52 protein-coding genes and 2 pseudogenes (1 of these 54 running past the window's edge) are annotated in these 55,931 nt (G+C 64.5%); 13 read left to right on the top strand and 41 right to left on the bottom strand.

Annotated features, from left to right (window positions below; all coding sequences use genetic code 11):
* The 4 genes from guaA to N5J71_RS13305 form a co-directional block, all read left to right on the top strand.
* A protein-coding gene (guaA, locus tag N5J71_RS13320) for a glutamine-hydrolyzing GMP synthase (RefSeq protein WP_074682339.1) crosses the window boundary here: on the top strand, positions 1–588 show its 3' end. 990 nt of this gene lie to the left of the window's left edge; only the last 588 of its 1,578 coding nucleotides appear in the window; its start codon lies off the left edge, out of view; the stop codon is at positions 586–588.
* 301 nt (positions 589–889) lie between these two features.
* Positions 890–2,146, top strand: coding sequence for a tyrosine-type recombinase/integrase (locus N5J71_RS13315; RefSeq protein ID WP_279917002.1), 1,257 nt, complete (start codon positions 890–892; stop codon positions 2,144–2,146).
* Between the two features lie 60 nt (positions 2,147–2,206).
* A complete protein-coding gene (locus tag N5J71_RS13310) occupies positions 2,207–2,482 on the top strand; it encodes a hypothetical protein (RefSeq protein WP_012019489.1) in 276 nt (91 codons plus the stop codon).
* A 4-nt stretch (positions 2,483–2,486) separates the two neighbouring features.
* Positions 2,487–3,011, top strand: coding sequence for a helix-turn-helix transcriptional regulator (locus N5J71_RS13305; RefSeq protein WP_003118321.1), 525 nt, complete (start codon positions 2,487–2,489; stop codon positions 3,009–3,011).
* A 14-nt stretch (positions 3,012–3,025) separates the two neighbouring features.
* Here the strand turns inward: N5J71_RS13305 and N5J71_RS13300 are convergent, their stop codons facing one another.
* The 5 genes from N5J71_RS13300 to N5J71_RS13280 all read right to left on the bottom strand — a co-directional run bounded on the left by N5J71_RS13300 (position 3,026) and on the right by N5J71_RS13280 (position 7,294).
* The gene (locus N5J71_RS13300) at positions 3,026–3,409 is read right to left on the bottom strand and encodes a helix-turn-helix transcriptional regulator (RefSeq protein ID WP_279917001.1); all 384 of its coding nucleotides are present in this window, start codon (positions 3,407–3,409) and stop codon (positions 3,026–3,028) included.
* A gap of 442 nt (positions 3,410–3,851) precedes the next feature.
* Positions 3,852–5,207: a purine-cytosine permease family protein gene (locus N5J71_RS13295; RefSeq protein WP_279917000.1), complete on the bottom strand. Its 1,356-nt coding sequence runs from the start codon at positions 5,205–5,207 to the stop codon at positions 3,852–3,854.
* Between the two features lie 5 nt (positions 5,208–5,212).
* On the bottom strand, positions 5,213–5,899 hold the full coding sequence (locus N5J71_RS13290; protein ID WP_003118323.1) for a cysteine hydrolase family protein: 687 nt from the start codon (positions 5,897–5,899) through the stop codon (positions 5,213–5,215).
* A gap of 124 nt (positions 5,900–6,023) precedes the next feature.
* Complete coding sequence (locus N5J71_RS13285; RefSeq protein WP_023106003.1) at positions 6,024–6,182, bottom strand: hypothetical protein; 159 nt, start codon at positions 6,180–6,182, stop codon at positions 6,024–6,026.
* Positions 6,183–6,250: 68 nt separating this feature from the next.
* Positions 6,251–7,294 (bottom strand): LLM class flavin-dependent oxidoreductase, encoded by a 1,044-nt coding sequence (locus tag N5J71_RS13280; RefSeq protein WP_003118324.1) that lies wholly within the window; start codon positions 7,292–7,294, stop codon positions 6,251–6,253.
* Between the two features lie 204 nt (positions 7,295–7,498).
* On the opposite strand from N5J71_RS13280, the pseudogene N5J71_RS13275 reads away from it, so the two are divergent.
* Positions 7,499–9,443: pseudogene (locus tag N5J71_RS13275) on the top strand (methyl-accepting chemotaxis protein).
* Positions 9,444–9,455: 12 nt separating this feature from the next.
* On the opposite strand, the gene N5J71_RS13270 reads toward N5J71_RS13275, so the two are convergent.
* The 8 genes from N5J71_RS13270 to N5J71_RS13235 all read right to left on the bottom strand — a co-directional run bounded on the left by N5J71_RS13270 (position 9,456) and on the right by N5J71_RS13235 (position 18,124).
* Positions 9,456–10,241, bottom strand: a complete 786-nt coding sequence (locus tag N5J71_RS13270) for an IclR family transcriptional regulator (protein ID WP_279916999.1) — start codon at positions 10,239–10,241, stop codon at positions 9,456–9,458.
* Positions 10,242–10,415: 174 nt separating this feature from the next.
* Complete coding sequence (locus N5J71_RS13265; RefSeq protein WP_003118326.1) at positions 10,416–10,994, bottom strand: sarcosine oxidase subunit gamma; 579 nt, start codon at positions 10,992–10,994, stop codon at positions 10,416–10,418.
* A 3-nt stretch (positions 10,995–10,997) separates the two neighbouring features.
* Positions 10,998–13,895 carry an FAD-dependent oxidoreductase gene (locus N5J71_RS13260; RefSeq protein ID WP_003118327.1) on the bottom strand — a complete coding sequence of 966 codons (2,898 nt, stop codon included), beginning with the start codon at positions 13,893–13,895 and terminating at the stop codon, positions 10,998–11,000.
* The gene (locus tag N5J71_RS13255) at positions 13,892–14,194 is read right to left on the bottom strand and encodes a sarcosine oxidase subunit delta (protein WP_003118328.1); all 303 of its coding nucleotides are present in this window, start codon (positions 14,192–14,194) and stop codon (positions 13,892–13,894) included. The genes N5J71_RS13260 and N5J71_RS13255 overlap by 4 nt, the downstream gene beginning before the upstream one ends.
* 11 nt (positions 14,195–14,205) lie before the next feature.
* Positions 14,206–15,447, bottom strand: a complete 1,242-nt coding sequence (locus N5J71_RS13250; RefSeq protein WP_003118329.1) for an FAD-dependent oxidoreductase — start codon at positions 15,445–15,447, stop codon at positions 14,206–14,208.
* On the bottom strand, positions 15,429–16,352 hold the full coding sequence (gene folD, locus N5J71_RS13245; RefSeq protein ID WP_003118330.1) for a bifunctional methylenetetrahydrofolate dehydrogenase/methenyltetrahydrofolate cyclohydrolase FolD: 924 nt from the start codon (positions 16,350–16,352) through the stop codon (positions 15,429–15,431). Before folD (N5J71_RS13245) ends, N5J71_RS13250 begins: the two co-directional genes overlap by 19 nt.
* On the bottom strand, positions 16,349–17,215 hold the full coding sequence (gene purU / locus N5J71_RS13240; protein WP_003118331.1) for a formyltetrahydrofolate deformylase: 867 nt from the start codon (positions 17,213–17,215) through the stop codon (positions 16,349–16,351). Before purU (N5J71_RS13240) ends, folD (N5J71_RS13245) begins: the two co-directional genes overlap by 4 nt.
* A gap of 315 nt (positions 17,216–17,530) precedes the next feature.
* The gene (locus tag N5J71_RS13235) at positions 17,531–18,124 is read right to left on the bottom strand and encodes a helix-turn-helix domain-containing protein (protein ID WP_003118332.1); all 594 of its coding nucleotides are present in this window, start codon (positions 18,122–18,124) and stop codon (positions 17,531–17,533) included.
* A gap of 356 nt (positions 18,125–18,480) precedes the next feature.
* Between N5J71_RS13235 and glnT the strand changes: the two genes are divergently transcribed.
* From glnT to N5J71_RS13210, 5 genes are all read left to right on the top strand, one after another.
* Positions 18,481–19,815 carry a type III glutamate--ammonia ligase gene (gene glnT, locus N5J71_RS13230; RefSeq protein ID WP_003118333.1) on the top strand — a complete coding sequence of 445 codons (1,335 nt, stop codon included), beginning with the start codon at positions 18,481–18,483 and terminating at the stop codon, positions 19,813–19,815.
* Between the two features lie 39 nt (positions 19,816–19,854).
* On the top strand, positions 19,855–20,754 hold the full coding sequence (locus tag N5J71_RS13225; RefSeq protein WP_003118334.1) for a class II glutamine amidotransferase: 900 nt from the start codon (positions 19,855–19,857) through the stop codon (positions 20,752–20,754).
* Between the two features lie 11 nt (positions 20,755–20,765).
* The gene (locus tag N5J71_RS13220; protein ID WP_003118335.1) at positions 20,766–21,440 is read left to right on the top strand and encodes a GltB/FmdC/FwdC-like GXGXG domain-containing protein; all 675 of its coding nucleotides are present in this window, start codon (positions 20,766–20,768) and stop codon (positions 21,438–21,440) included.
* A 117-nt stretch (positions 21,441–21,557) separates the two neighbouring features.
* On the top strand, positions 21,558–22,880 hold the full coding sequence (locus tag N5J71_RS13215; protein WP_003118336.1) for an FMN-binding glutamate synthase family protein: 1,323 nt from the start codon (positions 21,558–21,560) through the stop codon (positions 22,878–22,880).
* A 62-nt stretch (positions 22,881–22,942) separates the two neighbouring features.
* Positions 22,943–23,293, top strand: a complete 351-nt coding sequence (locus tag N5J71_RS13210; protein WP_003118337.1) for a DMT family transporter — start codon at positions 22,943–22,945, stop codon at positions 23,291–23,293.
* 378 nt (positions 23,294–23,671) lie between these two features.
* Here the strand turns inward: N5J71_RS13210 and N5J71_RS13205 are convergent, their stop codons facing one another.
* The 11 genes from N5J71_RS13205 to N5J71_RS13155 all read right to left on the bottom strand — a co-directional run bounded on the left by N5J71_RS13205 (position 23,672) and on the right by N5J71_RS13155 (position 36,054).
* Complete coding sequence (locus N5J71_RS13205) at positions 23,672–23,851, bottom strand: hypothetical protein (RefSeq protein WP_003118338.1); 180 nt, start codon at positions 23,849–23,851, stop codon at positions 23,672–23,674.
* Between the two features lie 55 nt (positions 23,852–23,906).
* Positions 23,907–25,280, bottom strand: a complete 1,374-nt coding sequence (locus N5J71_RS13200) for an ammonium transporter (protein WP_279916998.1) — start codon at positions 25,278–25,280, stop codon at positions 23,907–23,909.
* Between the two features lie 248 nt (positions 25,281–25,528).
* Positions 25,529–26,515 carry a methyl-accepting chemotaxis protein gene (locus tag N5J71_RS22540; RefSeq protein ID WP_003118340.1) on the bottom strand — a complete coding sequence of 329 codons (987 nt, stop codon included), beginning with the start codon at positions 26,513–26,515 and terminating at the stop codon, positions 25,529–25,531.
* 275 nt (positions 26,516–26,790) lie between these two features.
* Entirely contained in the window at positions 26,791–29,136 is a 2,346-nt protein-coding gene (locus N5J71_RS13190) for a trimethylamine N-oxide demethylase (RefSeq protein ID WP_003118341.1), read from the bottom strand.
* Between the two features lie 110 nt (positions 29,137–29,246).
* Positions 29,247–30,617, bottom strand: a complete 1,371-nt coding sequence (locus tag N5J71_RS13185; RefSeq protein ID WP_279916997.1) for a trimethylamine monooxygenase — start codon at positions 30,615–30,617, stop codon at positions 29,247–29,249.
* Complete coding sequence (gene folD, locus N5J71_RS13180; protein WP_003118343.1) at positions 30,614–31,525, bottom strand: bifunctional methylenetetrahydrofolate dehydrogenase/methenyltetrahydrofolate cyclohydrolase FolD; 912 nt, start codon at positions 31,523–31,525, stop codon at positions 30,614–30,616. The genes N5J71_RS13185 and folD (N5J71_RS13180) overlap by 4 nt, the downstream gene beginning before the upstream one ends.
* Entirely contained in the window at positions 31,522–32,376 is an 855-nt protein-coding gene (purU, locus tag N5J71_RS13175; protein ID WP_279916996.1) for a formyltetrahydrofolate deformylase, read from the bottom strand. The genes folD (N5J71_RS13180) and purU (N5J71_RS13175) overlap by 4 nt, the downstream gene beginning before the upstream one ends.
* Before the next feature lie 33 nt (positions 32,377–32,409).
* Complete coding sequence (locus N5J71_RS13170) at positions 32,410–33,540, bottom strand: aminomethyl transferase family protein (RefSeq protein WP_003118347.1); 1,131 nt, start codon at positions 33,538–33,540, stop codon at positions 32,410–32,412.
* Between the two features lie 27 nt (positions 33,541–33,567).
* On the bottom strand, positions 33,568–34,584 hold the full coding sequence (locus N5J71_RS13165) for a heme-dependent oxidative N-demethylase family protein (protein WP_003118348.1): 1,017 nt from the start codon (positions 34,582–34,584) through the stop codon (positions 33,568–33,570).
* A gap of 16 nt (positions 34,585–34,600) precedes the next feature.
* Complete coding sequence (locus N5J71_RS13160) at positions 34,601–35,530, bottom strand: PDR/VanB family oxidoreductase (RefSeq protein WP_003118349.1); 930 nt, start codon at positions 35,528–35,530, stop codon at positions 34,601–34,603.
* Positions 35,527–36,054, bottom strand: a complete 528-nt coding sequence (locus N5J71_RS13155) for a dimethylamine monooxygenase subunit DmmA family protein (protein ID WP_012019486.1) — start codon at positions 36,052–36,054, stop codon at positions 35,527–35,529. The genes N5J71_RS13160 and N5J71_RS13155 overlap by 4 nt, the downstream gene beginning before the upstream one ends.
* A 192-nt stretch (positions 36,055–36,246) precedes the next feature.
* On the opposite strand from N5J71_RS13155, the gene N5J71_RS13150 reads away from it, so the two are divergent.
* Entirely contained in the window at positions 36,247–36,912 is a 666-nt protein-coding gene (locus N5J71_RS13150) for a LuxR C-terminal-related transcriptional regulator (RefSeq protein WP_003118350.1), read from the top strand.
* 206 nt (positions 36,913–37,118) lie between these two features.
* Here N5J71_RS13150 and N5J71_RS13145 read toward each other — a convergent pair whose 3' ends face one another.
* From N5J71_RS13145 to ribBA, 6 genes are all read right to left on the bottom strand, one after another.
* The gene (locus tag N5J71_RS13145) at positions 37,119–37,604 is read right to left on the bottom strand and encodes a flavin reductase family protein (RefSeq protein ID WP_003118351.1); all 486 of its coding nucleotides are present in this window, start codon (positions 37,602–37,604) and stop codon (positions 37,119–37,121) included.
* Positions 37,605–37,894: 290 nt separating this feature from the next.
* Positions 37,895–39,049, bottom strand: coding sequence for an ABC transporter ATP-binding protein (locus tag N5J71_RS13140; RefSeq protein WP_003118352.1), 1,155 nt, complete (start codon positions 39,047–39,049; stop codon positions 37,895–37,897).
* A gap of 17 nt (positions 39,050–39,066) precedes the next feature.
* Positions 39,067–39,876, bottom strand: coding sequence for an ABC transporter permease (locus tag N5J71_RS13135; RefSeq protein ID WP_012019485.1), 810 nt, complete (start codon positions 39,874–39,876; stop codon positions 39,067–39,069).
* A gap of 3 nt (positions 39,877–39,879) precedes the next feature.
* Entirely contained in the window at positions 39,880–40,776 is an 897-nt protein-coding gene (locus tag N5J71_RS13130; RefSeq protein ID WP_003118354.1) for an ABC transporter permease, read from the bottom strand.
* Entirely contained in the window at positions 40,773–41,798 is a 1,026-nt protein-coding gene (locus N5J71_RS13125; protein WP_003118355.1) for an ABC transporter substrate-binding protein, read from the bottom strand. The genes N5J71_RS13130 and N5J71_RS13125 overlap by 4 nt, the downstream gene beginning before the upstream one ends.
* 367 nt (positions 41,799–42,165) lie before the next feature.
* Positions 42,166–43,275 (bottom strand): bifunctional 3,4-dihydroxy-2-butanone-4-phosphate synthase/GTP cyclohydrolase II, encoded by a 1,110-nt coding sequence (ribBA, locus tag N5J71_RS13120; protein ID WP_003118356.1) that lies wholly within the window; start codon positions 43,273–43,275, stop codon positions 42,166–42,168.
* 80 nt (positions 43,276–43,355) lie between these two features.
* Here ribBA and N5J71_RS13115 point away from each other — a divergent pair, with 80 nt between their 5' ends.
* A complete protein-coding gene (locus N5J71_RS13115; protein ID WP_003118357.1) occupies positions 43,356–43,643 on the top strand; it encodes a DUF1330 domain-containing protein in 288 nt (95 codons plus the stop codon).
* A gap of 135 nt (positions 43,644–43,778) precedes the next feature.
* Here N5J71_RS13115 and N5J71_RS13110 read toward each other — a convergent pair whose 3' ends face one another.
* The 8 genes from N5J71_RS13110 to N5J71_RS13075 form a co-directional block, all read right to left on the bottom strand.
* Entirely contained in the window at positions 43,779–44,342 is a 564-nt protein-coding gene (locus N5J71_RS13110; protein ID WP_003118358.1) for an NUDIX hydrolase, read from the bottom strand.
* A 4-nt stretch (positions 44,343–44,346) separates the two neighbouring features.
* Entirely contained in the window at positions 44,347–45,099 is a 753-nt protein-coding gene (locus tag N5J71_RS13105) for a GntR family transcriptional regulator (protein ID WP_003118359.1), read from the bottom strand.
* 80 nt (positions 45,100–45,179) lie between these two features.
* Complete coding sequence (locus N5J71_RS13100; RefSeq protein WP_003118360.1) at positions 45,180–45,563, bottom strand: carboxymuconolactone decarboxylase family protein; 384 nt, start codon at positions 45,561–45,563, stop codon at positions 45,180–45,182.
* A gap of 18 nt (positions 45,564–45,581) precedes the next feature.
* Complete coding sequence (locus N5J71_RS13095; RefSeq protein WP_012019482.1) at positions 45,582–47,021, bottom strand: NAD-dependent succinate-semialdehyde dehydrogenase; 1,440 nt, start codon at positions 47,019–47,021, stop codon at positions 45,582–45,584.
* Between the two features lie 227 nt (positions 47,022–47,248).
* Positions 47,249–47,734: a flavin reductase family protein gene (locus N5J71_RS13090; protein WP_003118363.1), complete on the bottom strand. Its 486-nt coding sequence runs from the start codon at positions 47,732–47,734 to the stop codon at positions 47,249–47,251.
* 12 nt (positions 47,735–47,746) lie between these two features.
* Positions 47,747–49,228 carry an aldehyde dehydrogenase gene (locus N5J71_RS13085; RefSeq protein ID WP_003118364.1) on the bottom strand — a complete coding sequence of 494 codons (1,482 nt, stop codon included), beginning with the start codon at positions 49,226–49,228 and terminating at the stop codon, positions 47,747–47,749.
* Positions 49,225–50,058 carry an alpha/beta fold hydrolase gene (locus tag N5J71_RS13080; RefSeq protein ID WP_003118365.1) on the bottom strand — a complete coding sequence of 278 codons (834 nt, stop codon included), beginning with the start codon at positions 50,056–50,058 and terminating at the stop codon, positions 49,225–49,227. Before N5J71_RS13080 ends, N5J71_RS13085 begins: the two co-directional genes overlap by 4 nt.
* 28 nt (positions 50,059–50,086) lie before the next feature.
* On the bottom strand, positions 50,087–50,677 hold the full coding sequence (locus N5J71_RS13075) for an amino acid synthesis family protein (protein WP_003118366.1): 591 nt from the start codon (positions 50,675–50,677) through the stop codon (positions 50,087–50,089).
* Between the two features lie 365 nt (positions 50,678–51,042).
* Here N5J71_RS13075 and N5J71_RS13070 point away from each other — a divergent pair, with 365 nt between their 5' ends.
* Complete coding sequence (locus N5J71_RS13070) at positions 51,043–52,623, top strand: BCCT family transporter (protein WP_003118368.1); 1,581 nt, start codon at positions 51,043–51,045, stop codon at positions 52,621–52,623.
* A gap of 1,012 nt (positions 52,624–53,635) precedes the next feature.
* Here the strand turns inward: N5J71_RS13070 and N5J71_RS13065 are convergent.
* The 3 genes and pseudogenes from N5J71_RS13065 to N5J71_RS13055 all read right to left on the bottom strand — a co-directional run.
* Positions 53,636–53,856: pseudogene (locus N5J71_RS13065) on the bottom strand (hypothetical protein); the annotation flags it as partial.
* Positions 53,853–54,491: a ParA family partition ATPase gene (gene parA, locus N5J71_RS13060; protein ID WP_279916993.1), complete on the bottom strand. Its 639-nt coding sequence runs from the start codon at positions 54,489–54,491 to the stop codon at positions 53,853–53,855. The pseudogene N5J71_RS13065 and the gene parA, both read right to left, overlap by 4 nt.
* A gap of 1,003 nt (positions 54,492–55,494) precedes the next feature.
* Positions 55,495–55,931, bottom strand: a 437-nt coding sequence (locus N5J71_RS13055) for an antirestriction protein ArdA (RefSeq protein WP_279916992.1), incomplete at its 5' end; no start/stop codon positions are given.

Raw genomic sequence — 55,931 nt, 5'->3', positions numbered from 1 at the left:
TTCCTTGCCCAGGGCACCATCTACCCGGACGTGATCGAGTCGGCTGGCGCCAAGAGTGGCAAGGCCCACGTGATCAAGAGCCACCACAACGTCGGCGGCCTGCCGGAGGAAATGAACCTCAAACTGGTCGAGCCGCTGCGTGAACTGTTCAAGGACGAAGTGCGCAAGATCGGCCTGGAACTGGGTCTGCCCTACGACATGGTCTACCGCCACCCGTTCCCGGGCCCGGGCCTGGGTGTGCGCATCCTCGGTGAAGTGAAGAAGGAATACGCCGACCTGCTGCGTCGCGCCGACCACATCTTCATCGAAGAGCTGCGCAAGGCCGACTGGTACCACAAGACCAGCCAGGCGTTCGTGGTGTTCCAGCCGGTGAAATCGGTCGGTGTCGTCGGTGACGGCCGTCGCTACGCCTGGGTCGTTGCCCTGCGCGCCGTGGAAACCGTGGACTTCATGACCGCTCGCTGGGCGCACCTGCCTTACGAACTGCTGGAGACCGTCAGCGGCCGCATCATCAACGAAATCGAAGGCATCTCCCGCGTCACCTATGACGTGTCGAGCAAGCCGCCAGCGACCATCGAGTGGGAGTGATGTCGGGTCCTTCTGGGCTCATTGAGATGTATCGGTAGCAAGTTGCAACGTGTTGATTTAAAAGAAAATTCGTTGCAATGGTTATCGAGGCTTATCGCCGATTAGCAGAACGGATTGGCGGTAGCGGTGACGGTAGTAAACAGCGGTCGGATTGAGACCGTTCTGTTTACTATCCGGTCAAAACCGGTCTTTGACGGTAAATCGCTCCTTGGGAAAGCTTGCCCCGTGCGGCTTTCCCGGCATCAACAGGTCTCCTGACCCTTGACGGTAAAAGCCGTCATGAACAGGAGTAAAAACCTCGATGCTTACTGATAGCAAACTGCGCAATCTCAAGCCCAAGTCCAAGCTGTACAAGGCTTCCGACCGCGATGGTATGTACGTGACGGTATCGCCTACCGGTACCGTCACCTTTCGCTACGACTACCGTCTCAATGGACGCAGAGAAACGCTAACCATCGGACGCTATGGTCCGACTGGCATATCCCTGGCCATGGCTCGCGAGAAGCTGTTCGATGCCAAGCGCATGGTCGCCCTGGGCAAGTCTCCCTCCCTGGAAAAGCAGCGCGCGAAGCGGCGCCTGAACGCTGCCAAGAATTTCGGTGAAACGCTGACGAAGTGGTTGGCCGGTGCGCGCATGGCCGACAGCACGCGCGCGATGCGCAAAAGCATCATCGACCGAGACATCCTGCCGGTCTTCGAGAACCGGCTGCTGACCGAAATCACCCCTGACGATCTGCGAGCCCTGTGTGCCAAGGTGAAGGCTCGAGGAGCGCCGGCAACTGCGGTCCATATTCGCGACATCGTGAAACAGGTCTATGCGTTCGCGATCCTGCATGGAGAGAAGGTCGAGAATCCGGCTGACGACGTTAAGGCGTCTTCCATCGCCACTTTCGTGCCGAAGGATCGAGCGCTGAGCCCGACCGAAATTCGGCTGGCCTTCCATCAACTGGAGACTATCGCCGCGTATCCCACGATCAAGCTGGCCTTGCGGCTGGTGCTGCTGACCTTGGTACGCAAGAGCGAGCTGATCGAGGCAACCTGGGACGAGGTGGACTTCGAGAACGCCACCTGGACGATCTCCAAGGAACGGATGAAGGGGCGTAACCCGCACGTTGTCTACCTGTCGCGCCAGGCCTTGGACATCTTCGTGGCGTTGCACACCTGTGCGGCCGGTTCCCGCTATGTGTTGCCCTCGCGCTATGACATCTACCGCTGTATGTCGCACGCCACCCTGAACCGCATCACCCAGCTTATCGCCTCCCGTGCGAAGGAAGCAGGCCTGCCGTTGGAGCCGTTCACCGTCCACGACCTGCGCAGGACTGGTTCCACGCTGCTCAACGAGGTGGGCTTCAACGGCGACTGGATCGAGAAATGCCTGGCTCACGAGGATGGTCGCTCCTCGCGCTCGGTCTACAACAAGGCCGAGTACGCGGAACAGCGCAGGCACATGCTGCAGGAGTGGGCGGACATGATCGACGCCTGGATCGATGGCCGCACTCATGTTCCCCAGCTACTGCCGGACAGCGTTGTAGTGCCGGTGTTGAGTGCCACGGTTTAAGGAAAGTGCAAGGTTGTCAGTTGACAACCTTGCCGGTCATGCGAATACTGGAGATCACTGATGACCCGTCCTTCTCACTCGAAGAAAGAGGTCGAAGAAGCACTCAGGCATGCCGAAGAGCAGGGCTGGCGCATAGAGCTGGGTGGTAGCCACGCTTGGGGACGAATCTACTGTCCCTACAACGATGAAGAGTGTCGCTGCGGCGAGTTCTGCATCACCAGCGTGTGGAGCACACCGAAGAACCCAGGCAACCATGCGCGTGCCCTTCGGCGCGTCGTCGACAACTGCACCACGCACCGTAAGCAGCGGCAGACCGCTGAGGGCGCAGAGGAGTAGCGCTATGGAATACATCTTCACCCTGAAATACCAACTGGCCGACGATGACCGTGATCCGGAAGCGTTGGTCGAGCGTCTCGGCGAGGCTGGCTGCGACGATGCCCTGATCGGCATTGGTCAGCCAGGTCGTCTGGCGCTGGAGTTCACCCGTGAAGCGGAGAACGCTGAGGCGGCTGTGCGCAGCGCACTGGCCGACGTGCGCAGTGCCTTACCGTCGGCCAGGCTGATCGAGGTGGCACCGGACCTAGTCGGACTCACCGATGTGGCGGAGATCGTCGGCGTGTCGCGCCAGAACATGCGCAAGCTGATGTTGGCTTATCCAGGCAGCTTCCCTACTCCGGTGCACGAGGGCAGTGCTTCGATCTGGCATCTGGCGGACGTGCTGGCCTGGCTGCAAGCCAAAGGCAGCTATTTGCTGCCTGGTGGCGTTCTGGATGTGGCTCAGGTAGCCCAGCAGGTCAACCTGGCCAAGGAAGAACGACGACTCACTCGCCCGGCCTCCAAGGAACTGCAAGCCCTTGTCGGATGAGGACGGCGCCGGCTTCATGCTTGGCTTGAGCCCGCCCGGACAGGGCGGGTTTTCCGTAGGTAAACATCCGGCTTGCTGATATTGACCCGAGGCGCCCGCTTGCGCTCCTCGATCCAGGCCTCCACCTCGGCCAGATCCCAGACCACGCAACGTGGTGTCAGGTTGAAGTGCCGGGGGAACTCGCCGCGACGCTCCATCTCGTAGATCGTTGATTCAGCCAGGGGGACGATCTGTCTCAGCTCATGCTTGCGAATTGTTCGCCGGAAGGGTAGGGGGCTGCCCTTCGGGAACTGCGGAAGCGACTCGTAGGCTTCCGTGCCCGGTAAGGGGAGGGACTGGTCAGAGGCGGTATCGAGAACCTCGGTAGTACGCGAAGAAGTATCCATCTCTATCTCCATGATTACGCTCCATGGGAAAGAGAGTGGATTTCAATACCAGGTAATGCACCTTGCTGTGGCGTAGTCGGAGGCTGCTTCTGGTGATTCTGTTGAAAAAGTTCCGCCGCACTCTTTTCCCAGCAAAGTGGTCTCTACCGAGCGGAGAGACACTTGCTTAAGTTGGATAATGTCCATCGCAAAGAATGTTTATGACCCAGACCAGGTAAATAGCGTGCGGAAGGCGGAGGACTCTGTTCCAACCGCGGCGAGGTGCTGATGTTGGAGGGGGCGATCTTCGAGCGTCAGGATTGAGTCGAACGGTTTGCGGATCGGTATCCCTGTCCTGCAAGTCTTGAAGGTTCCGTCCAGGTGGGAGTGGCGCCTGCCTCTGCGCGAAGGGGCTGCACAGCAGCCCCAGGGCTCTGCCCGGCAGTCCGTTGCCTGGCCGCTGCAACGGGCTGGGTTATGAGGGCTGGAGGCTGCGCTCCAGGCTACGCCGCATCGCCCAGTAGTAGGTCAGGGCTGGTACTAGCAGGCCCACCACCCAGGCCAGGTCGACGCCGTTCAGCGCATTGGCGATGGGGCCCACGTATAGCGTGGTGTTCATAAACGGTATCTCCAGCAGGATCGCTAACAGGAAGCTGCCGCAGGCCACCATGTTGACCCGGCCGTAGCGACCGTCCAAGTCGAAGATATCCTCCACGCAGTAGTCTCCTTTCCTGAGGCAGTAGTAGTCCACCAGATTGATGGCGGTCCACGGGATCAGGAAGTAACTCATGAAGAAGATGAAATTCAGGAAGTAACTGATGAAGTCTTCCTGGCTGACGGTGCAGAGCGCAGTGGCGATGACGCTGATCACCAGCATGAACAGGCCCCGCATACGTGGTGTTACTCGCAGGCGGGCGAAGGGCTCGATCACCGTGACCGTCGACATGAATGCGCCGTACAGGTTGAACACGTTGATCGCTACCTGGCCGTAGACGATGAAGATGAACAGCGGCACGGCGGCGGCGCCGAACAGCATTGCGAGATGGCTGCCGACGTTGTCGGAGAAGCCGTCGACGGCCACGCACAGCATTGCGCCGAGGATCATCATCCAGGCCCCGCCGACCACTGTTCCACCATAGCTGAACCAGAACACCCGAGACATCGGCGTGTCGCTCGGTAGATAGCGGGAATAGTCGGCGACATAGGGCGCATAGGACAGCTGCCAGGTGACCGCAATGCTGACCGCCACCATGAACTTCGACAACGAGAATCCCACGGGCGACCATTGAGTCTCGGGAATTGGCAGGCCCAGCGCCAGGCCGGTCGCGACCAGGAACACCAGGACCGAGAGTAGTGACAGCAGCTTCTGCAGGCGGTGGATCAGGCGGTAGCCGTAGAGCGCGACCACGAAGCACAGCGCGCCGATCAGGTAGATGTTGCCCGTGCCGCCCAGCGGGCTGACCGACTCGATGGCCTGCGCCGCCAGCAGGGTGTTGCTGACGAAGAAGCCCAGGTAGATGAGCATCACGAACAGCAGCGGCAGCACCGCGCCGAGCACGCCGAACTGGGCGCGGCTCTGGATCATCTGCGGGATGCCCAGTCTGGGGCCCTGGGCCGAATGCGAGGCCATGAAGACGGCGCCGATCAGCGAACCGAGGACGATCGCCAGGGCGCTCCAGAACAGGTTCAGGCCGAGCATCACCGGCAGCACGCCGGAGGCGATGGTGGTGATGTTCATGTTGGCGCCGAACCAGATGTAGAACAGCGAACCCGGCTGGCCGTGGCGTTCGTTTTCGGGGATGAAATCGATGCTTCTTTTCTCGACTTGCATGGCGATTACTCCTGTTTACGCCCGGGTTGACCCAGGGCGGATTGAAGGCGGGCAATGGTGGCGACGAACTGCTCAGGATGGTGTGCGAACTGATCGGGCTCGCTTGGGCGGCAGGACTGGCAGGCTCTTCCCTCAAGGACTTGCAGGAATTGCTCGGTGGCGAAGAGTTCGATGGCGTAAATCCAGTTGGCCATGATCAACAGCGCCGCGTTGTGGGCGGATTCAGTCGTGCTGGTGCAGGCATCGGCGATCAGGTCGACGGCGTAGCCCAGGGCGAAGGCGTCCAGCACTGTGGCCAGTACGCAGGCGTCGGTGAGCACGCCGCTGATGACCAGCCGGCAGGTTCCCATTCCCGCTAGCTGCTGAGCGAGGTCGGTGCGGTGGAATGCACTGTAACGTGGCTTGTCGATCACTCGCTCGCCGGCTCTGGGCGCCAGGCAGTCGACGATTTCCACCTGGTGGGTGCCGGCACGATAACTCCGCGGGCGACCGGCGGCGTCGACCGGCTCGCCCGGAGGCAGATCGCTGCCGTCCGTCGCGTTGACGTGCCGGGTGTAGATAATGGGGATGCCCGTCTGCCGGGCTGCATCCAGCAGGCGGATGTTGTTGTGGATAACCCGGTCGAAGCCATGCAGGGGAAAACCGTCTTCCTGCTGCATGTCGATGACGAGTAAGGCTCTGTCTGTGTTCATAAGCAACTCTTGTTGTTGTTCGGCCATGAATGCGCGTCGACTGCAGCATCGGCCGGGCGCACGAGGGCGCCATGGCGCGACGACGGGGAGTCGGACGCGGGCGAAATTCAGCGAGGAGAGTTGTTTAGCGGACTATCTGCCAGAAGCCATTCTGCTTGGCGGTAACTGAGGAACGCAGGCGCTTGAGGAATACATGGGCGGGTGTACACGTGCCGCGCAGATAGGCCATGGCGGCCCCGGGCAGTGGCTTGACGGTGCAGAGGGTGAGGCCAGTCGTGTGCATGGCGTTCGACCACCTGTGGGTTGGTGAAAGGCGGCCGGATCGCCCGATCCGGCCGCTTGCTGCATCGATTAGCGGAAAGCGGGCACCACGTGCTTGATGAAGAGCTCCAGGGATTTCTTCTTCTCGGCGTGCGGCAGGCTGTTGTCGGCCCAGAAGCTGAATTCGTCCACGCCCAGCTCCTGGTAGTGGCGGATGCGCGCGATAATTTCTTCCGGGGTGCCGATCATGGTGTTCTTGCGGATGTTGTCCAGCTCGAACTCCGGGCGCTCCTTGAACTTCTCTTCCGGGCTCGGCGGCAGCAGGCCGTTGACCGGGGTCTGCTTGTTGCCGAACCAGGCGTCGAAGGTGCGGTAGAACTTGGAGATGGCCGCGGCGCCGACCTTCCAGCCGTCCGGGTCGTCCTTGGCGTGGACGTGGGTGTGGCGCAGCACCATCAGTTGCGGACGCGGCACCTCGGGATTGTTGGCCAGGGCGGCCTCGAACTTGTTCTTCAGATCGACCACTTCCTCGTCGCCCTTCATCAGCGGGGTGACCATCACGTTGCAGCCATTGGCCACGGCGAAGTTGTGCGAGTCCGGGTCGCGTGCGGCGATCCACATGGGCGGACCGGGCTGCTGGAGCGGCCGCGGCGAGGAGGTGGAGGTGGGGAACTTCCAGATCTCGCCGTCGTGGGCGACGTCGCCCCGCCATAGCGCCTGGACCACCGGCACCATCTCGCGCAGGTACTTGCCGCCGTCGGTGGCCGGCATGCCGTTGGCCATGCGGTCGAACTCGTACTGGTAGGCGCCGCGGGCCAGGCCCACCTCCATGCGCCCGTTGCTGATCACGTCGAGCAGGGCACATTCGCCGGCGACGCGGATGGGGTGCCAGAAGGGCGCGATGATGGTGCCGGCGCCGAGGCGGATGGTGCTGGTGCGCGCGGCCAGGTAGGCCAGCAGCGGCATCGGGCTCGGCGAGATGGTGTACTCCATCGCATGGTGTTCGCCGATCCATACGGTGCTGAAACCGCCGGCTTCCGCCAGCAGGGTCAACTCGGTGAGGTCCTCGAACAGTTGGCGATGACTGGTCTGCTCGTCGTAGCGCTCCATATGCACGAACAAAGAAAATTTCATGATGCGTTCCTCGAACCTGTGTCTGGTTGGCCATGGCCTGGCCGACTGTGGTGACGCGTTCATCGCGCTCGGTGTTTGTTGATTGCACTGGCGCCGCAGCGGCGCTGCAGCAAGGCAAAGCGGATTGCTATTTATTGGTATACCATAATACTGTATATCTGCAAGGCCTTTTTAACAGAGTACAAGCACCAGCAAGGAGCGGGGATGAACATCAAACACAAGCTGATCCTGGCATTCGCGGCGATCGCCAGCCTACCGGTGGTCCTGGTCGCGGTTCTGGTCATCCTCAATGTGCGCGGCGAGGCGCGGCAGGGTTTTCTCGACAGCAGCAGCCGCGAGATGCGCCAGGTGGACAACGCCATGCAGCTGTTCTTCGAGGGAATCGGCCAGAACGTCGACTACCTGGCGGGGCACCCCTTGTTGAACAGCCTAGACCGCGACGTCAAACGCTACCTCACGGCCGACGCCGCCCAGTTCGGCGAGGGTGAGCACGACGCTCGGGTGTTCGAGCTTTTCGCCGCCCTGGCGGCCAGTCATCCGGCCTACGCCTATCTGTCGTTGGGCACCAACGAGGGTGGTTATGTGTTCTGGCCCGGCGATGCCAGCCTGGCCAACTACGACCCGCGCACCCGCCCCTGGTATCAGCGGGCGATGGCCAACCCCGGTAAGACCCTGCGCACCGAGGCCTACTACTGGGCGGCGGACGATGTGGTGCTGGTCAGCACCGTGCGCAGTTTCGCCAACCGCCTCGGGAAGGAGGGTGGGGTGGTGAACATCGACGTGTCGCTGCAGCAGCTCACCGACATCGTGCGGCAGATCAAGCTGGGTGACAGCGGCTACCTGATGCTGATGGAGAAAAACGGTACGGTGCTGGTGGACCCTAGCCAGCCGCAGCATAACTTCAAGGCCCTGGCCGAGCTAGGCGAGGGCTATGCGCGCCTGGCCGCGACTCAGCAGGGGCTGGTCGAGGTGGAGCTGGACGGCGAGCATTACATGGCCAATGTCTACAGCTCAGAACAGCTGGGTTGGCAGTTCGTCGGGCTGATCCGCGAGAGCGAGGTGATGGCCGCCGCAACCCGCCTGACCTGGATCATCGTGCTGATCGCGGCCCTGGTCGCGCTGGCGTTCGCCGTCACTGGCGCGCTGTTTGCCGGGTTGATCGTGCGGCCGATCCGCGCCGTGGCCAGCGGGCTGGCAGACATCGCCCAGGGCGAGGGCGACCTGACCACCAGCCTGGCGGTGCGCGGGCGCGACGAAACGGCGCAACTGGCCGGCTGGTTCAACCAGTTCCTCGGCGCCATTCGCCAACTGATTCAGCGCATCGGCCAGGCCGCGGCGCAGATCTATCGCATGTCGAGCAGCTCCACCGCGGTTTCGCTGGAGATGGCCAACGCCGCTTCTCGCCAGCGCGAGGCGGTGGACATGGTGTCCACCGCCTTCCATGAAATGGTCATGACCGCCAACGAGGTGGCGCGCTCCTGCAGCCAGGCCGCGGACTCGGCCGACAACGGCCAGCGCCAGGCGCACGACGGCCAACGGCAGATCGACCAGGCGGTGGCCAGTGTCGATCGCCTGAGCCGTGAGATCGAGCATTCGGTCGCGGCGATGCAGCAACTGGAGCAGGACAGCAGCGATATCCAGTCGATTCTCGGCACCATCCGCTCCATCGCCGAGCAGACCAATCTGCTGGCGCTGAATGCCGCCATCGAGGCCGCTCGCGCCGGCGAGCAGGGCCGGGGTTTTGCCGTGGTGGCTGATGAGGTGCGCGCTGGCCAAGCGTACCGCCGACTCCACCGGGGAAATCGACAGCCTGCTCGGCAACCTGGCGCGGCGCACCAACGAGATGGGCAAGCAGATGCATGCCAGCCTGGACGTGTCGCAGCAGACGGTCGGCTCGATCAACGATGCGCGCAGCAGCTTCGAGCTGATCCGCGAGTCGGTGGACGTGATCCGCGACATGAACACGCAGATCGCCACCGCCGCCGAGGAGCAGCACCAGGTGGCAGAGGAGATCAACCAGCACATCAGCCAGATTCACCACAATGCGCAGCGTGTGGCGGAGCTCGCCGGCAGCTCCAGCGAGGATGCGCAGACCCTGGCCGGGCTCTCCGATGAACTGAACCAGCTGGTATCGCGCTTCAGAACCTGAGGCGCGGCATGATCACGCGGCGATGTGTCCCAGTGCCTGCGACACATCGTGGCTTGCCGCGAGCAAGGCGGCGAGAAAGCCTTCCTGGGCAACTTGGGTATCCATCACCGCGTCCGGGCCGGACAGGTTGATAGCGGCGACGACGGCGCCGCTGTGATCGCGGATGCCGGTGGCGATGGCGGTGGAGTAGTCGGAGCGGTGCAGCACCCAGCCACGCTGGCGGTCCTCGGCGATCACCTGCTGTAGCTCCGGCAGGGTGCGCGGGGCTGGCGGCGGATAGTCGTCCAGGCGCACGTGCTGGTAGAGCGCGCTCAGCTGTACCTCGCTCAAGCCACTCAGCAGCACGCGGCCCAGGGCCGTACTGTGGCAGGGCAGGCGAGTACCGACGGGAATGTTCACCGCCAGGCGCTGCGGGGCCATGGCGCGGTACAGGTAGAGGCTATCGGTCTGCTCGCGGATGCTCAGGTGACATGACAGCGAGGTGCGGTCGCGTAGGTCGTTTAGATGGGGCATGGCCACTTCGACGATGTCGCGGCTGGCCAGGTAGGCAAAGCCTTCGCTGACTACCTGGGGGCCCAGTTCGAAGGCATGGCGGCCGACCTTGCGCAGGTAGCCCATGTCGACCAGTGTCTGCACGATGCGGTAGACGGCCGAAGGGCTGACCCCGAGACGTTCGGCCATGTCGTTCATGCCCAGGCTGCGTTCGCGGGCATTGAACATAGCGAGGATGCTCAGGCCGCGTTGCAACGCCGGCACGCGGTAATCGGTTTCCCGATCCGGGGTTTCGATGGCGGTCATTCATGGGGCTCCATGGGGCCCTGGCATTGTTGGGTGCCCCAGCATGGGTGTCTGACATGAGGCCGAATGGTGGATCGGTGAAGCGTGATCCACCCTACGGTTTGCGAGTTGCCACCCGGTTCCCGTAGGGTGGAAATAGCTGTTTATTTCCACCATGTGGCCATTGGCGGGGCATCAGGCCAGCTGCTTTTCCAGCACGTCCAGCGCCACCGGCTGGCCGCCGAACTCGTTCATGGCATCGAGCATGGCGTCGCGGAAGTACTCGAGCGACGCTCGGTCGCAGAGGATATGCAGGCGCGGCAGATCGCCCGAGCCGGCATTGATCACTATGACGTTGATCCGGGCTGCTGAAGTCTGGGCCACCTGGCCGGTGGGGAAGGCCTGTGGACGCAGGTCGACTCCGCAGAGCTTGGCCATCACCTCGGCCACGTGCCGACCGGACAGTTGCAGCCAGGCGTGGCTGTCCTGGCGCGGCAGCAGGTAGTTGCCCTGATCGGTCAACTGCCACCCAGCTTCCTCGCTGGCAATCCGCTCGCCTCGATCGGCCAGGCTGCCGAGCAGCAGGTACTCGGTCTGCGACAGGCGTGCCACCAGCGATCCGTCGGCCTGGAGCAGTGCCCGGTTGGGCACTTCTGGCAGTTGGTAGCCGCGCTCTCTGAGCCAGGTGGCGCTGTCCACGCCGCGAAAGCCCACCCGCGGCAGGTCGGTGAGGTCGATGAGCGCGCAGCGCTCGAGGGTATTGAGGCTGGTCATGGCTCAGAGCTCCTGGCGCTGGTTGTCGGGATCGAAGAAGGGCAGTTGCACCACCGTGGCCTGCACCACCTGGCCGCCATCGACTCGGATCGGAATCCGCATGCCTGGCTCGGCCTGGTCGGCGCCGGCGTAGGCCAGGCCGATGATCTGGCCGAGGGTCGCCGAATACTCGCAAGAGGTGACGTTGCCGCTGATGTCGGGCCCATTGAGCACCAGGTGACCCTCCAGCGGCTGCGCACTGCCCTTGGGCAGGGTGAAACCGACCAGCTTGCGCTTGAGCGGCTGCGCTTCGAGGATTTCGATCGAGCGCTTGCCGACGAAGAACGGTTTCTTGCGGCCGATGGCCCACTGCATGTCGATCTCGCCGGGATGGGTCATACCATCTGTGTCCTGGCTGATGATCACGTGGCCTTTCTCCAGGCGCAGCAGGCGTTGGGTCTCGACGCCGAAGGGGCGGATACCGAACTCTGCGCCGGCCTCCATTAATGCGTCCCACAGCCGTGCCCCATGACGTGCCGGTACGTGGATTTCATAGCCCAGCTCACCGACGAAACCGACCCGCATCAGCCGCGCCGGTATGCCGGCGACGCTGCCGGTGCGTGCGGCCAGATAGGGGAAGCCCTCGGCGGACAGGTCGACGTCCGCGCAGAGCTTCTGCAGCACCTGGCGCGACAGTGGCCCGGCCAGGTTGACCGCCGCCAGGGCGGCTGTGACGTTGGTGATGTCCACGTTCAGCCGCCACTGCGCGTTCCACTTGAGCATCTGCTGGTAGATGCGGTCGACGCCGCTGGTGGTGGCGGTGACGTAGAAGTGATTGTCCGCCAGCCGCGCGCAGACGCCGTCGTCGATCACCACGCCGTGCTCGTTGGTCATCAACGCATAGCGAGTGCGCAGCAGCGGCTGCTTTTTGAATGGCAGGGTGTAGATGCGCTCGAGCAACTCGGCGGCATCCGGGCCGCGCACGTCGAGGCCGCCGAGGGTGGACACGTCGATCAGGCCGACCTTCTCGCGCACGTGGCGGGCTTCTTCCTGCATGCAGCGTTCGCGATCTTCGGCCTTGCCGTAGAACGCTGGACGCTGCCAGATACCGGCGGGCATCAGCTTGGCGCCGGCGGCGACATGGCGGCTGTGCATGGCGGTGTGACGATAGGGGTCGAAGGCGCGGCCGGCGACGTGGGCCAGTTTTTCTGCTTCGAACGGCGGCCGCGCGGTGGTCACGCCGGTTTCGCCGATACTGCGGCCGGTGGCCTGGGCTACCAGGCGCGCGGTGGGCAGCGCCGAGTGGCGGCCCTGGGACGGGCCCATGCCGACGGTGGAAAAGCGCTTGACCAGTTGCACGTCGCGGTAGCCGATGCGGGTGGCGTTGACGATGTCGCGAACCTGCAGGTCTTCGTCGAAGTCGACGAAATCCTTGCCCTTGGGATGGGGGAATATCGGCCACTCGAAGTTGACCCGCGCCTCGCCGCGCAGGCTCGCTTCGCCAATGCCGGCATCCAGGCCCAGTGCTTCGACTGCCCGTGCGGCGGCGCGGGCGCCGTCGGCGAGTACGTTGTCCAGATGGTGGCGACCGCCGACCGAACCGGCGATCGCCAACCCTTCCGGCAGGCCACTGATGGCGAACTCGGCGCGCTGCTCGTCGTAGGCCAGCTTGCCGCCTGCTTGGCACAGCAGCTGGTAGACCGGCATGTAGCCGGCGGACATGCACAGCAGGTCGCAGTCGACGTGAACTCCCTGGGCGGCAACCTGGCCCTGGGCGGTGATGCGGCGGATATCCGCGCCGCTGACATGGCGCATACCCTTCTCGTGCAGGGCCTCGTACACGGTGCTGCCCAGGTGGCAGGGGATGCCCTGCTTTTCCACGGCGACCTTCAGCGCGACATCGGCCGGCTGCAAGCGCATGTCCACCAGGGCAGCGACCTGCACGCCCTGTTCGGCCAGGTCGAGGGCGGCCAGGTAGCCGTCGTCGTTGCCGGTGAGCAGCACGGCGCGCTGGCCGGGCTTGACCGCGTAGAGCTTCATCAGGCGCTGGGCGGCGCTGGTGAGCATGACCCCGGGCAGGTCGTTGTTGCGAAACACCACCGGCTGGTCGAAGGAGCCGGCGCTGACGATGCACTGCCGCGCACGCACCTTGTACATCCGTCGGCTCTGGATCACCGGCAGGTAGTTGTCGGTGAACCAGGCGTTGCAGGTGGCCTGCGTCAGTACCTGGATATTGGTGTGGCCTTGCACGGCGCTCACCAGATCACGGCGCAGCGCCTCGGCGCGGCGGCCCTCGATATCGAAACGGGCGTAGGTCAGCGAGCCGCCGAGCAGCGGCTGCTGTTCTATCAGCAGCACTTTGGCCCCGGCATTGGCGGCGGTCAGCGCGGCGGACAGCCCGGCCGGGCCGGCGCCGACGATGGCGACGTCGACGAACAGGTAGGCCTTGTCGTAGTACTGCGGCTTGAAGTTCAGATCGAGCACGCCGAGGCCGGCCTTCTTGCGGATCAGCGGCTCCCACACCTTCCATATGCCCTTGGGCTTGTAGAACGAGCGGTAGTAGAAACCCACCGGCATGAATTTGGAGAACTTGCCCAGGTAGGCGTCGCGGTCGTTGTCCAGCGAGCCGTTGAAGTTCTGCCCGGTGACGGCGAGCCCGGCTTGGAGCGCCTGGGTGTCGGCCAGCACATTGGGCTCGTCAGGCAACTGCACCAGGGTGTTGGCGTCCTGCCCGGCCATGCTCAACGGGCCGCGCGGGCGGTGGTACTTGAACGAGCGCGAGAGCAACCAGCGGCCGTTGGCGAGCAGCGCGCTGGCGATGCTGTCGCCAGCAAGACCCTGGTAATCGGTGCCGTCGAAGCTGAAACGCAGTGGCTGATCGCGGTCGATCAGCAGGCCCATGGGGGCTGGGAGGCGATTCATCGTACGATCTCCTCGGTGTGCGCGGCGAACTCGACCCGCTGGGTGAAGATTTCCTTCGGATCGAAGGTGCGAATGATCTTGTCGCTGACCGTATGGCGCTCGGCGAGGAACCAGTAGCTGGACGCGTTGTGCAGCCACCACTCGCGCACCACGCCAGCGGCGTTGTCGCTGTTGAACACGTAGTCGGCCCACTCGGAGTCGCTGCAGGTGGCCGGATCCGGCATGGCCTTGAGTTCGCCGCCGTAGGTGAATTCGCTGATGTTTCTCGGCCCGTTGAGCGGGCAGTTCATGATTTTCATCTTCCGCTCCTTTAGTGGCTGGCCGCCGTGGCGCCCATTTCGTTGACCTGCTGGAAGGTGGAAAAACGCTCCAGGGCGAAGGGCCGGATAAGCTCCGGCACCTTGCCGCCTGCGGCCACCAACTCGGCCATGGTCTTGCCGCAGATGGGCGTGGACTTGAAGCCCCAGGTGCCCCAGCCGGCGTCGAGGTAATAGTTCTGCACCGGCGACAGTCCCATGATCGGGCTGTAGTCCGGAGTCATGTCGGTAATGCCGGCCCACTGGCGCATCAGTTTGGCGTTGGCCATGAAGGGGAACATCTCGATGGCATGGGCCAGCAGGCTCTCCTTCAGATCCAGGGTCGAGCGGGTGTTGTACAGCGGATAGGGGTCGGAGCCGCCGCCGAAGACGATCTCGCCGCGGCTGGTCTGCTGCACGTAGCAGTGCAGCGCGGAGGAACTCACCAGCGGATCGAGGAAGGGCTTGAACGGCTGGGTCACCATGGCCTGCAGCGGGTAGGTGTGGATCGGCGCGCGAATGCCGGCCTTGGCCAGCATCAGCGAGCTGGCGCCGGCGATGGCCTGCACCGCGCAGCCGCACCTCACTATGCCGCGGTTGGTCTTTACCGCGGTGATGCGGCCGTTTTCGATCACCAGATCCTGCACCTCGGTGAGCTGGTGGATTTCCACGCCGCGCTTGGCCGCCTGTTTGGCGTAGCCCCAGGCCACGGCGTCGTGGCGCGCGGTGGCGCCGTCGATATGCCAGAGGCCGGCGAGCACCGGCAGGTGGCCGGGGTCGAGGTTGAGGCTCGGCACCAGTTCGCGGATCTGTTGGCGGTCGATCATCTCGGTGCGTCCGCCGAAGTGTTTGTTCACCTCGGCGCGCTGACGGAAGGCGCGCACCGTGGCGTCCGTGTGGGCCAGGGTGAGCTGGCCGCGCTCGGAATACATGATGTTGAAGTCGAACTCGTTGGACAGCTCCTTGAACAGTCGCACCGACTCGGCGTAGAAGCGCACGCCTTCGCTGGTGAGGTAGTTGGAACGAATCACAGCGGTGTTGCGCGCGGTATTGCCGCCGCCGAGGTAGCTCTTTTCCAGCACCGCGACATTGGTGATGCCGTGGTACTTGGCCAGGTAGTAGGCGATGGCCAGGCCGTGGCCGCCGCCGCCGATGATCACCACGTCGTAGGACGTCTTGAGTTCGCGCGGCGGCGGCAGGTCGACTTCCACCGGGTATTCCGAACTCAGGCCGTATTTCAGGAGATTGAAGGGCATGCTGCCTCCGCGCGCTGGGTCAGGTTGGACGGGGCCGTCTGTTGCAGGCGCGCCGCGACCAGGGTGTTTTTCATCAGGTAGGCGATGGTCATCGGGCCGACGCCGCCGGGCACCGGGGTGATAGCCGAAACCTGCGGCAGGGCAGAGTCGAAGTCGACGTCGCCCACCAGTCGCGAGCGGCCGTTTTCATCGATGCGATTGATGCCCACGTCGATCACCACGGCCCCGGGCTTGAGCCAGTCGGCATCGACCAGGCGCGGTCGGCCGACGGCGGCGACGACGATGTCGGCCTGACGGCACAGGGTCTTCAGGTTGGCGCTCTTCGAGTGCACCACGGTCACCGAGCAGTGGGCCTTGAGCAACAGGGCGGCCATGGGCTTGCCGACGATATTGGAGCGGCCGATCACCACCGCATGCTTGCCGGTCAGATCACCGCAGCTGTCCTGCAACAGGCGCAGGCACCCGGCTGGGGTGCAGGGGGTGAGCACCTCGCGGCCCTGGCTGAGCCCACCGACGTTCTCGGCATGGAAACCGTCGACGTCCTTCAACGGGGTGACGGCCTGCAGCACGCGCTGCTCGTCGATGTGTGCCGGCAGTGGTAACTGCACCAGGATGCCGTGCACCGAAGCGTCGGCATTGAGCTCGGCGATCAGTGCCTGCAGCCTGGCTTCGGCGGTATCGGCCGGCAACTTGAATTCCAGCGAGCGGATGCCGCATTCCTCGGCGCGCAGCACCTTGTTGCGCACGTAGACCTGGCTGGCCGGGTCATCGCCGACCAGTACCACGGCCAGGGCCGGGACGATGCCGGCCGCTTTCAGGGCGCGCACATCCTCGGCCACTTCGGCCAGCACGCGGGCGGCGGCGGCCTTGCCGTCGATCAGCTTGATGGGGGCTTGTGTGTTCACCGGAAGATCACCGTGCGCTCGCCATTGAGGAAGACCCGATGCTCCAGGTGGTATTTCACCGCCTTGGACAGGGCCACGGTTTCGGTATCACGGCCGATGGCGACCAGATCGTCGGGCAGGTAGGCATGGTCCACGCGCTGCACTTCCTGCTCGATGATCGGGCCTTCGTCGAGGTCCGAGGTGACGTAGTGTGCGGTGGCGCCGATCAGCTTCACGCCGCGCTCGTAGGCCTGGTGGTAGGGCTTGGCGCCCTTGAAGCCGGGCAGGAAGGAATGGTGGATGTTGATGGCGCGGCCCGAGAGCTGCTTGCACAGATCGTCGGAAAGGATCTGCATGTAGCGGGCCAGCACCACCAACTCGGTCTGGGTCTCGTCGACGATCTTCATCAGCGCCGCTTCCTGCTGGGCCTTGCTGTCCTTGGTCACCGGCAGGTAGATGAAGCGGATGCCCTCGCGCTCGGCCATGGGCCGCAGCTCGAGGTGGTTGGAGACGATGGCGGTGATCTGCATGTCCAACTCGCCCTTGTGGTGGCGATAGAGCAGGTCCACCAGGCAGTGATCGTACTTGCTCACCATCAGCAGCACGCGCATGGGCTGAGCGGTGCTGTGCAGCGCCCATTCCATCTCGAAACGCTGGGCCACGGCCACGAAGCCTTGCTCGACTTCGTCGATATCGCCTTCGTAGCGGTCGTTGAAGCGAAACACCGCGCGCATGAAGAAACGGCCGCTGGTCTCGTCGTCGAACTGCGACATCTCGCTGATGTAGCAACCCCTGTCCGCCAGATAGGTGGTGACCGCCGCAACGATGCCCGAGGCTGCCGGGCAACTGATCTTGATGATGAAATGGTCGGTGGCGTGTTGCATGTTTGGTCCTCGATTGTTGGGCGGCAGCTCAGTGCAAAAGTGGAAAATTTCGTGGGTGAAGCGAAACTTCATCTATGAATGTTTATTACTGCTGGGAAAAAAAGTTTCCTGATGCGCTTTTATAGGCGAAGCGAAGCTGCAGGTCTAGCTTGATGGGAAAATTTTTATCTTGGCAGGAAACTCTTGTCGCGTTAGCGATGGAGTGCAGAACGGTGCGCGCGGCGCACCCTACGGCGTGGCGGGAAACAGAGGGGTAGGGTGCGCCATGCGCACCGGAATGGCGTTACCGGGCGCACCCTGTGGGGGAAACGGGCCTTACTCGTTGCCGTAGTTCATCACCGACAGCAGGCGGATCGGCACCTGCAGCAGTTGCTCCGGGCCGTGCGGGATGTCGCCGTCGAAGGTCAGGCTGTCGCCGGCCTGCAGGTGGTAGAGCTGGTTACCGTGGCGATAGACCAGCTCGCCCTCCAGCAGGTGGAGGAACTCGGTGCCGGGGTGAGCGAAGGTGGGGAACTCCTCGCTGGCGTCGTCCATGCTCACCATGTAGGCCTCGAAGTTCTTCTTCGGTCCACGAGTGTGGTTGAGCAGGTGGTAGGTGTGGCCCTTCTCGGTGCCGCGGCGAACCACCTCCATGCCCTCGCCGGCCTTGACCAGGATGGCGCTGCCGTCGGGTTGGTCGTACTGGCTGAACAGTTTGGACATGGGCATGCCGAGCACGTCGCAGAGACGGCTCAAGGTATCCAGGCTGGTGGAGACCTGGGCGTTCTCGATCTTGCTCAACATGCCCTGGCTGATTCCGGCGATACGGGCCACGTCCGCCAGTTTCAGTTCCTGCGCCTGGCGCTGACGCTTGATCTGCATGCCCAGGTACTGCTCCAGGCGGAGGCGGGGAGGGATCTCGGTGGTCATGGGCGGTGAGTCCTGCACGATTTCAGTTCAAGAAAGTAAATTTCGCACTGAGAAAGTGCGAGTCCGGGCGTCCCGCTCCGGATGGCGACACGGGACTTTCCCACAGTGAAAAGGATTTTCCCATATAAACAGTAGCTCGGCGCCAAACCGAGTTCTTCCTCTGCGCGCCTTTCAGATTGGCAAGCTGCTTGCATTCCTGATGGGAAACTAAGTTTCCTGTGTGGAATTCAATGAAAAAGCCCGACCGCTACCTGCTCATTCAGACGATCCGGACTACGGTGGCAGTCGTGCGCCGCCCCGTCTTCGATCGCCTGCCATCCAACGACCGCCTTGCCCTTTTCCAGGAGTGAAGACCCATGTTGCCAACTGAAACGCAGCGCATCATCGATCAGCACGGCATCAAGTACGTGCTGGCCCAGTTCGTCGATATCCACGGCGCCGCGAAGACCAAGTCCGTGCCGATTTCCGGCCTCAAGGCGGTGGCCGAGGACGGTGCCGGGTTCGCCGGTTTCGCCATCTGCGGCATGGGCATGGAACCGCATGGGCCGGACTTCATGGCCCGTGGCGACCTCTCCACCCTGATCCCGGTGCCCTGGCAGCCGGGCTACGGCCGAGTGGTGTGCATCGGACATGTGGAAGGCAAACCCTGGGCGTACGACACCCGCTACGTGCTGCAACAACAGGTCCAGCGTCTGACCGACAAGGGCTGGACCCTGAACACCGGACTGGAGCCGGAATTCAGCCTGTTCCGCCGTGGTGCTGACGGCAAGCTACAACTGGTGGACGCCACCGATAATCTGGACAAGCCCTGCTACGACTACAAAGGCCTGTCGCGCTCCCGCGAATTCCTCGAGCGCCTGACCGAAGCCCTGCAACCGGTGGGCTTCGACATCTACCAGATCGACCACGAGGACGCGAACGGCCAGTTCGAGATCAACTACACCTACAGCGACGCCATGGAATCGGCGGACCGCTTCACCTTCTTCCGCATGGCCGCCGGCGAGATCGCCAACGACATGGGCATGATCTGCTCCTTCATGCCCAAGCCTGACCCGAAGCGCGCCGGCAACGGCATGCACTTCCACCTGTCCATCGCCAGCGCCAGCAACAAGAACCTCTTCCACGACCCGAACGACCCTAGCGGCATGGGCCTGTCGAAAATGGCCTATCACTTCGCCGCCGGCCTGCTGGCCCACGGCCCGGCCCTGTGCGCCTTTGCCGCGCCCACGGTCAACTCCTACAAGCGCCTGGTGGTGGGGCGCTCGCTGTCCGGTGCGACCTGGGCGCCAGCCTTCATCGCCTTCGGTGCCAACAACCGCTCGGCCATGGTGCGCGTGCCCTACGGCCGCCTGGAGTTCCGCCTGCCGGATGCCGGCTGCAACCCCTACCTGGTCACCGCCGCGATCATCGCCGCCGGCCTGGACGGCATCGACCGTCAGCTGGAGCCGGACACCATCTGCAACGAGAACCTCTACAACCTGAGCCTCGAAGAGATCGCCGCGCGCGGCATCAAGACCCTGCCGCAGTCGCTCAAGGAAGCCACCGACGCCCTGGAAGCCGACCCGCTGTTCCGCGAGGTGCTCGGCCCCGAAATCGTCGACGAATTCATCAAGCAGAAGCGCATGGAGTGGGTGGAGTACAGCCGCCACGTCTCCGACTGGGAGATCCAGCGCTACACCGAATTTTTCTGACAGCCCGTCGCCCATTTACCTGCCCCGAGGAGACACGCCATGTGCGGAATCGTAGGTCTTTACCTGAAGAAGCCCGAGCTGGAAGGCCAGCTCGGCAAACTGTTCGAACCCATGCTCGAAGCCATGACCGACCGTGGTCCGGACAGCGCCGGCTTCGCCATCTACGGCGATGAAGTGGCCGACGGCTGGGTCAAGCTGACCCTGCAGGCCATCGAGGCCGACTACGGCTGGAAGCACCTGATGGGATCGCTGGAAGGCCGCCTGGGTTGCTCCCTGGACTGGTTCCAGAACGCCAGCGCCGCGGTGCTAAAGGTCAACTGCGATGAAGAGCGCGTACGTGCCGCCCTCGCTGACCTCGCCCCCGACGTGCGCATCATGAGCGCCGGCCAGAGCATCGAGATCCTCAAGGGCATGGGCCTGCCGAAGGAAATCTCTGAGCGCTTCGGCCTCGCGAACATGAAAGGCAGCCACATCATCGGCCACACCCGTATGGCCACCGAAAGCGCGGTGACCATGGAAGGCAGCCACCCGTTCTCCACCGGCGCCGACCTCTGCCTGGTACACAACGGCTCGCTCTCCAACCACTTCCGCCTGCGCCAGGAGCTCAAGCGCCAGGGCATCGTCTTCGAGACCGAGAACGACACCGAGGTGGCCGCTGGCTACCTGACCTGGCGCCTGCAGCAGGGCGACAGCCTGAAGGAGGCCCTGGACCACTCCCTGGAGGATCTCGACGGTTTCTTCACCTTCGCGATTGGCACCCGCAACGGTTTTGCGGTGATCCGCGACCCCATCGCCTGCAAGCCGGCGATTCTCGCCGAGACCGACGACTACGTGGCCATGGCCTCGGAGTACCAGGCCCTGGCCAGCCTGCCGGGCATCGACAAAGCCAAAGTGTGGGAGCCGGAGCCGGCGACCATGTACATCTGGGAACGCGCCTGAGGAGCCTGCGCATGAAAACCATCGACCTTTCCACCGCCTCGGTGCGTGAACTGAACCAATCCCTGCATGGCGAAGTGCAGGACCGCGAATGGCTGGTGACCCATCCGGACGGCAAACACAACCTCGCCGTTGGCGTGAACCAGGCCGTGAGCATCGATATCCAGGGCCACGCCGGTTACTACTGCGCCGGCATGAACCAGAAGGCCTGCATCACCGTGCACGGCAACGTCGGTGTCGGTGTGGCGGAGAACATGATGAGCGGTTCGGTGCGGGTCAAGGGCAGTGCGTCCCAGGCCGCGGGCGCTACCGCCCATGGCGGACTGCTGGTGATCGAAGGCGACGCCGGCGCGCGTTGCGGCATTTCCATGAAGGGTGTCGACATCGTGGTTGGCGGCAGCATCGGCCATATGAGCTGCTTCATGGCCCAGGCGGGCAGACTCGTGGTGTGCGGCGATGCCGGTGACGCCCTCGGCGACTCGCTGTACGAGACCCGCATCTACGTCAAGGGCACGGTCAAATCGCTGGGTTCGGACTGCATCGAGAAGGAGATGCGCGCCGAACACTTCGAAGAGCTGGCCGAGCTGCTCGGCCGCGCCGGCTTCGCCGAGGATCCGGCCAGCTTCAAACGCTACGGCTCGGCGCGCCAGCTGTACAACTTCAAGGTCGACAACGCATCGGCTTACTGACCAAACCCAGAACCCGGACGGTGCGTGCGGCCTTGGCGGCCCCGCGTACCCTTCAGGCGGGCACCAACACGACGTAGGGTGCGCTGTGCGCACCATCGCCCCGACGAGGAATCTGCAATGAGCGAACACAACACCCCGGTACTGCGCGAGTCCGCTACCTTCGACCGCTTGACCATCCAGGAGATACAGCGCGCCGCCGAAACCGGCATCTACGACATTCGCGGCGGTGGCACCAAGCGCAAGGTGCCGCACTTCGACGACCTGCTGCTGCTCGGTGCTAGCGTCTCCCGCTACCCGCTGGAAGGCTACCGCGAAAAGTGCGGCACTGACGTGGTACTCGGCACCCGCTTCGCCAAGAAGCCGATCCACCTGAAAATCCCCGTCACCATCGCCGGCATGAGCTTCGGCGCGCTGTCGGCCAACGCCAAGGAAGCCCTCGGCCGCGGCGCCAGCATCGCCGGCACCAGTACGACGACAGGGGATGGCGGTATGACCCCCGAAGAGCGCGGCCAGTCGCAACATCTGGTCTACCAGTACCTGCCGTCGCGCTACGGCATGAACCCCGACGACCTGCGCAAGGCCGACGCTATCGAGATCGTCCTCGGCCAGGGCGCCAAGCCGGGCGGCGGCGGCATGCTGCTAGGCATGAAGGTGACCGAGCGGGTCGCCGGCATGCGCACCCTGCCGATCGGCGTCGACCAGCGCTCCGCCTGCCGCCACCCGGACTGGACCGGCCCGGACGACCTGGCGATCAAGATCGCCGAGCTGCGCGAGATCACCGACTGGGAAAAACCCATCTACGTGAAGATCGGTGCCAGCCGCCCCTACTACGACGTCAAGCTGGCGGTGAAGGCCGGTGCCGACGTGATCGTCCTCGACGGCATGCAGGGCGGCACCGCGGCGACCCAGGAAGTGTTCATCGAGCACGTCGGCATCCCCATCCTCCCGGCCATCCCGCAAGCCGTGCAGGCCCTGCAGGAAATGGGCATGCACCGCCAGGTGCAACTGATCGTCTCCGGCGGCATTCGCAACGGCGCCGACGTGGCCAAGGCCATGGCCCTGGGCGCCGACGCCGTGGCCATCGGCACCGCTGCCCTGGTGGCGCTGGGCGACAATCACCCGCGTCTGGATGACGAGCTGAAGAAGATCGGTTCCGCCGCCGGCTACTACGACGACTGGCAGAACGGCCGCGACCCGGCCGGTATCACCACCCAGGACCCGGAATTGTCCAAGCGCCTCGACCCGGTGGAAGGCGGCCGCCGCCTGGCCAACTACCTGCGCGTGCTGGTGCTGGAAGCGCAGACCATGGCGCGCGCCTGCGGCAAATCGCACCTGCACAACCTCGACCCCGAGGACCTGGTGGCCCTGACCGTGGAAGCCGCCGCCATGGCCCGTGTGCCATTGGCGGGCACCAGCTGGATTCCCGGCCAACAGTTCTGAGGTCTTTGCTCGCCCCGGGCGCGTCAGCGTTCGGGGCGTTTGCATTTCTGCGGGAGTTGCTCATGAGCTTGTTCAGTGCCAATGCCGCCGGCTGGGGCTTCCTGCTTCTGGCCGGCCTCAGCGAGATCTGCTATGCCGCTGCGATTCCCCGTACTCAGGGGTTTACCCGTCTGTGGCCAAGCCTGTATTGCGGCTTCTTCATCGCCCTTAGTCTGTATCTGCTGGCTCAGGCGGTGCGCACTCTGCCGGTGGGCACCGCCTACGCCGTGTGGGTCGGCATCGGTGCACTGGGCACCGCCGTCTACGGCATCATCTATCTCGACGAACCGGCTGACGCTGCGCGGCTGGCTTGTCTGGGGCTCATCCTTGCCGGTGTGGTGGGACTCAAGCTGGTTTCCGGCACGATAGCCTGAGTCATCCGGCCCGGTCTTGCGCACAAGGCGCCGCGGGTTCTCCGGACTCGCGGCGTTTCTGCGCTTGTGGACGGTAATGCGGGATTCCTGTGCGCCGCAGCGACGGCGCTGGACAGTGGCGGGCGTGACAGGCGTGCGTCTGCTCCGTGCTGGTAGAGCACAGTCTGGCTTGAGTCGCCAGGCTGTGCTGTGTGGGTGAACGGCGCAGACTCGAGCACGCGCAGTACGCGGTGAAGAATGCAGCGCTGGTGCAGGAGGGGCGCGGGTGCGGTCAGAGTGCCGCTGCTGGGTGCGGCTCGATGCGCAGGCGTCAGGCGCTAGAGGCGGGAGTTGCTGCGGGGAGGAGGAAAGCCGGCAGCGGACTGCCGGCCGGAGTGCTTACTTGAGTTTGGGCAGCTTGTCGTCCGGTAGGGCGTAGCTGTGCTTCTCATGAATCATGGTGGCGATCAGCGCGTAGAGGCTGACGCCAGCCACCAGCAGGCTGATGAAGACCAGGATCGCCGGCTTGTCGGCGAAGGTGAAGACGGCGCTGGCGCCGTCGAAGGTAGTGATGCTCATGGGCAATGCTCCTGGGGGTGGGCCCGCCGCCGGGCGGCGGCAGGCGGCATGGCCGTCAGGCCGGTTTGCTTTCGCCGATCAGGCTGGCAGGTGCCGGGGCGGCGCCGCCAACGCTGGTACTCGGGCCGTACATCGAGTTCCATTCCGGATAGGCCTGGGCCGGGACCTCGGTCAGGTCGAGACCGCGTTCCTCGGCGTGGGCCGGTACGCGCAGCATGCCGAACTGCTTGAGGGCGTAGGACAGCACGTAGCCGGGGATGAAGCCCAGCGCTGCCAGTACCACGGCGCCGCCGAGTTGGCCGAGGAAGCTGATCGGCGCCATGCCGTTCACGTTCGGGTAGCCGGCCAGGAAGATGCCGCTGATCACCAGGCCGGCAAAGCCGCCGAAGCCGTGTACGGCGAAGGCTCCGACCGCGTCGTCGAGGCGGAACTTGAGCAACAGGTTGTTGACCAGCGGCGCGGTGGCAGCGACGCCCATGCCGATCAGGTAGGCCAGGCCGGGGTGGTAGAGGTCCAGGCCCGGTGCCACGGAGATGATCCCGACCAGGCCGCCGGACATCATCCAGAACGGCTCGCGGGTGGTCAGGTAAGCGCCGATCAGACCGCCGGCGAAGCCCATCAGGGTGTTGAAGGCGAAGGCCGAGAGGGTGGTCGGCTGACCGTAGATGTTGATCCACTGGGCGCCTGCGTTGTAGATGATGCAGCCGCCGAGGAAGCCGAAGAAGCCGACGATGATCAGCATCAGGCCGATCACGCTCATCGGCATGCTGTGGCCGACGATGGCGTTGGCGCTGCCGTCCGGGTTGAAGCGGCCGATCCGTGCGCCGAGGTTGATCACCACGGCCAGGGCGAAGAAGCCGGCGATCATGTGCACCACGCCGGCGGCACCGACGTCATGGTAGCCCCACTTGACGGTCAGCCAGCCTTCCGGGTGCCAGCCCCAGGCGGCAGCGACCAGCCAGAGGAAGCCGCCGAGGACGATGGTGAGGATGATGAAGGCGCTCATCCGCGCCCGCTCGATCAGCGCGCCGGAGAGAATCGAGCCGGTGGTGGCGGCGAACATGGCGAAGGCCGCCCAGAAGATGCCGGTGGCGTTGTCCTGGATGTTCGGCCCCATGGATTCGCTCCAGGGCATGCCGGCGAGGAAGGCATCCATGCGTGGCACGATGCCGTCCGGGAAGGCGTTGTATACCGCCCAGCCGAGCAGGAACACGCTGGGGATGATGAAGCCGAACGCGAGGATATTCTTCACCCCGGCCGCCAGGGCATTCTTCAGGCGCGATGCGCCGATTTCGTAGGACAGGAAGCCGGCATGAATGCAGACCATCAGGGCGATACACCACCAGTAGAATATTTCCATACTCAGGGTGTTGGTCATCTCTATCAGAGCCTGCAGCTCCTCCAGAGTGGGGGTTTTCTGCTCTTCCATCAGTCGATCCTCGAGACGAATTCGTGGTGATAAAGCGGTGTTGGCAGTTTTTATTGGAATGTGCGCCCGCAGGCCCTTGGTGTTTATCTGTAGTTATAAAAAGTTCTCTGCATGAATAGGCAATCCCTGTGCCAGAACGCTTTGCGCGTGCCGCCCCTGAGTGACGGGGCGGTGGCGGCGAGCGCGGCGAAAAAGATGCCCCGTTTCTGCCCGTACAGCCTGTGATATGCCTGAAGTTGGGTCGTGTTTCAGCGCTTCTGCTGCAACATGGCCTGGATCTGTTGCACCGAGTCCTGGGTGCGCCTGGCCAGATTGCGCACCTCGTCGGCGACCACGGCGAAGCCGCGGCCCTGCTCGCCGGCGCGGGCCGCTTCGATGGCCGCGTTGAGGGCGAGCAGGTTGGTCTGTTCGGCAATGCCCTTGATCACCCCGGCGACCTGGGCGATCTGCCCGTAGGTGCTGTGGATGTTGGCCTGCTCGCGTTCGTGCATGCTGGCGGCGGTTTTCTCGTCGCTGATTTCGCGCACCGCACCGGTGACATAGAGCAGCTTGCCTTGCGCATCGCGCAGGCAGCGGCCGCGTTCGCGGAACCACAGCTCGCCACGGGTCTTGTGGCGCATGCGGTACTCCACGGCGTAGAAACCATCGTCGCTCTTGTCCAGCATCGAGGCGCTGAAGGCCTGCATGACCTGTTTGAGGTCGTCCGGGTTGACCACCTTGAAGTAGCTGTCCCAGCCATCGGGAAATTCCGCCTGGCTGTAGCCGATCAGTTCGCGGAACTGCGCAGACCAGCGGATCAGGTTCTGCGGGTGGTCGGGGTCGCCGTTCACCACGTTCATCGCCCAGCAGCCTTCGGTCAGGGTGCGTTTGGTCAGGTCCCAGACCTGACGTTCCTCGTTCCAGTGCGCACGCTCGGCGGTGAGGGTTTCGAACTGCTGGCGGCTGGCCTGCAGCTCGTCCTCGAGCAGGGCGCATTGCTGTTCGGCCTGCGCCAGGCGCTGTTGCAGGGCGGCGTATTGCTCGGTACTGCAGGGCGCCGGCGGTAGTTGCTCGGCGTGCTGGCGAATGCGCTGCAGCTCCGTCCAGTCGTGTTGCAGGCGCTGCAGGCTGCCGAGCAGCTGCGGCTGGCGCTGCAAGTGCGGGCGGCTGGTGTCCTGCGGTCGCTGGGCGAGCAGGCTGTCGAGCCATTGGTTAAGTTCGCTGGCCAGGTTGCGAGTCGCGTTGTTGAACCACATCGGCCGGATCTCCTTGGCTATGGGATGAAACGCGTAGGGGCGAGCCCTGCTCGCAAGCAGAGCCCGCTCCTACAGATGGCGGCTTCCCTAGCAATTCCTTCTCCAAGATCAGTACTGCCGCGTAGCTCGCGACTGATGGGCATGCCAATGCCGCGGCTAAAGCCTCGAAGCGGAAAGCTTCGCCCCGGGGCGGTGCTCCCACAGGGATGACGTATGCCCTCCACTTTTGCAGCAGCCGCGCCCCGCGGCGAATGGGAATAGCCAGCCATCACGACCTACGCCCGCACACGGTTCTTGTCCGGGTCGTAGGCGACAGTGCCGGCGCTCACCGTTGCCGCGATGCGTTTCTGCTGGCCGTCGAGCTTGCCCACTTCCAGCCGGGTGCCGGGCTCGCAGTAGGAGGCGTCGAGACGGCATAGGGCGATGTTCTTGCCCAGCGCTGGCGAGCGGGTGGCGCTGGTGATCACCCCGACCTGGGCGCGGCCGAGGTGTACGCAGTCGCCGTGGGACGCTGGCTCGTTGCCTTCCAGTTCGAGGCCGGCCAGCCTGTGCATCGGGTGTTCCTTGCGCCGCAGCAGCGCCTGGCGGCCGATAAAATCGTCCTGCTTGCTCTTCAGCGGCACGCAGAAGCCGATGCCGGCCTCGAACGGGTCGGTCTGGTCGCTGAACTCGTAGCCGGCGAAGATCAGCCCTGCCTCGATGCGCAGCATGTCCAGGGCGTGCAGGCCGAGCGGTGCCAGGCCCAGTGGCTCGCCGAGTTGCCAGAGGCGTTGCCAGATCTGCATGGCATCGCTGGGGTGGCACCAGATTTCAAAGCCCAGCTCGCCGGTGTAGCCGGTGCGCGAGACCATCAGCGGACAGCCGTTGTAGTCGCCCAAGCGGCCGGTGAGGAAGCGGAACCAGCCCAGCTCTGCCAGGGGCGGCTGGGTACCTGGCGTCCAGATCATCTGCTGCAGCAGTTGGCGGCTGAGCGGGCCTTGCACAGCGATGTTGTGGATCTGCTCGGAGGCGGATTTGATCCACACCTTCATGTCCAGTTTCTCGGCCTGCTGGCGCAGCCATTCGCCACCGAAGTCCTCGCCGCCGATCCAGCGGAAGGCGTCCGGGCCAAGGCGCAACAGCGTGCCGTCGTCGAGCATGCCGCCATGCTCGTAGCACATGGCGCTGTAGACCACCTGGCCTACCGCCAGCTTGCGCACGTCGCGGGTCAGGCAGTAGTTGAGCAGGGCTTCGGCGTCGGGGCCGAGCACCTCGAATTTGCGCAGGGCGGAGAGGTCCATCACCGCGACCCGTTCGCGGCAGGCGTGGTATTCCGCCAGCGTGCCGTAGCCGTCGAACTGGGTGGGGGTCCACCAGCCGCGGTAGTCGATGAAGTGGCGGGTGAGGGCAGAGGTGCCGGGGTGGAAGCCGCTCTCGCGGGTCAGCACCGGGTCGGCGTCGGGTGTCTTGCGAGTGGCCATGGCGATACTGAAACGCTCCTGTTCGGAATACACGCGGATGTGGATGTCGGTGGGCTGCCAGCCATTGGCCGGGTCGATGTCGTCCGGGCAGGAGCTGCTGGCGCAGACCAGGTCGGTCATGGCGCGCAGCAGTACATAGTCGCCGGGGCGCGACCAGGGCTCGTCGAGGGTCAGTTGCTGGTGGGCGTCGATGCCGGTGTTGAAGAAGAAATTGATCGCCGGCCAGCCGGGGCGGCCGTGCACGCCATGCTTGGCCAGTGCGCGGCTGATGTTGTCGCTGCAGTTGGCGTGGCCGAAGTAACCCTGGCTTTCGTAGTAGCGCGCGGTGCAGGCCAGGGCAAAGGTGTCGTGGCGGCCGACGGTGTCGCGCACCACCTCCAGCATCGGCTGCATGTCGCGGTCGAAGAATTTGCTGAACAGGCCGGGGCCCGGGTAGGCATTGCCGTTCAGGGTGCGGGTGACGGTGGGGTCGAGGTCGATCTCGCGGCCGGCGTCGAGGCCGCGCCGGTCGAAGGCGACGAAGTCCGAGCATTGCCGCCCGGCGACGTCGATCACCTGGATGTACTGGCCGGCAGCGACCACGTAATCGCGCGCCGTGCCGGGGTGGATGGTGAACTCGTCAACCAGTTCGCCGAGCGGCGCCGGCAGTGTCGGCAGCAGCAGGCTGGACGGGTTGGCGCGTTGGATCAGCAGGCGCAGCTCGCTGGCGCGCGTCTGCTGGTCCACCGGCGTCTGTCCGCCGGGTGCGGCGACTATCACCAGCAGTGCTGCGCTGGCGCTGAGGGTGCGGCGGTAACCGGCTGGGGTGCCGGGTGGCCAGAGCCGCGCGGCAGGCGGCAGGTGGCGGCAATCGATGCCGCGGCGCAGCAGCGCGGCGCCGACCTGGGCCGCCTCGCGGCTGCCGTCGTGCAGCAGGTGAGTGATGAACTCGGCACCCGGGCAGGCGGCGAGCCCGAGGGCGGTAAGCGCCGCTCGGCCATTGTCGGCGAAGGCCAGCAGCTCGGCGGCCTGGTCGCCTTCGAGGTCGATCAGCTCCAGGCGGTCGCCCGGCTCCAGGGCCACCACGGTCAAGCCGCCGGGGGCGACGCGGTGGCGTTCCAGCCCTGGGGTACGGGCGAACAGCGCCGGCTCCAGCGGCCGGGAAATCACGGGCAGGTTCATGTCATGGCTCCACGCAAGGATTCGTTCCGTAGGGTGCGCCGTGCGCACCGACAGCCGTGGCATTCGAGGGCCATCCATTGGTGCGCGCAGCGCACCCTACGGGTACGGTTTCAACCCACGGCTTTGATGGCGGTCGACGGCTCGTCGGCGAGGTAGGCGGATAGCGAATCGTCCAAGGCCTGCAGCCAGGGCGTGTGGTGCGGCGTGGCCAGGGTGCCGGTGATCAGCAAGCGGAAGCACTTGTCGCGGTAACCCATAATGTTTTCGTACTTGTCATGCTTCCATTCGAGGAAGGTCTGGTTCACCGCGGCGATGTCGAAGCTCGGGTAGTCGGTGGCTTCGATCAGTTGGCGGATGTACTCGCCCTGGAACTCGAACATCTGCTGGGCGGTTTCCAGGGTTTCTTCTTCCTGACGCCAGGCCAGGTTCTCAGCGTGCATGCGCTCCTGATCCGGCAGAGCGATGCGGCCGAGGATCACATCGCGGGCGTACCAGGCCTGGGCGTCGAACATGTTGAAGCTGTACCACTGGTCCTGCATGCCGAGGTAGATCAGCCTGGGGTTCTGCTCCCAGAACACGCCCTTGTACAGATTCAGCGGCCACAGGCGGTTGCCGGTCTTCAGGCGCAGTTCTTCCGGCAGGAAGGGGAAGTGGTGCTTGTAACCGGTACAGAGGATCACCGCGTCCACGTGCTTGCTGCTGCCGTCGGCGAAAAAGGCGGTGTTGCCGCAGACGCGCTGCAGCAGCGGCTTCTCTTCCCAGTTCGACGGCCAGCGATAGCCCATGGGCGCGCTGCGGTAGCAACTGGTGATGGAGCGGGCTCCGTACTTGAAGCATTGCGAGCCGATGTCCTCGGCCGAATAGCTGCCGCCGACGATGAGCACATCCTTGCCCTTGAATTCCAGGGCGTCGCGGAAGTCGTGGGCGTGCAGCACACGGCCGCCGAAGGATTCGAAACCCTCGAAGTAGGGCACGTTTGGGGTGGAGAAGTGGCCGCTGGCGACCACCACGTAGTCGAAGGTTTCGCTGTAGGTCAGATCCTGCTCGTAGCTGTGGGCGGTGACCTCGAAGGTGCCGTTGGCAGCGTCCCAGGTTACCCCGCGCACCGTGGTGTTGAAGCGGATGAAGGGGCGCACGCCGGCCTTCTCCACGCGGCCCTTGATGTAGTCCCAGAGCACCTCGCGCGGTGGGTAGGAGCCCATGGGGCGGCCGAAGTGTTCGTCGAAGCTGTAGTCGGCGAACTCCAGGCATTCCTTTGGCCCGTTGGACCAGAGGTAGCGGTACATGCTGCCGTGAACCGGCTCGCCGTGTTCGTCCAGGCCAGTGCGCCAGGTGTAGTTCCACATGCCGCCCCAGTCCGATTGCTTCTCGAAGCAGACCAGCTCGGGTATCTCGGCGCCCTCGGCATGGGCCGACTGGAAGGCACGCAACTGGGCGAGGCCACAGGGGCCGGCGCCGATGATGGCGACTCGTTGTTTCATGCGGGGTTCTCCAAGGTAGATAGGGGCAGGCCGGTGGCCGGGTGCTGGAGGCGCGCCGCGACCAGGGTGTTCTTCATCAGGAAGGCGATGGTCATGGGGCCGACGCCGCCGGGCACTGGGGTGATGGCGGCGGCGCGGGTGAGGGCGGAGTCGAAGTCGACATCGCCGACCAGGCGCGAACGGCCGCCTTCGTCGATGCGGTTGATGCCGACGTCGATGACCACGGCACCGGGTTTCAGCCAGTCGGCGTCGACCAGACGCGGTTTGCCGACGGCGGCGACGACGATGTCGGCCTGGCGGCACAGCTCGCGCAGGTTGGCGCTTTTCGAGTGCACCACGCTGACCGAGCAGTGGGCCTTGAGCAGCAGGGCGGCCATGGGTTTGCCGACGATATTGGAGCGGCCGATGACCACCGCATGCTTGCCGGTCAGGTCGCCGCAGCTGTCCTGCAGCAGGCGCAGGCAGCCCGCCGGGGTGCAGGGCGTGAGCACGTCGCGGCCTTGGCTGAGGCCACCGACGTTTTCGGCGTGGAAGCCGTCGACGTCCTTCAGTGGGTTGATCGCCTGCAGCACGCGGGTTTCGTCGATATGCGCCGGCAGCGGCAACTGCACGAGAATGCCGTGCACGCTGTAGTCGGCATTCAGGCTGTGGATAAGTGCCAGCAGGTCGGCTTCAGCCGTGTCTGCCGGCAGCTTGTGTTCCAGGGAGCGGATGCCGCATTCCTCGGCGCGCAGCACCTTGTTGCGCACATAGACCTGGCTGGCCGGGTCGTCGCCGACCAGCACCACGGCCAGCGCCGGTTTGATGCCGGCGGCTTTCAGGGTGCGCACATCCTCGGTCACTTCGGCCAGCACGCGGGCGGCCGCCGCCTTGCCATCGATGAGCTTGGGAGACAGGACGGCGCTCATCGGAAGATCACCGTCTTGTCGCCGTTGAGGAGCACGCGGTGTTCCAGGTGGTACTTCAGCGCCTTGGAGAGGGCCACCGTCTCGGTGTCCCGGCCGATGGCGACGAGGTCATCGGGCAGATAGGCGTGGTCCACGCGCTGGACTTCCTGTTCGATGATCGGGCCTTCGTCGAGGTCCGAGGTGACGTAGTGTGCGGTGGCGCCGATCAGCTTCACGCCGCGCTCGTAGGCCTGGTGGTAGGGCTTGGCGCCCTTGAAGCCGGGCAGGAAGGAATGGTGGATGTTGATGGCGCGGCCCGAGAGCTGCTTGCACAGATCGTCGGAAAGGATCTGCATGTAGCGGGCCAGCACCACCAACTCGGTCTGGGTCTCGTCGACGATCTTCATCAGCGCCGCTTCCTGTTGGGCCTTGGTGTCGCGGGTCACCGGCAGGTAGATGAAGCGGATGCCCTCGCGCTCGGCCATTGGCCGCAGGTCGAGGTGGTTGGAGACGATGGCGGTGATCTGCATGTCCAGCTCGCCCTTGTGGTGGCGATAAAGCAGGTCCACCAGGCAGTGGTCGAACTTGCTCACCATCAGCAGCACGCGCATCGGCCGCTGGCTTTCGAACAGTTCCCAGTCCATGGCGAAGGGCACGGCAATGTCATCGAAACCCTGGCGCAGGGCGTCGATGTCCGCCCGGGTCGTGTCATTGAAGCGGAACACCGCACGCATGAAGAAGCGCCCGGTGAACTCGTCGTCGAACTGCGCCAGCTCGCTGAGGTAGCAGTCGCGCCCGGCCAGGTAGGTGGTGACCGCCGCGACGATGCCGGAGGTGGCCGGGCAACTGATCTTGAGGATGTAATGATTCATGGTGGTGGCTCTCGTGCAGGCAAGGTCGTGCGCTCAGCCCTTGGCGGTGCGCTTCTTCTTCTCGGGGTCGTCGAACGGCAGACTGTGGGCGATGGCGGCGCAGTCGAGGCTGCCGCGCACCTGCAGGGGCACGCCCTGCTCGGCGATCTGCGGCTCGACACGGGCGATGGCCATGGAGCGTTCGGTCAGGCGCGAGTACATGGAGCAGGTGATGACGCCGACCTGACGGCCGTCGTGCCAGAGGGTGTCGCCGCCTTGGGCGGCCTGGTGGCCGTCGAGCAGCACACCGAAGATCTTGAAACGCTCCTGGCCCTTGAGCCGGTAGTGCTCGCCGGCGCCACGGAAGTCCTGCTTGCCGGGCGATACGGTGAAATCCAGGCCCAGTTCCCACAGGGTGTCGCCGGCCTTCTGATCGGCGAAGGGGTACATCTGCGAGTTGTCGTAGGGGAAGAACAGCAGGTAGCTCTCCACCCGTAGCCAGTCCAGGGCGGTGAATGCGCAGGGGATGATGCCGTAGCCCTTGCCCTGCTCCAGGATGGCGTCCCAGATCGCTGGGGCGTCGGCGGCCTTGCAGAAGATCTCGTAGCCGCGTTCGCCGGTGTAGCCGGTGCGCGAGATCATCACCGGGCGGTCGAACAGCTTGGTCTGCAGGTGGTGGAAGTAGGGCAGGTCGCGGATGCCCGGTACATGCTCGGCGAGAAAATCCACCGCGCGTGGGCCCTGCAGGGACAGGTCGTGCAGGTCGTCGTCGAACAGCACCGCCACCTGGCGGCCCTGCGCCGAGCGGATCAGCATCTCGTGGCCGGTGCCGGCGCCGTGCACCACCATGAAGGCGTTGGGGCCGGTACGGTAGACGATGCAGTCGTCGATGAACTTGCCGTCCTCATCGAGCAGGCAGGCATACACCGATTTGCCCGGATACAGCTTGCCGATGTCGCGGGTGGTGGCGTAGTCCAGCAGGCTTTCGGCGTGCGGGCCGACGTAGTGCACCTTCTTCAGCCCGGATACGTCCATCAGGCCGGCACGGGTGCGGATGGCTTCGTGGTGGTCGGCCAGGTCGCTGGCGTAGGTCCAGGCGGTGCCCATGCCGTTCCAGTCTTCGAGTTGCGAGCCGAGTGCCAGGTGACGTTCGCGCAGCGCGCTGATGCGCCATGAATTGGCCATGGTTGAATCCTCTTGTTGGGGGAGTGTTCAGGCTTCGGGATCGAACCGGCGTAGCCAGTCCACCAGCGTCTGGCGGTAACGGGTGATGCCCTTGTAGTCGGCGATGGGATCGGGCAGGTCGCGCATCACCCGGTGCAGGCGTTGGGCCCAGGCCGGATTGCTGACCAGTTCATCGAGGCTGATGAGGTAGGTGCGGATGCCGAACAGCAGCGCGTTGGAGCGCGGCAGGCGGGCCATCAGTTGCAACTCGACGCGCAGGTGCACCAGGCGGCCGACGTTGTCCGGCGTGACCTTGCCGCGATCGTTGCCCCATTCGTGGTAGGTCTCGGGCGAGGTGTCCAGGCGCGGGTTGATGGTCAGGGTCCAGTTCAGCCGGCGTACCGGCGCACCGACCTGGATGTTCAGCAAATACTTCAGCGCGCGGTCGAACACGCCCATCTGGTGCGCCATCGGCACCGGCGAATGCCACTGCTTGAAGCTCATGCCGGCGTCGAAGCGCAGCGACCAGTCGGCCGGGCAGGTGACCATGCCTGCGTCCATGAACAGGTCGCCGTCGCGCTGGTCGAGCACCGCGAAGTCGCCCTGCATCTGCCGGGTGATGTACTCCAGCGGCTCGCAGGGCAGGCTGGCCGGGTCGCCGAAAGTGAAGCGCTGGTCGATGCCCAGAGCCAGGTTCTGCCAGTGCCAGGCATCGCCTTGCCGCGTCAGGCGAAAGTGCTGTGGGTAATCGCGGGCCAGGTGCTCCATCAGCATGGCCAGGGTGTCCCAGGCGGCCTGGGCCATATGCGGCATCACCAGGCAACGGCCGGGGTCGAGTTCCAGCACGCGGGCGCGCTCGGCCATCTCGGACACGTAGTGCTCGTCCACGTCGAATTGATGTTCGAACACCGAGCCGGGATCGCGCGACACCGCCGGCTCCAGGTTGACCGAGTACATGTACTGGTCTTCCGGGAAGGGGAAAGGAAAACGGGCGATGGCGGCGGGGCTGTTGCGGAAGCTGAAGTCTTCCCGGTAGCTCTCCAGCGGTTTGAAGGTCAGGGTCATGGGTGGCGTCTCCGGGTCAGAGGTCGAGCAGGATCGGGCTGCCGCAGCCACGCGAGACGCAGGGCATCAGGCTGCTGGTGCGCTCGTTGGCGCTAAGAAAGTGGTCGCGGTGTTCCACGTCGCCTTTCAGCCAGGGCGTCTGGCACTGGCCGCAGACTCCGCCCCGGCAGAGGTTGGGCACCTCCACACCGGCAGCCTCCAGGGCTTCCAGTAGGCTTTCGTCCGCCGCCACTTCCAGTTGTTGGCCACTGCGCGCCAGCTCGACGCGGAACGGCTGGCCGGGCTCCGCCGCGGCAAAGGCTTCCCAGTGCACGCGGCGCGGGCTCCAGCCCTGGGCGGAGGCCTGTTCCTGAAGGTCCAGAAGGAGCGATTGCGGGCCACAGGCGTAGACGTGGGTACCCAGCGTGCGGCCCTGCAGCAGGCTGGCGAGGTCGAGGCGGCGCTGGCCGCTGAGGTATTCGTGCAGACGTGGACCGAGTTGCTGGCGCAGTTCATCGACATAGGCGTCGCTGCTGCCGGCGCGGTAGGCGTAGTGCAGTTCGAAGTCGGCGCCCCGGCGCAGGAGCTCCTGGCTGTAAGCGAGGAAGGGTGTGATGCCGATGCCGGCGGCCACCAGGATGTGCTTTTGTGCTTCACCGTGCAGCGGGAAGAGGTTGGCCGGTGGCGACAGGCGCAGGCGGTCGCCGACCTTCAGGTGCTGGTGCAGGTAGCGCGAACCGCCCCGCGAGGCGTCCTGCTGGCGCACGGCGATGCGGTACTGGCGGGTGTCGGCAGGGTCGCTCAGCAGCGAGTAGGCATTGCGCCGGCCGTTGGGCAGGTGCAGTTGCACGTGGCTGCCCGCCGAGAACCCCGGCAGTGTGCTGGCCAGTGCTTCGAAGCTGTATTCGCGGATCACCGGGGTGAGCTCACGGATGGCGGCGACGCGGACGTCGAGCAGGGTGCTCATGGCTGTACCCCCTGATACGGCTGGTCGGCATCGGCGCAGACCCCAAGGTAGGCCCCCAGGCGCTGCGAGAAGTGGCGGCGCACCTCCAGCATCACGCCGCACTGGGTGCAGGTCAGGTGCCCAGCGCTGGTGGCCGGCTGGCAGGTGGCGCAGTGCACGCAGAACACCAGGCGGGTGCCTTCCGGGCTGCTGCTCATGAAGATTTCGTCGGCCAGCAGGCCAGCGGCCCGCGCCAGGGCGTGCAGCGGCCAGACGAAGGCCTCGTCGCCGCGCAAATCCAGGCGCAGGCCGACGCGAGCGTCCTTCAGCGTCGTGCTGAGAACCAGCTGCAGGTCGGCGACGCTGGGAAAGTCCGGCAGGGCCAGATGGGTTATCCGGACCTTTCCCAGCTGCGCGGCGAGAGCGTCGCGCTCTTCCTGCCCGGCACCCTGGGTTACCAATAGGTGCTCGGACGCTGCTGGGCACGTCTGGCCGCTGGGATAGCGCGGCACGCTGAAGGGGTGGTTGGTTGCGGCGCTGCTCATGGCGGCCCTCTGGCTGTCTGGTTGGGCAGAGAATCGTCTGTTTCCTCGTGGGGAAGATAATTTCCTCTAGAGAATTAGCGCTCAATCCGCAGGAGGAGGTATGCCAAAAGGAGTAGTGCCCTTGCGCAGGCATGGAAGTTGCTGCCACAGGGAACCCGCCAACCCAGAGTCGCGTACCGGAGGAGGAGAGGAATGCACCACGCCAGCCTGGTATTGACCGCCGCGCCGCCGGTGCCGGCCTGGGAAGAGTTGACTGAGCGCGAAGGGCAGACCCTGGCGCTGATCGGCGCGGGCCTGAGCAACAAGCAGATCGCCCGTGAGCTGGGCATCAGCGACGGCACGGTGAAGATCTACGTGCGCAGCCTGCTGCGCAAATTCCGCCTCAGCTCCAGGCTGGAGCTGGCCACCCGGCTGCACCGCCGCGGCGCTTCCTGGCGCATGAGCGACGAAGCGGCTTTGCCCCCCGAGGGTGCAGACGAGGGCGTGACTGCACCGATTGCGCCCGCCGCAGGCCTGCTCGACGAACTGCCGGGGCTGATCTACCGCGGTGACAACGACCGCACCTGGTTTATGGAATACGTCAGCGCCGGCTGCCTGCCCCTGACCGGCTACCCCGCCGAGTACCTCACGCGCAGCCCTCAGCACAGCTTCGGTTCGCTGATCCTCGACGAGTACGCCGACTACATCTGGTATTGCGTGCAGTGCGCGCTGCTCAAGCGCGAGCCCTATCAGCTCAGCTACCGCATCCGTTGCGCCGACGGGCGGATCAAGAACGTCTGGGAGACGGGAGTGGGTATCTATTCCAGTACCGGCGAGGTGTTGGGGATCGAGGGGGCGATCTTCGAGCGCCACGACTGATTGGGCTGGGGCAGGGAGCGAGATTCTTGCGCGTCCCCGTTTCTGTGTGGGGGCTCTGCCCGACAGTAACCGGTTGGCAAGCTAGCAGGCGTTTGAAAAACGACCTGAGTTGCCAGCGCATACGTTTTCAACGGCCTGCTAGACGGCAAGCTGGTCATAAAAAGCCCCCGGCTAAGGGGGCAAGACAAGCACACAACAAATAGAGATCAGGCGAAGGCCGGCAGGGCGCCCATCTTGCCGCGGCAGTAGATCATCGGTTCGACGCGCTGCTGCGGCACGATCAGGTTCTGCACCGCACCCACCAGGATCGCGTGATCGCCACCTTCGTATTCGCGCCACAACTCGCACTCGATGATGGCGGTGGCGTTGCCTAGCAGTGGGTTGCCCAGCTCGCTCAGCGTCCATTCGATACCGTGGGCCTTGTCCTTGCCCTTCTTGGCGAAGGCATAGGCTTCGCCCTGCTGCGCTGCCGACAGCAGGTGGATGGCGAAGCGCTTGTTCTTGATCAGCACCGGGTAGGAGTCGGAGCTGTAGTTCGGGCAGAACAGCACCAGGGCCGGGTCGATGGACAGGGAGCTGAAGGCGCTGGCCGTCAGGCCGACGATCTGGCCATCGTCGTCCAGCGTGGTGATCACGGTGACGCCGGACGGAAAGGAGCCCATGACGAGTTTGTAGGTATTTGCATCGATCATTTCGAGTACCTGCTTGGCGTATCGGCTGCGACCAGCAGCGCTTTAGTGTCTGATGGTATACCATAATATTGTTCGTGCAAGCGCTATTTGCGGGTGCTCGCGGCTCGCCCAATGCACGGCGTCTGGCGGCCTGGCCTCGTGGGGTGACGCGGGGCCGCCCGGGTTGCACGCACCCAGCGAAGTGGCGAACAGCTGGTGCTCCCGGCGCACCCTACGCTCGTATTCGACGGCGACAGGCAAAGAAAACCCCCGCCCTGCGCAGCAGGGCGGGGGCAAAGGGGGAGTTTGCCTCAGTGCGCGCCGGCGGCCTTGCTCAGGTCGCTTTCCTGCCACTGGTTGTAGACGCAGGCATCGTCCGCGGCCCAGCGCACCAGAACCGGGGCGCCGGTTTGCAGGGGCGGGGTGCTGCCGGACAGCTCCTTCAGGGTCAGCTGGGTGCCGCCGGGGGTGGTCACGCTGCAGGTCAGGCTTTCGCCGAGGAACACGGTTTCCGCGACCCGCGCCTGGATCTCGTTCCAGCCGGCCGGCCGCGGCATGCTCCCGGCCTGCTGCGGGGTCAGCACCTGGGCTTTCTCCGGGCGCACCATCAGCAGCAGTTCCTGGCCCTCGGCGATGCCCACGGTGGGGCGAACGATCAGGGTCTGGCCCTCGAAACTGGCCGCCGCGTGGCCCTGGGCCTTGATCTTGAGAAAGTTGGAGTTGCCGAGGAAAGAGGCGACGAAGGCGTTCGGCGGGTTCTGGTACAGGTCGTAGCCGCTGCCCAGGCCAACGATCCGGCCGTGGCTGAAGATGGCGATGCGCTGCGACAGGCGCATGGCTTCTTCCTGGTCATGGGTCACATAGACGATGGTGATGCCGAGGCGACGGTGCAGGTGGCGCAACTCGTCCTGCAGGTCCTCGCGCAGTTTCTTGTCGAGGGCGCCGAGCGGCTCGTCCATCAGCAGGATGCGCGGCTCGTAGACCAGGGCGCGGGCGATCGCCACGCGCTGTTGCTGGCCGCCGGAGAGCTGGGCCGGGCGCCGGTGGGCGAACTGCTCCAGTTGCACCAGCTTGAGCATGGCCTCGACCTGGCGCTCGCGCTCGCCGCGCGCCTGCTTGCGAATGTCCAGGGGGAAGCCGATGTTGTCGCGCACGTTCAGGTGCGGGAACAGCGAGTAGCGCTGGAACACCATGCCGATGTCGCGCTTGTGCGGCGGTACCTTCACCAGGGATTTACCGTCGACCAGGATCTCCCCGCTGCTGGGCGTCTCGAAGCCGGCCAGCATCGACAGGGTAGTGCTCTTGCCCGAGCCACTGGAGCCGAGGAAGGTGAGGAACTCGCCCTCCTGGATGTCGAGGGAAATATCGTCCACGGCGACGAAGTCGCCATAGTGCTTGTTCAGGTTGCGCAGGCTGACCAGCGGTAGCGGTGCCTGGCTGCGGCTGTCTTGGATTACGGCACTCATGGGGCTTTCCTCATGGCTCAGGCGCTGGGTTCGTTGCGCCGACGCAAGGCGGCGGCGATCAGCATGATCAGGATCGACAGGGCGATCAGCAGGGTCGAGGCTACTGCGATTACCGGCGTCAGGTCCTGGCGCAGGGTGGTCCACATCTTCACCGGCAGGGTCTGCAGGCTCGGGCTGGCCATCATCACGCTCAGCACCACCTCGTCCCATGACACCAGGAAGGCGAACAGCGCGCCGGCCACCATGCCGGGGCGGATGGCCGGGAAGGTCACCTTGATCACCGCCTGCAGGCGCGAGGCGCCGCAGATCACGGCGGCGTCCTCGATCGACTGGTCGAACAGTTTCAGCGAGTTGATGATGGAAATGATGGTGAAGGGCAGGGCCACTATCACGTGGCTGACCACGAAGGCGAACAGCGTGCCGGTGTAGCCCAGCTTGAGGAACAGGGCGTAGATGGCAACGGCGATGATCACCAGCGGCACGATCATCGGCAGGGTGAACAGGGCGTAGAGCAACTCCCGACCGGGGAACCTGCCGCGCACCAGGGCGAAGGCGCTGGGCAGGCCGAGGGCCACGGCGCAAAGGGTGGTCAGCAGCGCGACCTTGAGGCTGGTATAGGCCGACTCCATCCACTCCACGTTGGCGAAAAACTGCTCGTACCATTTCAGCGTCCAGCCCGGCGGCGGGAACACCAGCCACTGCGACGAGCCGAACGACAGCAGCACGATGAACACGATCGGCAGCAGCAGGAAGGCGGCGATGGCCCCCGTGGTGAGGTAGAGGCCGACGCGCAGGCGCGGCCCCATGGCGTTGGGTGAAAGCAGCATGGCTTACCTCGCTGTACTGGAAGCCACCGGCGATTCCGGTTGCAGCTTCAGATAGGCGTAGAACAGCAGCAGGGTGATGGCGATCAGCAGCGCGGCGGCGGCACTGGCCAGGCCCCAGTTGAGGAAGGACTGCACCTGCTGGACGATGAACTCCGGCAGCATCATGTTCTGCGCGCCACCGAGCAGGGCCGGGGTGACGTAGTAACCGAGCGACATGACGAACACCATCAGGCCGCCGGAGAACAGCCCAGGCCGACACAGCGGCAGGAACACCCGGAAGAAGTTGCGCCAGGGGCTGGCGCCACAGATCGAGCCGGCCTGCAGCACCATGGGGTCGATGGCGCTCATGGTGGCCTGCAGCGGCAGCACGATGAAGGGGATCATGATGTAGCTCATACCGATCACCACGCCGGTCAGGTTGTGCACCATCTCCAGCGGCTGGTCGATCAGGCCCATGGCCATCAGCGCCTTGTTGATCACCCCGGAGGCCTGCAGCAGCACCAGCCAGGAGTAGGTGCGTGCCAGCAGGCTGGTCCACATCGACAGCAGCACGATGCTCAGCAGCCAGCGACCCCAGCCGCGTGGTGCCAGGGTGATCGCCCAGGCCAGCGGGAAGCCCAGCAGCAGGCTGATCAGGGTGACCAGGCCGGCGACGGCGAAGGTATTGAACAGCACGCGGGCATAGGCCGAGTTGGCGAACAGGGTTTCGTAGTTGCCCAGACCCGGCTCCGGTTCCAGCACCCCGCGCAGCAGCAGGCCGATCAGCGGGGCGAGGAAGAACAGGCTGAGAAACAGCAGGGCGGGCAGCAGCGGGAGCGAACCTTTCCAGCGAGCCAGGCGCGCCGAGCGGGGAGTGCCGCCGGCGGGTGACTGGGTCAACTGCACGGCGGCGATCTTCATTTCAGCAGCCACTCATTCCAGCGGGCGGCAATGGTGTTGCCATGCTCGGCCCAGTAGGCGAAGTCCAGGGTAACCTGGTCGGCGGCGTGAGCCGTGGGCAGGCTGGGCGCCAAGTCGGCTTCCAGGTGCGGGACGGAATCCAGATTCACCGGTGCATAGGCGGTCAGGTTGGCGAACTCGGCCTGGCCCTCGGCACTGCTGGCGGCAGCGAGGAATTTCATCGCGGCATCCTTGTTCTTGGCGCCCTTGGGGATGACCAGAAAATCGGCCATCACCAGGTTCTGCTTCCAGCTTACGCCTACCGATGCGCCTTCCTGTTCCAGTGCATGAATGCGGCCGTTCCAGAATTGGCCGAGGCTGGCCTCGCCGGAGGCCAGCAGCTGTTGCGACTGGGCGCCGCCGCCCCACCAGACGATGTCCTTCTTGATGCTGTCGAGTTTCTTGAAGGCGCGATCCAGATCGAGCGGATACAGCTGCTCGGGCGTTACGCCGTCGGCCAGCAGGGCCAGTTCCAGCACGCCGGGGCTCGGCCATTTGTAGAGGGCGCGCTTGCCCGGGTAGGTGGCGGTGTCGAACAGAGCGCTCCAGTCCTGCGGCTGCTTGCCGCCCAGACGACGCTCGTTGTAGCCGAGCACGAAGGAGAAGAAGAAAGAGCCGACGCCGTGGTCGGAAACGAAGCGCGGATCGATGCGCTCGCGGTCGATGACGTTGAAGTCGAGCGGCTCCAGCAAGCCTTCGCGGGCAGCGCGCAGGGCGAAGTCGGCTTCCACGTCGACCACATCCCACTGCACGTTGCCGCTTTCGACCATGGCCTTGAGCTTGCCGTAGTCGGTGGGCCCATCCTGCAGCACGCGAATGCCGGTGGCTTCACTGAAGGGCGCGGCCCAGGCCTGTTTCTGCGCTTCCTGGGTGGTGCCGCCCCAGCTGACGAAGCTGAGGTTATCGGCTGCGGTGGCCGTGCCTGCGGTTATGGCCATCAGTGCGGTGGCGATTACCGCGGTAGCTGTTTTCTTGAACACCATCTTGCTTGCCCTCGTTGTTGTGTTTGTACGCAAGCGGGCTTTTGCGATGCCCGCTTTTCAGGGAGCAGTGGCCCACCAGGGGCTTTAACAGTGGCCTTACCGATGCTGTTGTTGGTGCTTTCCCATGACTGGGGGCAGTGGTAATAATTACGGCCTACGGGATGTCATATTATGGTATTCCAAAAGTTGTGCAAGACCTAATCGATGGCATTTTTCGCGGTGAGTGCAGGGGACTGCCGGGCGGCTGCGTAGGTGGCCACCAGGCGCTTCGGTAAGTGTTTGAAATAGAAAAACAAGTGCGCCTGAGCACGATCTGGCGAGGCTGCTGGAGGATGGCACCGGAGCGGCGCCATCCGTCAGCTCGTGGTCATCCCTGGAAGGGGATGCTTTCCACAACTTCCAGGTCATAGCCCGTCAGGCCGGCATATTTGAGCGGCGGGCCGAGGTGGCGCAGCTTGCCCACACCCAGGTCCTGGAGGATCTGCGCGCCGGTGCCCACTTCGGAGTAGATGCGCGACTGCGAACGGCTGAACTGCCGACGTGCTTGGGTCAGTTGCGGTACGCGCTCGAGCAGCGCCTGCGACGATTCGTTGTTGGCCAGCACCACGACAACCCCGTGGCCGGCCTCGGCCACCTTCTGCAGGGCCGCCCACAGCGTCCAGTTCTGCGGGCCGTTGTACTCGGCACCAACCAGGTCGCGCAGCGGGTCGATCACATGCACGCGCACCAGGGTGGCCTCGTCGCGGCGGATGTCGCCCATCACCATGGCCATATGCACGCCGCCTTCGATGCGGTCCTCGTAGGTCACCAGGCGAAAGGTGCCATGCACCGTGGGCAGTTCGCGTTCGCCGATGCGGCTGACGGTGTGCTCGGTGCTCAGGCGGTAATGGATGAGGTCGGCGATGGTGCCGATCTTGATGCCGTGCTTCTCGGCGAAGGTTTCCAGATCGGGACGGCGGGCCATGCTGCCGTCTTCGTTCATCACCTCGACTATCACCGCCGCCGGGCTCAGCCCGGCCAGGCGCGCCAGGTCGCAGCCGGCCTCGGTGTGGCCGGCGCGGGTCAGCACGCCGCCCTCACGGGCGCGCAGGGGGAAGATATGGCCCGGCTGGACCAGGTCGTCCGCGCAGGCTTCGGGCGCCACGGCGGTGAGCACGGTGAGGCAGCGGTCGGCGGCGGAGATACCGGTGGTCACCCCCTGCGCCGCCTCGATGGAGACGGTGAAGGCGGTGGCGAAGGCGCTGCCGTTGGCCGGCACCATCTGCTCCAGACCCAGGCGCTGGCAGTGTTCGTCGGTCAGGGTCAGGCAGATCAGGCCGCGCGCCTCGCGCGCCATGAAGTTGATCGCTTCAGGCGTGCATTTCTCGGCCGCCAGCAGCAGATCGCCTTCGTTCTCGCGATCCTCGTCGTCGACCAGCAGCACCATCTTGCCTTGGCGGAAGTCTTCGATGATTTCTTCGATGGGGTTGAATGGCATGTCGGGGTCCCGGGTGTGGATGTCGGTGAGCTTTAATGGTATACCATAATACCGTATTAACCGAAGCCTGGACGACCACCATGAAGGCCTACTGGATTGCCCACGTCGATGTCACCGACCCTGCTCGATACGCCGAATACACCAGCCGTGCCCCTGCGGTGTTCGCCCACTTCGGTGGTCGACTGCTGGCCCGCGGCGGTCGCAGCGAAGCGCTGGAGGGCAGAGCCACGCCGCAGCGCAGTGTGGTGATCGAGTTCGAGTCCTATGAACAGGCGCTGGCCTGCTACCGCTCTGCGCAATACCAGGCGGCCTGCGCCCATCGCGTGGGCGCTGCGCAGGCTGAAGTAATCATAGTCGAGGGCATCTAGGCCGGCCTCGGCCTAACCGCAGCCCGGATGCAATCCGGACAAGCGTGCCCCGGATTGCATCCGGGCTACCAAGGTGAACCGGCTCGTAGGGTGCGCCGTGCGCACCGAGGCAGATACGCGACGCGGTTTGGCGCCTTAGCGGATAAAGTGCACTCTGCCGCAGTCGTCGTTACCCATGTAGATGCCGTAGACGCCCGCCTGGCGTTCTTCGATATAGCGCTCGAGAATCTGCCGGATGGCCGGGTAGTAGATGCTCTCCCAGGGGATTTCCTCGGGTGCGAAGAAGCGGTAGGCAAGGGTTTCCGGGCCGTGCTGGCCGCTGATCTGCAGGACGGTGGCGCGGAAGATGATGTACACCTCGCTGATCTTCGGCACGCTGAAGATGGAGTAGGGCGAGACGATCTCGGCGCGGATGCCGCTTTCCTCCCAGACTTCGCGCAGGGCGGCCTGTTCGGTGGTTTCGCCGTTTTCCATGAAGCCGGCCGGCAGCGTCCAGGTGCCCGGCCGCGGCGGGATGGCGCGCTGGCACAGCAGGTACTTGCCGTCCTGCTCGATGATGCAGCCGGCGATGACCTTGGGATTTTCGTAGTGGATGTAGCCGCAGGCCGCGCAGATCAGCCGTTCGTGGGTGTCCCCGACCGGCTGCCGGCGGCTGAGGCCGGCGTCGCCGCATTGCGGACAGAAGCGCGGGCTGGGCATGGCGTCAACGTCCTATGCGCGGCTCGTTGAGCGCGATGGGGGGGACGAAGTCGCGAACCTCGCCCGGCTCGTCCTGCTTGGACTTGAGGTAGTCCAGCGCCACCTTGGCTGCGGCGCGCACGTGGTCCACCGAGGCCTGGTGCGCCGCCAGCGGGTCGCCACTCTTGATCGCCTCGACGATGCGCTCCATTTCCTGGTTGCTGCTGCCACGGCGGTTGCTCTGCGACACCGAGGTGGCGCGCAGGTAGCTGATGCGGGCCTGCAGTTGGCGCAGCTGGGTCGCCGCGATCTGGTTACCGGAGCCTTCGAGCAGTACGTCGTAGAAACCCTGCACGGAATCGAGCACCTGCTGCAATTCGCCGCTTGCCAGCACCTTGCGGTTCTCCTCCAGCGCCTTTTCCAGGGCGCGGATGTCCTTGGGCTTGGCATTGAGGGTGAACAGCTGGACGATCAGCCCTTCGAGCACGCAACGCAGCTCGTAGATGTCGCGTGCGTCTTCCAGGGTGATGATGGCCACGCGCGGACCTTTGGCGCCGGCGAACTCCACCAGTCCTTCGGACTCCAGGTGACGCAGTGCTTCGCGCACCGAGGTGCGGCTGACGCCCAGGCGGTCGCACAGGTCGCGTTCCACCAGCCGATCGCCAGGCAGCAGTTGAAAGTTCATGATGGCGCCGCGCAACTTGTCGAGCACGATTTCGCGCAGGGTGACGGGGTTGCGATTAACCTTGAAGCTATCGTCGAGTGGCAGGCGTTTCATGGGTTCCGCTCTTTTGAGGCTATCCGTAGAAAAACAACGAAGGAGCACCCGAGGGCGCTCCTTCAACAGTTTCACCGGCCCTACTGCTCCGCCTCAGCTTCAGCGAAAGCTTCGCGAGCGATGCGGAAGCTGTCCACTGCTGCAGGTACGCCGCAATAGATGCCGACCTGCAACAGGATCTCGCGGATCTGCTCACGGCTCAGGCCATTGCGCAGGGCGCCGCGAATGTGCAGCTTTAGCTCATGAGGGCGATTGAGGGCCGAAATCATCGCCAAGTTTATCATGCTGCGCTCTTTCAGCGATAAACCCTCGCGCCCCCACACGTGGCCCCAGCAATACTCGGTGACCAGCTCCTGAAGCGGCCGGTTGAAGTCATCGGCGTTCTCGATGGATTTGTTGACGTAGGCCTCGCCCAGCACCTGGGTGCGAATGGCCAGGCCCTTGTCGTATTTCTCGTTGCTCATGTGCTTGTCCTTCTGTGGTTACAGGCCACCCATGAGGGTGTACTTGATCTCCAGATAGTCTTCGATACCGTATTTAGAGCCTTCACGGCCCAGGCCCGATGACTTGACGCCGCCGAAGGGGGCCACCTCGGTGGATATCAGCCCCTCGTTGATGCCGACCATGCCATATTCCAGCGACTCGCTCATGCGCCAGGCGCGGCCCAGATCCTTGGTATAGCAGTAGGCGGCCAGGCCGTACTCGGTGTCATTGGCTAGGTGCACGGCCTCGGCTTCGTCGGTGAAGCGGAACACCGCGGCCAGGGGGCCGAAGGTTTCCTCGCGTGCCACCTTCATCTCAGCCGTTACATCGGCCAGCACCGTCGGCAGGAAGAAACCGTGGCCCAGCGGATGGCGCTCACCACCGGCGATCAGGCGTGCGCCTTTGGCCAGCGCGTCCTGCACATGGTCGGCGACTTTCTCCACCGCGCGCTGGTTGATCAGCGGGCCGAGCTTGACGCCCTCGGCGAAGCCATCGCCCACCGCCAGTTCGGCGACCCGTTCGGCCAGCCGCGCGACGAAGGCGTCGTGAATGCCGTCCTGCACCAGGAAGCGGTTGACGCACACGCAGGTCTGTCCGGCGTTGCGGTACTTGGCGATCAGCGCGCCTTCCACGGCCTTTTCCAGATCGGCGTCGTCGAAGACGATGAACGGCGCGTTACCGCCCAGCTCCAGCGAAACCTTCTTCAGGGTATTGGCAGACTGCGCCATCAGCAGCTTGCCGATCGGCGTCGAGCCGGTGAAGGAGAGCTTGCGCACCAGCGCGCTGCTGGTCAGCTCGCCGCCGATGGCCACGGCGTCGCCAGTGACCACATTGAGCACGCCGGCGGGAATGCCGGCTTGTTCGGCGAGGACCATCAGGGCCAGCGCGCTGAAGGGGGTTTCCGGTGCTGGCTTGATGATGCAGGTGCAGCCGGCGGCCAGGGCCGGGCCGACCTTGCGAGTGATCATCGCCGCCGGGAAGTTCCACGGTGTGATCGCAGCGACCACGCCGATCGGCTCCTTGCTGACGACGATGCGTGCATCGCCCTTGTGGCTCGGGATGGTGTCGCCGTAGACGCGTTTGGCTTCCTCGGCGAACCATTCGATGAAACTGGCGGCGTAAAGGATCTCGCCCTTGGCCTCGGCCAGTGGCTTGCCTTGCTCGAGGGTAAGAATGCGCGCCAGTTCGTCGGTGTGATCGAGAATCAGCGCATGCCAGCGCTTGAGCAGGTTGCTGCGTTCCTTGGCGGTCAGTGCCCGCCAGGCCGGCCAGGCGCCATTGGCCGCAGTGATGGCCTGACGTGCCTCTGCCGCGCCCATGTGCGGCACGCTGCCGATCTGCTGGCCGTTGGCTGGGTTGAAGATGGCCTGGGTCGCGCCGTCCCGGGCATCGAGCCAGTGCCCGTCGATATAGGCCTGTTGGCGCAGCAAAGCATTCATGGCGGCTCCCTTGAAAGGTGCGGGCAGCGAGCGCGGCGGCTCGCTGCGACGAATAAACGGGGCTCTGTACGAGTTAGCTGTCGAACGCCCTGTAGGAGCGGATTTATCCGCGAAAATCGCGGCTGAAGCCGCTCCTACAGCAGCTAGATCGGCGCAGCGACAGCCAAATACGACATGGCCCAACAAGACCGCGACCGAGGGTGAGTGGGCGCGGTCGTAAGCGGGTATCAGGCGATGGAGGGCAGGGCGCCGAGCTTGCCGCGGTGGTAAACCATGGGCGTCACCTCCTGCTCGGGCAGGATCAGGTTCTGCACCGCACCGACGATGATGGCGTGATCGCCACCGTCGTACTCGCGCCACAGTTCGCACTCGATGATAGCGGTCGCCTTGCTCAGCAGCGGGTTGCCAAGTTCGCTCAGCGTCCATTCGATACCCTGTGCCTTGTCCTTGCCCTTGCCGGCGAAAGCGTAGGCTTCGGCCTGCTGGTCGGCGCATAGCAGGTGGATGGCGAAGCGCTTGCTGTCGCGCAGGATCGGGTAGGTGTCAGAGGCGTAGTTAGGGCAGAACAGCACCAGCGCCGGGTCGATCGACAGGGCGCTGAAGGCGCTGGCGGTGATGCCGACGATGCCGCCTTCGCTGTCCAGGGTGGTCACCACGGTGACGCCGGACGGGAAGGAGCCCATCACTTCTTTATAAATGCCGGGTTCGATCATTTTAGGAATCTCCTAGCGCATCACGAAAGGGTCGGGCATGGGCGCCTGCGAGAGGTTGATCCACACCGTCTTGAGCTCGGTGTAGGCCAGCACCGAATCGATGCCGCTCTCGCGGCCATAGCCGCTATTGTGGAAGCCGCCGATCGGCGCCATGGCAGATACCGCGCGGTAGGTGTTGATCCATATGATCCCGGAGCGCACATCGCGCGCCATGCGGTGGGCGCGGCCGAGGTCGCGAGTCCAGATGCCGGCGGCGAGACCGAACTGCGAGTCGTTGGCCATGGCCAACGCCTCAGCCTCGTCCTTGAAGCGGATCACCGAGGCCACCGGGCCGAACACTTCTTCCTGCATGATCTTCATCGAGTGACGGTCACACTCGAACAGGGTCGGTTCGTAGTACCAACCCTTGGCGTCGATTTCGGGACGCTTGCCGCCCATGCGCAGGCGGGCGCCTTCAGCCTGGGCTTCGGCGACCAGACCTTCGACCACTGCGAGCTGCTGGGCGGTGGCCATGGGGCCCATCTCGCTGGCGTCGTCCTGCGGGTTGCCGATGCGGATGCGCTTGGCGCGTTCGATCAGACGCTCGACGAACTCGTCGTAAATCTCGTCCTGTACCAGCAGGCGTGAGCCCGCTACGCAGCTCTGTCCGGAGGCGGCATAGATGCCGGCCACGGCGCCGTTGATGGCGCTGTCCAGATCGGCGTCGGCGAAGATGATGTTGGGCGATTTGCCGCCCAGTTCCAGCGACAGCTTGGCGAAGTTCTCCGCGCTGCTGCGCACCACGTGACGGGCAGTGGCGGCACCGCCGGTGAAGGCGATCTTGCGTACCAGCGGATGACGGGTCAGCGCCGCGCCGGTGCTCGGGCCGAAGCCGGTGACCACATTAACCACACCTGCCGGGAAGCCAGCCTCCAGTGCCAGGCGCGCCAGCTCGAGGATGGTCGCCGAGGCATGCTCGGAGGGCTTCAGGACGATGGTGTTACCGGCCGCCAGGGCTGGTGCCAGCTTGATCGCGGTCAGGTACAGCGGGCTGTTCCAGGGGATGATGCCTGCCACCACGCCGATCGGCTCGTGCACCGTGTAGCCGAACATTTCCGGCTTGTCGAGGGGCAGGGTGCCGCCTTCGAGCTTGTCGGCCAGGCCCGCGGTGTAGTGAAAGAACTCTGGTAGGTAGCCGACCTGTCCGCGGGTCTCGCGGATCAGCTTGCCGTTATCGCGGCTTTCCAGCTGGGCCAGGTGCTCCTTGTTCTCGGCGATCAGATCACCCAGGCGGCGCAGCAGCTTGCCGCGCGCGGTGGCCGACAGGCTGCGCCAGGCCGTGCTTTCGAAGGCATGCTGTGCGGCCTGCACGGCGCGCTCGACGTCCTGTTCGTCGGCATCCGGCAGTTCGGCCCAGGGTTCGGCCAGAGCCGGGTTGAGGCTCTGAAAGGTCTTGCCGGAGAGCGCATCGACCCATTGGCCGTCGATGCACATCTGGAAGCGGGCGAGTGTCATGCGACTATCCCCTTTGCTTGGTTGCGCAGGTTCTGGGCCTGCTCGAGGAAGTTAAGGAGAACCTGATTGACCAGGCGCGGCGACTCCACGGGCATCATGTGGCGCTGTTCGGGCAGAACCGCGACCTGGGCGCCGGGAATGCGCTCGGCCAGCTGCCTGGCCATGTCCGGGGTGGAGCCCGGGTCCAGTTCACCAGTGGCGATCAGGGTCGGCACGCAAATGCTGCCCAGATCTTCGGCGCGATACATGTCTTGGGTCGCGAACAGCTCGTAGGTGGTCAGATAGCCCTGCGGGTCGTTGCCTGCTAGCGTCTGTCGGATAGCTGCGATCTGCGCCGGGTTAGCCGCCTGGTATTCGCGACTGAACCAGCGCGACAGGGCTTGCTCTGCGTTGGCATCCGGGCCGTGTTCGGCCGCCTGGCGAGTGCGTTCGATTACCCCGGCGCGCTGGTCGCTGCTGCGGTTGAACACACTGTTGAGTACTACCAGGCCATCGATTTGCTGCGGGTGGTGCAGAGCGAAAGCTCGCGCTACCAAGCCGCCCATGGAGAAGCCGATGACGGTGGCATGGTCGATCTGCAGGTGTTCGAGCAGCTCGCGCAACTGCTCGGCATAGCCGGGCAGGCCCGTGCCCGGCTGCGGGCGCGGGCTGGCGCCGTGGCCGAGCATGTCGTAGGCGATGACCTGGAAATGAGGTGCCAGACCGACGATCTGACCACCCCACATTTCCTTGTTCAGGCCGACCCCGTGGATCAGCACCACAGGATGTCCTTGGCCGGTGGCCAGGTAGCTGGTGCCGGCCGGGGTGGATTTAGCGGTGAGCCGAATCATGGAGAGCTCCTGCACGGGCCTTGAGGGATCACTGCGCCTGTTCTGCGGCCAGTTCTTCCAGGTCGATGTAGCGGTTGCCGATGCGCGGGTGCAGGCGGCCACCGTTGGCAGCTCCGAGCACGACCACGATTTCGTCGGCGCGCGGCGCATCCTCTATCTGCATTTCCAGGGTGATGTAGTGCGAGCGCAGGCCCTCGTCGTCTTTGTGCATCATCGGAATCTGGATCGAGGTGCCCGGGCCGCCGCGCTTGTTGGTGAAGCTCAGGTAGCTCTTGGCATCGACCGCCTGGCGGTAATGGTTGCCAAAGCGCAGGGTGTGGATCACCGCTGACGCATGCTCGATCTCGCCATCGGCGCCGACCACAGCGGCCTTGCCGTAGGCTTCGATATTAGCCGCGCCGCCGATGGCTGCTGTCAGGCGCTCGACCATCATGGCGCCCAGCTCGGAGCAGTTGGCCTTGATTTCGGGCTTGAGGTCTTCGACGAAACCGCGGCCGAGCCAGGGGTTCTTGATCACTACGGCGAGGCCGACCATGGTCACCGGCTTGTCGGTGGCCTTGCCGCCTTCAATCAGGGTTTCCTCGATATAGCTGACGATCTTGCGGATCTCGAAACTCATGGATGTGCTCCTGTGTGCTGTGGGTTCGGATGCTGTCTGGCATCGATAAGTTCGTATCATGGTATACCATAATACGAGATGCGCAAGTCAAGCTTTGTCGTGTTCCTACAGCGCCCGTCGGACAAGGCTTCTGGCACAAAGACCATTAATCGGGGACTTTCCAATAAGGCGTTGAAAATGCCGATTGGTTGATGGTATACCGTAATACATAGCAAGGTTTGGCATGTATCCGGGTAGCGCAATCCTTGCCTGCAATCAGTCACACGCATTAGAAAGTGAGTGGTTCCAGGCAGGGTTATCCATCGGTCAGCCGAGCCGGCACTTGCGACGCCCCATTGGTTCACAACAAAAACAAGGAGACGCCTGTGAGCGAACGTCCCAAGAACCACCTCGAACGCGTGTTCGCAGGTGTCAATCCGACCATGGCGATCGCCTCGATCACCATGGTCCTCGCCTTCGTGCTGTTCACTGTGACCAACGCCGAGCTGGCCAACGGTATCTATACCGCTACCAAGTCCTGGATCGAGGGCTCACTGGGCTGGTACTACGTAGCCGTCGTTAGTTCGGTGCTGTTCTTTACCGTCTGGGTCGGTTTCAGCCGATTTGGCACTTTGCGCCTGGGCAAGGACGATGAGCGCCCCGAGTTCAGCAACTTCTCCTGGTTCGCCATGCTGTTCAGCGCCGCAGTTGGCACCGGCCTACTGTTCTGGAGTATCGCCGAGCCGCTGATGCACATGCAGGGCAACCCCTACATGGACATGGCCGGGGTCGCGGCTGGCAGCGCTGAGGCCGCGCAGATCGCCCTGCGCATCACCATGTTCCACTGGGGCCTGCACGGCTGGTGCATCTATATCGTGGTCGGCCTGGTGCTGGCCTATTTCACCTATCGCCGCGGCCTGCCGCTGACCATCCGCTCGGCGCTGTATCCGCTGCTGGGCGAGCGGATCCACGGTCCGATCGGCCATGCGGTGGACTTGCTGGCGATCTTCAGCACCCTGTTCGGCACCGCCACCACCCTGGGCCTGGGCGTTTCGCAGATGAACGCCGGGCTGAGCTACATGTTCGGCTGGGAAATCTCCACTACCAACCAATTGCTGCTGATTGCCGGCACCTCGGTGGTGGCGACCTTCTCCGCTGTCTCTGGCGTGCGCCGCGGCATCCTCTGGCTCAGCGAGTGGAATATCCGCCTGAGCAGCATTCTGTTCCTGTTCCTGCTGCTGGCCGGGCCGACCGTGTTCCTGCTGGGCTTGTATGCCACCAGCATCGGCGACTACCTGGCTCACTTCATTCCCATGGGGCTGTGGACCGACTCCGATCCGGAGCGCCAGTGGCAGGGCTGGTGGACGATCTTCTACTGGGGCTGGTGGCTGTCCTGGGGCCCGTTCGTCGGCATGTTCATCGCCCGTATCTCCCGTGGTCGCACCGTGCGCCAGGTGGTGGTGGGCGGGATGCTGGCTTCCACCCTCGGCGCCTTCCTGTGGATCGTGATCATGGGCGGCACCGGCGTCTACCTGCAGCTCAATGGTGTCGACCTGGCGAGCGTGGCCAACAGCGACCTGACCATGGTGCTTTACAAGACCATCGAAGGTCTGGGCGTGGAGTGGGCCATCCTGCCCATGGCCGGCCTGGCGACGCTGATGATCGTCAGCTGGTTCGTCACCTCGGCAGACTCGGCGACGCTGGTGATCTGCACCATCCTTTCCCAGGGCGACCACAACCCGCCGCAGCGCTACCGCATCATCTGGGGCCTGGGCCTCGGCGCCCTGGCCGGCGTGCTGTTGTTGGCCGGCGGCCTGCAGGGCCTGCAGGCGGCGACCATCGCGGCGGCTCTGCCGTTCTCCCTGGTGCTGCTGCTGATCTGCTACTGCCTGGTCAAGGCGCTGCATCAGGAGGAAAGTGCACTGCAGCGCACTGCCGAACCGAGGGTGGGCGCTCGCGTCTCTTGATGCTACTCACAGAGCCGAGGCACTGGGTTAACCCCGGTGCCTTGTGCTTTGTCTATTGACTCGCAGGAATGACTCACTCGTTACCTGAGCGCCCTGATTTAGATAGGGTCTCCCCCGCTATATCGATGTCTGTTCCAAGCTGATCGCAATGAGGAGTGCTAGGCACGCGCCGAGGCCAGCGCTGCTGGGTGTTTGCGTTATGCACAGCACGCCGATGCATGCATTGGGTGCCGTCTCCAACCCTCGTGCAGACTGCTTTCCGGGCCAACGAAGTGCCGCCCCCTTTTATCTTGCCCTCCGCTTATTCCCTGCTTTTGTGCGCCTGAGCAGGGTAAACAGGCATGGTGATGTTAAGGATCTCGCCGCCGCTGTGCGGTAGCCGAGGGCAGAGGTAACCGCAGGTCCGCAGTGCTTGAATGCGCAGGCTGAGCACACGCTATCGACATCTAGATCGACGCGATAACCGACAGCTCATCGACATGAGTCTGATCACAAGAGCTGCGCCCGAGCGCTCACCGCGCCGACAGACACCTGACCGACGTAGCGACTGTTGAATCACTTCGGGTTTGTGCTGCTGAGCAGGAGCCGTTCCTCTCCAACTAGGCGCCGGCAGCTGTGCCAGGCTGGCAACGCGCGACCCTGTCGATCTCTGCGCAAGAGCCTGGCAACAAGGACGCCATTGATGCGTATCACCTCTGACGACCTTGCATGCACACGTGCTGCGGTCCCGTCGCCGCCACGGTCTTCAACAGCGGTGCGTTCGCCAGCAGGTAGCCGTACTGCGCAGCCATTGCATTGCCTCCGGTGGTCGGTGAACCAGCATCAGATCGCCAGGCGCCAGTGAATTGACCGGTCAAGTGCGATACCAGTCGGCAGGCACGTTGTCGGATGTGTTGTAGATCAGTCGTGGTGGCGACGTAGCGAGCGTTGCCCAACCCAGGGCGATTATGCTGTCTGCGAGTAGTGTCAGCGGTCGCCATGTCTGGTGAGTACCTATGCCTAATGACAAGGCCTGCTGCTTCAGCAACTCGCGCAGCATTTCCGCCATGGTCACGCCGGGGCGAAGGTCGCCAGCTTGAGGTGCGTGCGTAGCACCGGCGTCACGTCTAGCGTCAGCCGAGTGCTGTAGCGCTCGACATTTCCGTTGTCGATGACAGCGCCCTGGCGTATCCAGGCCTTGGCCTGCGGATCGGTCAGCGGGAGTGCACCGACATCGATGCGCTTGCCGCTCATGGCGACCACCTCAGCAACTCGTCCACCAGGCTGCTGACCTCGCGCGCCGCGGCGCTGTCCGGTGCCAGTTCTCGCGCCAGGCGGCCAGCCGCCACGCTCTCGGCGAAGACGATGCGCTGGCGTATTTCGGCTTGTAGCGCCGGCAGCGGTTGGTCGGCCAATGCGCCGCGTGCCTCGCGGCCGATCACTGTGGTGCTGACGCGGCGGTTGATGGCAAACGCCGCGCGCAGCGTGGGCCTGAAGACCTGCGCCTCGCGGATCAGGTTGACCATCTCCGCGCTGGCCCACAGGTCGTAGGGGCTGGGCTGCACCGGGATCAACACGCGATCTGCCGCCAGCAACGCCGAGCGGGCGAGGGCGGCGATGCGCGGTGGCCCGTCGATGATCACGTGATCGGCGCGACGAGCGAACTCTGGGGCCTCCTGGTGCAGCGTCTCGCGCGCCAGTCCGACGGCACTGAACAGCCTGGGCAAGCCCTGCTGGCTGCGTCGCTGCGTCCAGTCCAGTGCCGAGCCCTGCGGGTCGGCATCGAGCAGGATGACGTTCTGCCCGCGCAGGGCCAGTTCGCCAGCGATATGGGTGGCCAGGGTGGTCTTGCCCACCCCGCCTTTCTGGTTGAGCAGGGCGACGATCATGGCCGGATCTCCCCGGCCAAACCACCCAAATCAGCAGCTGTCCACAAACGGGCGCTGCCCCAATAACAAGTTAGAGCTTTTAAGTTAGTTAAGTTAAGGGAGGCTGGAAGCCGCGCCAGCCGTGGTCTGTAGAGAAGTTCGTGCGCCTGATGGCACGAGAGTGATGCGCCTGATAGCACGTGCCGGCGTGCGCCTGATAGCACGACTGCATTCACAGCTTTTCCCGAAGTTATCCCCGTGCCGTTGACGGCACGCGCCGGAGATCCGCTCGCCTGGGGGGACAAGCGCTGCGATGTTTCAGCGGTTTCCTAGGTTGGGGTTGGCGCCGATCCCGGATCTGGGTGCGGGCAGGCTCGAGATAACTGCGCTCAGGAGAGGCGTCACGATCTGCCGCGCATCGTCCTCGTGCTGGAGTTAGCGCCGATGGTCGCCCTCCGGGCCTGTGCGCGTTTGCCGGAAACGGTCCAGGAGCGCGTTGAGGCGCTTCAGGTGACTTGGGAAAGGGCGCAGGTGGGGTAAAGCTGCTGGAGCGTTCTAAGGGGCTCTGGAGGCGTTTCTGGCCGCTGTCGTTGAGCGTGGCTCAAGGGTGAACAGGCGGGCAACTGGTCGAGCCTGGCCTGTTCGTGTGCGAGCTCGCGTCCCGCAGTCTCGCCCAACGGGCGGCATATGGCGTGTGTGGCAGCAGTCTCCGAATGTGCGGTTCTACGGCTTTCTGCAAAACCGGACAACCGCTTCGGTGGATTTCCGTAAATCCGTAAAAGCGTAAATCCGCTTCCCCACCAATCCGTAAAACCGTGGATACGGATCGACAGATTTGGGCAAAACCGTAAGACCGTAAGACCGTAACGGTCTCAATCAGCAGGAGAGACAACGCGGTTGCTCCAGCCTGATCGCCGGGTGCGCGCGCCGGTGCATCAACCTTCCGGGTGGGGCGCGCGGGTGGCCGGTAGGACAGGGGCGCAAAAAAACAAGGCACCGGGTCACCCCGGTGCCTTCTGCTGGGTTAGCGATTCCAGAACACGTGCACCTGCTCGAAGCCGGTCTCCAGGGTGAACAGGTCGCCGCTGTACTCCATGTCACGGGCCATGGCGCGGTAGTCGATGTACATGGCCAGGTGCTGCGGAATGCTTGTGGTTTCCTCGGTCAGTTCCTGGGCGTAGTCGGCCAGCGAGCTGTAGCAACCGCAGTAATCTTCCTCAGCCGCCTTGCGCGCCTGCTCCAGGTCGTTGAAGTGAGCGAGCAGGGCGCCGCCGAACTCGGGGTATTCCTTGATAAAGCACGCAATCTCATGGGCGCTCTCAAGGCCCTCGTACTCGCCGAGGCGGTAGCCGTCGAACCCCTCGAAGTCGTGAATGGCGTATTCCTCCGAACCCTCGACCGGTGAGGCCGCCAGCATGGCGCTGACCTGCGCCTGGATCTCGTCCAGCTCCAGGGTGGCAT

It is taken from the genome of Ectopseudomonas oleovorans (assembly GCF_029845265.1).
Lineage (GTDB): Bacteria > Pseudomonadota > Gammaproteobacteria > Pseudomonadales > Pseudomonadaceae > Aquipseudomonas > Aquipseudomonas oleovorans.
Note: the sequence above shows the minus strand (reverse complement) of the source record. Positions and strands in the feature narration are given on the sequence as shown.

Coding starts and splice junctions, on each gene's coding strand:
- N5J71_RS13315 (WP_279917002.1), top strand. CDS start 890: ATGCTTACTGATAGCAAACTGCGCAATCTCAAGCCCAAGTCCAAGCTG.
- N5J71_RS13310 (WP_012019489.1), top strand. CDS start 2,207: ATGACCCGTCCTTCTCACTCGAAGAAAGAGGTCGAAGAAGCACTCAGG.
- N5J71_RS13305 (WP_003118321.1), top strand. CDS start 2,487: ATGGAATACATCTTCACCCTGAAATACCAACTGGCCGACGATGACCGT.
- N5J71_RS13300 (WP_279917001.1), bottom strand. CDS start 3,409: ATGGAGATAGAGATGGATACTTCTTCGCGTACTACCGAGGTTCTCGAT.
- N5J71_RS13295 (WP_279917000.1), bottom strand. CDS start 5,207: ATGCAAGTCGAGAAAAGAAGCATCGATTTCATCCCCGAAAACGAACGC.
- N5J71_RS13290 (WP_003118323.1), bottom strand. CDS start 5,899: ATGAACACAGACAGAGCCTTACTCGTCATCGACATGCAGCAGGAAGAC.
- N5J71_RS13285 (WP_023106003.1), bottom strand. CDS start 6,182: ATGCACACGACTGGCCTCACCCTCTGCACCGTCAAGCCACTGCCCGGG.
- N5J71_RS13280 (WP_003118324.1), bottom strand. CDS start 7,294: ATGAAATTTTCTTTGTTCGTGCATATGGAGCGCTACGACGAGCAGACC.
- N5J71_RS13270 (WP_279916999.1), bottom strand. CDS start 10,241: ATGACCGCCATCGAAACCCCGGATCGGGAAACCGATTACCGCGTGCCG.
- N5J71_RS13265 (WP_003118326.1), bottom strand. CDS start 10,994: ATGACCAGCCTCAATACCCTCGAGCGCTGCGCGCTCATCGACCTCACC.
- N5J71_RS13260 (WP_003118327.1), bottom strand. CDS start 13,895: ATGAATCGCCTCCCAGCCCCCATGGGCCTGCTGATCGACCGCGATCAG.
- N5J71_RS13255 (WP_003118328.1), bottom strand. CDS start 14,194: ATGAAAATCATGAACTGCCCGCTCAACGGGCCGAGAAACATCAGCGAA.
- N5J71_RS13250 (WP_003118329.1), bottom strand. CDS start 15,447: ATGCCCTTCAATCTCCTGAAATACGGCCTGAGTTCGGAATACCCGGTG.
- purU (WP_003118331.1), bottom strand. CDS start 17,215: ATGCAACACGCCACCGACCATTTCATCATCAAGATCAGTTGCCCGGCA.
- N5J71_RS13235 (WP_003118332.1), bottom strand. CDS start 18,124: ATGACCACCGAGATCCCTCCCCGCCTCCGCCTGGAGCAGTACCTGGGC.
- glnT (WP_003118333.1), top strand. CDS start 18,481: ATGTTGCCAACTGAAACGCAGCGCATCATCGATCAGCACGGCATCAAG.
- N5J71_RS13225 (WP_003118334.1), top strand. CDS start 19,855: ATGTGCGGAATCGTAGGTCTTTACCTGAAGAAGCCCGAGCTGGAAGGC.
- N5J71_RS13220 (WP_003118335.1), top strand. CDS start 20,766: ATGAAAACCATCGACCTTTCCACCGCCTCGGTGCGTGAACTGAACCAA.
- N5J71_RS13215 (WP_003118336.1), top strand. CDS start 21,558: ATGAGCGAACACAACACCCCGGTACTGCGCGAGTCCGCTACCTTCGAC.
- N5J71_RS13210 (WP_003118337.1), top strand. CDS start 22,943: ATGAGCTTGTTCAGTGCCAATGCCGCCGGCTGGGGCTTCCTGCTTCTG.
- N5J71_RS13205 (WP_003118338.1), bottom strand. CDS start 23,851: ATGAGCATCACTACCTTCGACGGCGCCAGCGCCGTCTTCACCTTCGCC.
- N5J71_RS13200 (WP_279916998.1), bottom strand. CDS start 25,280: ATGGAAGAGCAGAAAACCCCCACTCTGGAGGAGCTGCAGGCTCTGATA.
- N5J71_RS22540 (WP_003118340.1), bottom strand. CDS start 26,515: ATGTGGTTCAACAACGCGACTCGCAACCTGGCCAGCGAACTTAACCAA.
- N5J71_RS13190 (WP_003118341.1), bottom strand. CDS start 29,136: ATGAACCTGCCCGTGATTTCCCGGCCGCTGGAGCCGGCGCTGTTCGCC.
- N5J71_RS13185 (WP_279916997.1), bottom strand. CDS start 30,617: ATGAAACAACGAGTCGCCATCATCGGCGCCGGCCCCTGTGGCCTCGCC.
- folD (WP_003118343.1), bottom strand. CDS start 31,525: ATGAGCGCCGTCCTGTCTCCCAAGCTCATCGATGGCAAGGCGGCGGCC.
- purU (WP_279916996.1), bottom strand. CDS start 32,376: ATGAATCATTACATCCTCAAGATCAGTTGCCCGGCCACCTCCGGCATC.
- N5J71_RS13170 (WP_003118347.1), bottom strand. CDS start 33,540: ATGGCCAATTCATGGCGCATCAGCGCGCTGCGCGAACGTCACCTGGCA.
- N5J71_RS13165 (WP_003118348.1), bottom strand. CDS start 34,584: ATGACCCTGACCTTCAAACCGCTGGAGAGCTACCGGGAAGACTTCAGC.
- N5J71_RS13160 (WP_003118349.1), bottom strand. CDS start 35,530: ATGAGCACCCTGCTCGACGTCCGCGTCGCCGCCATCCGTGAGCTCACC.
- N5J71_RS13155 (WP_012019486.1), bottom strand. CDS start 36,054: ATGAGCAGCGCCGCAACCAACCACCCCTTCAGCGTGCCGCGCTATCCC.
- N5J71_RS13150 (WP_003118350.1), top strand. CDS start 36,247: ATGCACCACGCCAGCCTGGTATTGACCGCCGCGCCGCCGGTGCCGGCC.
- N5J71_RS13145 (WP_003118351.1), bottom strand. CDS start 37,604: ATGATCGATGCAAATACCTACAAACTCGTCATGGGCTCCTTTCCGTCC.
- N5J71_RS13140 (WP_003118352.1), bottom strand. CDS start 39,049: ATGAGTGCCGTAATCCAAGACAGCCGCAGCCAGGCACCGCTACCGCTG.
- N5J71_RS13135 (WP_012019485.1), bottom strand. CDS start 39,876: ATGCTGCTTTCACCCAACGCCATGGGGCCGCGCCTGCGCGTCGGCCTC.
- N5J71_RS13130 (WP_003118354.1), bottom strand. CDS start 40,776: ATGAAGATCGCCGCCGTGCAGTTGACCCAGTCACCCGCCGGCGGCACT.
- N5J71_RS13125 (WP_003118355.1), bottom strand. CDS start 41,798: ATGGTGTTCAAGAAAACAGCTACCGCGGTAATCGCCACCGCACTGATG.
- ribBA (WP_003118356.1), bottom strand. CDS start 43,275: ATGCCATTCAACCCCATCGAAGAAATCATCGAAGACTTCCGCCAAGGC.
- N5J71_RS13115 (WP_003118357.1), top strand. CDS start 43,356: ATGAAGGCCTACTGGATTGCCCACGTCGATGTCACCGACCCTGCTCGA.
- N5J71_RS13110 (WP_003118358.1), bottom strand. CDS start 44,342: ATGCCCAGCCCGCGCTTCTGTCCGCAATGCGGCGACGCCGGCCTCAGC.
- N5J71_RS13105 (WP_003118359.1), bottom strand. CDS start 45,099: ATGAAACGCCTGCCACTCGACGATAGCTTCAAGGTTAATCGCAACCCC.
- N5J71_RS13100 (WP_003118360.1), bottom strand. CDS start 45,563: ATGAGCAACGAGAAATACGACAAGGGCCTGGCCATTCGCACCCAGGTG.
- N5J71_RS13095 (WP_012019482.1), bottom strand. CDS start 47,021: ATGAATGCTTTGCTGCGCCAACAGGCCTATATCGACGGGCACTGGCTC.
- N5J71_RS13090 (WP_003118363.1), bottom strand. CDS start 47,734: ATGATCGAACCCGGCATTTATAAAGAAGTGATGGGCTCCTTCCCGTCC.
- N5J71_RS13085 (WP_003118364.1), bottom strand. CDS start 49,228: ATGACACTCGCCCGCTTCCAGATGTGCATCGACGGCCAATGGGTCGAT.
- N5J71_RS13080 (WP_003118365.1), bottom strand. CDS start 50,058: ATGATTCGGCTCACCGCTAAATCCACCCCGGCCGGCACCAGCTACCTG.
- N5J71_RS13075 (WP_003118366.1), bottom strand. CDS start 50,677: ATGAGTTTCGAGATCCGCAAGATCGTCAGCTATATCGAGGAAACCCTG.
- parA (WP_279916993.1), bottom strand. CDS start 54,491: ATGATCGTCGCCCTGCTCAACCAGAAAGGCGGGGTGGGCAAGACCACC.